General features: G+C 70.0%; 42 protein-coding genes. 17 read left to right on the forward strand and 25 right to left on the reverse strand.

Annotation, left to right across the window (positions count from 1 at the left end; translation table 11 throughout):
• The first annotated feature begins 202 nt into the window (after window positions 1–202).
• The 6 genes from BWR60_RS22500 to pldH all read left to right on the forward strand — a co-directional run bounded on the left by BWR60_RS22500 (window position 203) and on the right by pldH (window position 5869).
• Window positions 203–934, forward strand: a complete 732-nt coding sequence (locus BWR60_RS22500) for an ATP-binding cassette domain-containing protein (RefSeq protein ID WP_218823625.1) — start codon at window positions 203–205, stop codon at window positions 932–934.
• On the forward strand, window positions 931–2025 hold the full coding sequence (locus BWR60_RS22505; RefSeq protein WP_088153269.1) for a putative B6 ABC transporter permease subunit 2: 1095 nt from the start codon (window positions 931–933) through the stop codon (window positions 2023–2025). Before BWR60_RS22500 ends, BWR60_RS22505 begins: the two co-directional genes overlap by 4 nt.
• A gap of 2 nt (window positions 2026–2027) precedes the next feature.
• Window positions 2028–2963 (forward strand): putative B6 ABC transporter permease subunit 1, encoded by a 936-nt coding sequence (locus BWR60_RS22510; protein WP_088153270.1) that lies wholly within the window; start codon window positions 2028–2030, stop codon window positions 2961–2963.
• 18 nt (window positions 2964–2981) lie between these two features.
• A complete protein-coding gene (gene pldA / locus BWR60_RS22515) occupies window positions 2982–3788 on the forward strand; it encodes a 4-pyridoxolactonase (protein ID WP_088153271.1) in 807 nt (268 codons plus the stop codon).
• Between the two features lie 129 nt (window positions 3789–3917).
• Window positions 3918–5093 (forward strand): pyridoxamine--pyruvate transaminase, encoded by a 1176-nt coding sequence (gene ppaT, locus BWR60_RS22520; RefSeq protein ID WP_088153272.1) that lies wholly within the window; start codon window positions 3918–3920, stop codon window positions 5091–5093.
• A gap of 29 nt (window positions 5094–5122) precedes the next feature.
• The gene (gene pldH, locus BWR60_RS22525; protein ID WP_088153273.1) at window positions 5123–5869 is read left to right on the forward strand and encodes a pyridoxal 4-dehydrogenase, SDR-type; all 747 of its coding nucleotides are present in this window, start codon (window positions 5123–5125) and stop codon (window positions 5867–5869) included.
• A gap of 37 nt (window positions 5870–5906) precedes the next feature.
• Here the strand turns inward: pldH and BWR60_RS22530 are convergent, their stop codons facing one another.
• From BWR60_RS22530 to BWR60_RS22565, 8 genes are all read right to left on the reverse strand, one after another.
• Window positions 5907–7400, reverse strand: a complete 1494-nt coding sequence (locus BWR60_RS22530) for an aldehyde dehydrogenase family protein (RefSeq protein ID WP_179221896.1) — start codon at window positions 7398–7400, stop codon at window positions 5907–5909.
• 27 nt (window positions 7401–7427) lie between these two features.
• Window positions 7428–8201, reverse strand: coding sequence for a creatininase family protein (locus tag BWR60_RS22535; protein ID WP_088153275.1), 774 nt, complete (start codon window positions 8199–8201; stop codon window positions 7428–7430).
• Window positions 8198–9172, reverse strand: coding sequence for an ABC transporter permease (locus BWR60_RS22540; RefSeq protein ID WP_088153276.1), 975 nt, complete (start codon window positions 9170–9172; stop codon window positions 8198–8200). The genes BWR60_RS22535 and BWR60_RS22540 overlap by 4 nt, the downstream gene beginning before the upstream one ends.
• A gap of 1 nt (window position 9173) precedes the next feature.
• Entirely contained in the window at window positions 9174–10184 is a 1011-nt protein-coding gene (locus BWR60_RS22545; protein WP_179221897.1) for a Gfo/Idh/MocA family protein, read from the reverse strand.
• A gap of 5 nt (window positions 10185–10189) precedes the next feature.
• Complete coding sequence (locus tag BWR60_RS22550) at window positions 10190–12757, reverse strand: ATP-binding cassette domain-containing protein (RefSeq protein ID WP_088153278.1); 2568 nt, start codon at window positions 12755–12757, stop codon at window positions 10190–10192.
• Between the two features lie 29 nt (window positions 12758–12786).
• The gene (locus tag BWR60_RS22555) at window positions 12787–13809 is read right to left on the reverse strand and encodes a sugar ABC transporter substrate-binding protein (RefSeq protein ID WP_088153279.1); all 1023 of its coding nucleotides are present in this window, start codon (window positions 13807–13809) and stop codon (window positions 12787–12789) included.
• An 87-nt stretch (window positions 13810–13896) separates the two neighbouring features.
• Complete coding sequence (locus BWR60_RS22560; protein WP_088153280.1) at window positions 13897–14844, reverse strand: threonine ammonia-lyase; 948 nt, start codon at window positions 14842–14844, stop codon at window positions 13897–13899.
• Window positions 14841–15905: a succinylglutamate desuccinylase/aspartoacylase family protein gene (locus BWR60_RS22565; RefSeq protein WP_218823626.1), complete on the reverse strand. Its 1065-nt coding sequence runs from the start codon at window positions 15903–15905 to the stop codon at window positions 14841–14843. The genes BWR60_RS22560 and BWR60_RS22565 overlap by 4 nt, the downstream gene beginning before the upstream one ends.
• 144 nt (window positions 15906–16049) lie before the next feature.
• Here BWR60_RS22565 and BWR60_RS22570 point away from each other — a divergent pair, with 144 nt between their 5' ends.
• On the forward strand, window positions 16050–16808 hold the full coding sequence (locus BWR60_RS22570; RefSeq protein ID WP_144445706.1) for an IclR family transcriptional regulator: 759 nt from the start codon (window positions 16050–16052) through the stop codon (window positions 16806–16808).
• A 123-nt stretch (window positions 16809–16931) separates the two neighbouring features.
• Here BWR60_RS22570 and ureG read toward each other — a convergent pair whose 3' ends face one another.
• The 12 genes from ureG to urtA form a co-directional block, all read right to left on the reverse strand.
• On the reverse strand, window positions 16932–17549 hold the full coding sequence (gene ureG, locus BWR60_RS22575) for an urease accessory protein UreG (RefSeq protein WP_088153282.1): 618 nt from the start codon (window positions 17547–17549) through the stop codon (window positions 16932–16934).
• Window positions 17546–18238, reverse strand: a complete 693-nt coding sequence (locus BWR60_RS22580; RefSeq protein WP_088153283.1) for an urease accessory protein UreF — start codon at window positions 18236–18238, stop codon at window positions 17546–17548. Before BWR60_RS22580 ends, ureG begins: the two co-directional genes overlap by 4 nt.
• The gene (locus BWR60_RS22585) at window positions 18231–18692 is read right to left on the reverse strand and encodes an urease accessory protein UreE (protein WP_088153284.1); all 462 of its coding nucleotides are present in this window, start codon (window positions 18690–18692) and stop codon (window positions 18231–18233) included. The genes BWR60_RS22580 and BWR60_RS22585 overlap by 8 nt, the downstream gene beginning before the upstream one ends.
• Before the next feature lie 192 nt (window positions 18693–18884).
• Window positions 18885–20594, reverse strand: coding sequence for an urease subunit alpha (gene ureC / locus BWR60_RS22590; RefSeq protein ID WP_088153285.1), 1710 nt, complete (start codon window positions 20592–20594; stop codon window positions 18885–18887).
• Between the two features lie 10 nt (window positions 20595–20604).
• Window positions 20605–20925 (reverse strand): urease subunit beta, encoded by a 321-nt coding sequence (locus BWR60_RS22595; protein ID WP_088153286.1) that lies wholly within the window; start codon window positions 20923–20925, stop codon window positions 20605–20607.
• 12 nt (window positions 20926–20937) lie between these two features.
• A complete protein-coding gene (locus BWR60_RS22600; protein ID WP_088153287.1) occupies window positions 20938–21240 on the reverse strand; it encodes an urease subunit gamma in 303 nt (100 codons plus the stop codon).
• Window positions 21241–21262: 22 nt separating this feature from the next.
• Window positions 21263–22072, reverse strand: a complete 810-nt coding sequence (locus tag BWR60_RS22605; protein ID WP_230983141.1) for an urease accessory protein UreD — start codon at window positions 22070–22072, stop codon at window positions 21263–21265.
• A gap of 34 nt (window positions 22073–22106) precedes the next feature.
• Entirely contained in the window at window positions 22107–22802 is a 696-nt protein-coding gene (gene urtE / locus BWR60_RS22610) for an urea ABC transporter ATP-binding subunit UrtE (protein WP_088153289.1), read from the reverse strand.
• Between the two features lie 176 nt (window positions 22803–22978).
• Window positions 22979–23731: an urea ABC transporter ATP-binding protein UrtD gene (urtD, locus tag BWR60_RS22615; RefSeq protein WP_088153290.1), complete on the reverse strand. Its 753-nt coding sequence runs from the start codon at window positions 23729–23731 to the stop codon at window positions 22979–22981.
• Window positions 23728–24864, reverse strand: a complete 1137-nt coding sequence (gene urtC, locus BWR60_RS22620; protein ID WP_088153291.1) for an urea ABC transporter permease subunit UrtC — start codon at window positions 24862–24864, stop codon at window positions 23728–23730. Before urtC ends, urtD begins: the two co-directional genes overlap by 4 nt.
• Entirely contained in the window at window positions 24861–26363 is a 1503-nt protein-coding gene (gene urtB / locus BWR60_RS22625; protein WP_230983142.1) for an urea ABC transporter permease subunit UrtB, read from the reverse strand. The genes urtC and urtB overlap by 4 nt, the downstream gene beginning before the upstream one ends.
• Before the next feature lie 357 nt (window positions 26364–26720).
• The gene (gene urtA / locus BWR60_RS22630; protein ID WP_230983143.1) at window positions 26721–27962 is read right to left on the reverse strand and encodes an urea ABC transporter substrate-binding protein; all 1242 of its coding nucleotides are present in this window, start codon (window positions 27960–27962) and stop codon (window positions 26721–26723) included.
• An 855-nt stretch (window positions 27963–28817) separates the two neighbouring features.
• On the opposite strand from urtA, the gene BWR60_RS22635 reads away from it, so the two are divergent.
• The 3 genes from BWR60_RS22635 to BWR60_RS22645 all read left to right on the forward strand — a co-directional run bounded on the left by BWR60_RS22635 (window position 28818) and on the right by BWR60_RS22645 (window position 32976).
• Window positions 28818–30494 (forward strand): tyrosinase family protein, encoded by a 1677-nt coding sequence (locus tag BWR60_RS22635; protein ID WP_088153294.1) that lies wholly within the window; start codon window positions 28818–28820, stop codon window positions 30492–30494.
• Between the two features lie 85 nt (window positions 30495–30579).
• Window positions 30580–30879 carry a hypothetical protein gene (locus BWR60_RS22640; RefSeq protein ID WP_218823628.1) on the forward strand — a complete coding sequence of 100 codons (300 nt, stop codon included), beginning with the start codon at window positions 30580–30582 and terminating at the stop codon, window positions 30877–30879.
• A gap of 60 nt (window positions 30880–30939) precedes the next feature.
• Window positions 30940–32976, forward strand: coding sequence for a multicopper oxidase family protein (locus tag BWR60_RS22645; RefSeq protein WP_088153295.1), 2037 nt, complete (start codon window positions 30940–30942; stop codon window positions 32974–32976).
• 51 nt (window positions 32977–33027) lie between these two features.
• Here BWR60_RS22645 and BWR60_RS22650 read toward each other — a convergent pair whose 3' ends face one another.
• Window positions 33028–34410: a dipeptidase gene (locus tag BWR60_RS22650; protein ID WP_088153296.1), complete on the reverse strand. Its 1383-nt coding sequence runs from the start codon at window positions 34408–34410 to the stop codon at window positions 33028–33030.
• Window positions 34411–34736: 326 nt separating this feature from the next.
• Here BWR60_RS22650 and BWR60_RS22655 point away from each other — a divergent pair, with 326 nt between their 5' ends.
• A complete protein-coding gene (locus BWR60_RS22655; protein ID WP_144445707.1) occupies window positions 34737–34934 on the forward strand; it encodes a hypothetical protein in 198 nt (65 codons plus the stop codon).
• A 143-nt stretch (window positions 34935–35077) separates the two neighbouring features.
• On the opposite strand, the gene BWR60_RS22660 is transcribed toward BWR60_RS22655, so the two are convergent.
• Window positions 35078–38107, reverse strand: coding sequence for an alpha-mannosidase (locus BWR60_RS22660; protein ID WP_088153298.1), 3030 nt, complete (start codon window positions 38105–38107; stop codon window positions 35078–35080).
• A 448-nt stretch (window positions 38108–38555) separates the two neighbouring features.
• On the opposite strand from BWR60_RS22660, the gene BWR60_RS22665 reads away from it, so the two are divergent.
• Entirely contained in the window at window positions 38556–39893 is a 1338-nt protein-coding gene (locus BWR60_RS22665; protein ID WP_179221898.1) for a glycosyltransferase family 4 protein, read from the forward strand.
• A 59-nt stretch (window positions 39894–39952) separates the two neighbouring features.
• Here BWR60_RS22665 and BWR60_RS22670 read toward each other — a convergent pair whose 3' ends face one another.
• From BWR60_RS22670 to BWR60_RS22680, 3 genes are all read right to left on the reverse strand, one after another.
• Window positions 39953–40762 (reverse strand): alpha/beta fold hydrolase, encoded by an 810-nt coding sequence (locus tag BWR60_RS22670; protein ID WP_088153300.1) that lies wholly within the window; start codon window positions 40760–40762, stop codon window positions 39953–39955.
• 83 nt (window positions 40763–40845) lie between these two features.
• Complete coding sequence (locus tag BWR60_RS22675; protein WP_088153301.1) at window positions 40846–42321, reverse strand: LTA synthase family protein; 1476 nt, start codon at window positions 42319–42321, stop codon at window positions 40846–40848.
• Window positions 42322–42350: 29 nt separating this feature from the next.
• Window positions 42351–43532 (reverse strand): polysaccharide biosynthesis/export family protein, encoded by a 1182-nt coding sequence (locus BWR60_RS22680; protein WP_088153302.1) that lies wholly within the window; start codon window positions 43530–43532, stop codon window positions 42351–42353.
• Window positions 43533–43843: 311 nt separating this feature from the next.
• Between BWR60_RS22680 and BWR60_RS22685 the strand changes: the two genes are divergently transcribed.
• From BWR60_RS22685 to BWR60_RS22705, 5 genes are all read left to right on the forward strand, one after another.
• Complete coding sequence (locus BWR60_RS22685) at window positions 43844–45250, forward strand: glycosyltransferase family 4 protein (protein ID WP_218823629.1); 1407 nt, start codon at window positions 43844–43846, stop codon at window positions 45248–45250.
• 120 nt (window positions 45251–45370) lie between these two features.
• Window positions 45371–46891, forward strand: coding sequence for a hypothetical protein (locus tag BWR60_RS22690; RefSeq protein WP_088153303.1), 1521 nt, complete (start codon window positions 45371–45373; stop codon window positions 46889–46891).
• 48 nt (window positions 46892–46939) lie between these two features.
• Complete coding sequence (locus tag BWR60_RS22695) at window positions 46940–47746, forward strand: ABC transporter permease (protein WP_088153304.1); 807 nt, start codon at window positions 46940–46942, stop codon at window positions 47744–47746.
• Window positions 47743–48474, forward strand: a complete 732-nt coding sequence (locus tag BWR60_RS22700; RefSeq protein WP_088153305.1) for an ABC transporter ATP-binding protein — start codon at window positions 47743–47745, stop codon at window positions 48472–48474. The genes BWR60_RS22695 and BWR60_RS22700 overlap by 4 nt, the downstream gene beginning before the upstream one ends.
• A 111-nt stretch (window positions 48475–48585) precedes the next feature.
• Entirely contained in the window at window positions 48586–48861 is a 276-nt protein-coding gene (locus BWR60_RS22705) for an HU family DNA-binding protein (protein ID WP_088153306.1), read from the forward strand.
• Window positions 48862–48934: the final 73 nt, after the last annotated feature.

Genomic DNA, 48934 nt, shown 5'->3' on the forward strand with positions numbered 1-48934 from the left:
TTTTGAGTCCCCCCTCCCCTTGCGGGAGGGGGGCAGGGGGAGGGGGTTTTCTCAGATCGAGCCGGCCCAGACTGTCGCAAGTCCGGCGGGGGCCGAGTTCGGTCCTCAGCCCATTCGCGCGCCGACGCGCGCAGACCCCTCCCCCTATCCCCCTCCCGCAAGGGGAGGGGGGACAATAAAAGAGAGCGCGCCCATCCTGGTCGTGCGCGGCCTCAGCGTGCCCGGCCATGGCGCGGCGGCCGTCACCGACATCGCGCTGGAGGTCGCGCCGGGCGAGATCCTGGGCATCGCCGGGATCGACGGCAACGGCCAGAAGCAGCTGGCCGAGGCGCTGGCGGGGCAGCGTCCCGCGAGTGGCGGCACGGTGCTGCTGGACGGCCGGCCGATCGAGCGGCTGGAGGTCGGTGCCCGGCGCCGGCTGGGCCTGCGCTATGTCACCGACGACCGGCTCGGCGAGGGGACGGTCGGCGCCTTCCCCGTCTCCCTGAACCTGCTGCTGAAGCAGATCGGCGAGCCGCCTTTCTGGTCGCGCGGGCTGGACCGGCCCGATGAGATCGACCGGAACGCCCGCGCCCTGGTCGCCGCCTTCGACGTGCGCACACCGGGCATCCGCACCCCGGTCGGCCGCCTGTCCGGCGGCAACATCCAGAAGGTGCTGCTGGCGCGCGAGCTGTCCGGCACCGCGCGGGTCGTGATCTACAGCAAGCCGACCTACGGGCTGGACGTGCAGAACATCGTCGCCGCCCGGCGGCGGATCCGCGACGCCGCCGATGCGGGGGTCGCCACCATCCTGATCTCCACCGACCTCGAGGAGTTGCTGGAGCTGTCGGACCGGATCGCGGTGATGTCGCATGGCCGCATCGCCGGCACCGTGGCCAATGACGACCGGGCGCGGCAGCGCGTCGGCGAGCTGATGATCGGGGCGCAACCATGACGGCGGATGCGGTGAACGGCACGGCGCCCGCCCAGAAGCCACCGGCCAAGCCCGGCCTGGCCGGCGCCGCCCTGCATTGGGCCCTGGTGACGCTGGGCCCGATCCTCGCAGCCCTGCTGCTGTCGGGCGCGGTGCTGCTGGCGCTGGGGACGGATCCGCTGGCCTATTACGGGCTCGTGCTGCAGCGGGGCCTGCTCTCCTGGCTCGGCCTGCAGGAGACGCTGTCGCGGATGGGACCGCTGCTGTTCCTCGCCGCCGGGCTGATCGTCGCCTTCCGCGCCGGCATCTGGAATCTCGGCACCGACGGGCAGTTCCTGCTGGCGGCGGTGATCGTCGCCGCGGCGGGGCCGCCGCTGGCGGATGCCCTGCCCGGCTGGATCGCCCTGACGCTGTGCCTGGCCCTGGCCGCCCTGGTCGGCGCCGCCTGGTCGCTGCTGCCGGCGCTGCTGCGCGCCTATCAGGGGGTGAACGAGATCATCACCACGCTGATGATGACCTTCCTCGGCACCTCCTTCGCCAATGTGCTGGTGAAGCTGGCCTTCCGTGACCCGGCGACCACCGTGCCGCAGACCCGCACCCTGGCCGTCGGCGACCGGCTGCCGCGGCTGTTCGGCAGCACCATCAGCAGCGGCTTGCTGCTCGGCCTGCTCGCCGTCGTGCTGGTGCATCTGATGATGACCCGCACCGCCTTCGGGCTGAAGCTGCGGGTCGTCGGCGCCAATGCCCGCGCCGCCGTGCATGCCGGGCTGCCGGTGCCGCGGCTGACCATCGCCGTCTTCGCCCTCTCGGCCGGCCTTGCCGCCATGGCCGGGGCGGTCGACATCATCGGCGTGCAGGGCAATGTCCGGGCCGACTGGAATCCGGCCTATGGCCTGGCGGTGATCCCGCTGGTGTTCCTGGCCCGGTTCAACGGCTTCGCCAGTATCGCCTTCGTCTTCCTGTTCTCGGTGCTGTCGATCGGCGGCGAGAGCGCGGCGCGGCGGCTGGGCGTGCCGCATTTCTTCACCCTGGTGGTGATGTCGATCCTGCTGATCGTGCTGGCGCTGGTCGAATACGCCGACCACCGGCGCCGCGAGCGGATGAGGGCCTGACCATGGACGGGCTGCTGACCCAGGCCTTCCTGACCTCGCTGGTGCTCGGCGCCATCACCGCCGGCGTGCCGCTGCTGCTGGCCGGGCTGGGCGAGCAGATCTCGGAGAAGGCCGGCGTGCTGAATGTCGGCATCGAGGGCATGATGCTGGCCGGCGCCTATCTCGGCTTCCTGGTCGCCTATTCCAGCGGGTCGATCTGGCTCGGCTTCCTCGGCGGCGCCGGGGGCGGGCTGCTGGTCGCGCTGCTGATGGCGCTGCTCTGCGTCCGGCTCGGCCTCAACCAGATCGTCATCGGCATCGCCCTGACCCTGGGCGCCGAGGGCATGACCGCCCTGCTCCACTTCTTCCAGTTCGCCCAGAGCTATCCGCGGCTGGAGGGTGCGGCCACCCTGCCGATCCCGCTGCTGTCGGCGATCCCGGTGATCGGCCCGGCCCTGTTCGACCGGCACCCGGTGGTCTATCTCGCCGTCGCGCTGGTCTTCGTCCTGGCCTGGGTGTTCCGCCGCACCGCCCTCGGCCTCGACCTGCAGGCAGCCGGGGACAAGCCGGCGGCGCTGGATGCCGCCGGGGTCGACGTGATCGGCATCCGCACCGCCGCGGTGCTGGCGACCGGCGCCCTGGCCGGCATCGGCGGCGCCTTCCTGGCCAATATCGGCGCCGGGCTGTTCATCCCCTTCATGACCAACGGCGCCGGCTTCATCGGCATCGTGCTGGCGATGCTGGCGCGCGGCCGGCCGGTCTGGGTGCTGCTCGGCGCCCTGCTGTTCGGCGCCTGCCTGTCGCTGACCACGGCGCTGCAGGTCGCCGGCGTCGACGTGCCGACCGACGTGATCCAGATGCTGCCCTTCGCCGCGGTGATGGCGGTGCTGGTGCTGTTCGGGCGGCGCGCCAGCCTGCCCGCGGCGCTGGGCCTGCCCTATGTCCGCGGTGCCCGCTGATGTCTTCCGGAGGAACCCATGACTGACACCAAGGTCTATCTGCTCGACGGCGGCTCGCTGGTCCTCGACGGCTACCACGTCTTCTGGAACCGCGGGCCTGGCGGCGAGATCCGCTTCCCGGTCTATTCCATCCTGGTCGAGCATGCCGAGGGCCGCTTCCTGATCGACAGCGGCTTCGACCACGACCATGTGATGAAGGTGCTGCCCTTCGAGAAGCCGCAGCAGACGAAGGAGCAGACCATTCCCGGCGCGCTCGGCCTGCTGGGGCTGGAGCCGAAGGATGTCGGCACCGTCGTCAACTCGCACTTCCACTTCGACCATGTCGGCGGCAACAAGTACTTCCCGCATGCGAAGAAGCTGTGCCACCGGGACGAGATCGCCCAGGCGGCGACGCCGCAGCCCTTCGAGGTGCTGGGCTATTCCGACCTGAGCTTCTCGGCCGAGGCCGCCGCCGCCCGCGGCAAGGGCGACCAGCTGCTGGCCGGCACCACCGACGCCAATTCCCGCTTCGAGACGATCGAGGGCGATGTCGAGCTGGCCAAGGGCGTGCACCTGCTGTTCACCCCCGGCCACGCCATCGGCCATTACAGCCTGCTGGTCGAGTTCCAGACCCGGCGGCCGATCCTGTTCACGATCGACGCCGCCTACACCCAGAAGAGCCTGGAGACGCTGTGCCAGGCCTCGTTCCACATCGACCCGGTGGCGGGCGTCGCCTCGATGCGGCGCCTGGCCAGGCTGGCGGAGGAGCGGGAGGCGGAGCTGATGTTCTCGCACGACGCCACGAACTTCGCCCATTACCAGACCGGCCCGAAGTTCTACGGGTAGCTCTTTCTTGTCATCCTCGGGCTTGACCCGAGGATCCAGGGGCAGCCGGAGCGGTTCTTGGTGGCCCCTGGATTGCCGGGTCAAGCCCGGCAATGACGGGGAAGGAGACCTCCGAACGGGAGTTTCCTGATGTCTACGCCCACGATCCGCGAACCCGTCTTCACCCTCACCTCCGGACCGGTCGACGCCTATCCGGCGGTGCTGCGCGGGCTGTCGCGCACCATCCATTACGACTACGACCCGGTGTTCCAGGCCTTCTACGAGCAGGTGGTCGAGAAGGCGCGGGCGGCGATGCGCCTGTCGACCCGGCCGGTGATCCTGCATGGCGAGCCGGTGCTGGGGCTGGAGGCCGCGGCGGCCTCGCTGATCGCCCGCGACGATGTGGTGCTGAACCTCGCCTCCGGCGTCTACGGCAAAGGCTTCGGCTACTGGGCCAAGCGCTATTGCGCCGAGCTGGTCGAGATCGAGGTGCCGTACAACGAGGCGATCGATCCGGAATCCGTCGCCCGGATGCTGCGGGAGCGGCCCGACATCCGCATCGTCTCGGCATGCCACCACGACACGCCGTCCGGCACGATCAACCCGGTCGAGGCGATCGGCCGGATCGTGGCGGAGCACGGCGCTTACCTCATCGTCGACGCGGTGTCGTCCTTCGGCGGCATGGATGTGCATCCGGAGGCCTGCCGCGCCGACATCTTCGTCACCGGGCCGAACAAGTGCCTGGGCGGCGCGCCGGGCCTGAGCCTGCTCGGCGTCAGCGACCGCGCCTGGGCCAAGATGAAGGCGAACCCGGACGCGCCCCGCGCCTCGATGCTGAGCATCCTCGACTGGGAGCACGCCTGGAGCCGGGAGAAGCCCTTCCCCTTCACCCCCTCGGTCGCCGAGGTCAACGGCCTGGACGCGGCACTGGACCAGTATCTGGCGGAGGGGCCGGAGGCCGTCTGGGCCCGCCACGCTCTGACCGCGCGGGCCTGCCGCGCCGGGCTGCAGGCCATGGGGCTGGCGCTGTGGCCGGCACGCGAGGCCATCGCCTCCCCCACCACCACGGCGGTGCAGGTGCCGGACGGCGTCGCCGACGAGGCGCTGCGCCGGGCGGCACGGGAGCGCTACGGCGTCACCTTCTCCGCCGGCCGCGGCGAGACGCTGGGGAAGCTGGTGCGCATCGGCCATATGGGGCCGACCGCGCAGCCGCTCTACGCCGTGGTGGCGATCAGCGCCCTCGGCGGTGCGCTCGGCGTGCTGGGCCATCCCGTCGATATCGGCCGCGGCGTGGCGGCGGCCATGGCCGCGATCGACGCCGGCTGACAATCAATCAAGCCAAAGGGAACAGGGACATGGCTTCGGATCTTTCGGGCAAGGTCGCGATCGTGACCGGGGCGGCGCAGGGCATCGGCCGGGCGATCGCGGAGCGGCTGGCGGCCGATGGCGCGCAAGTCGTCGTCGCCGACATCAATGCCGGCGGCGCCGCAGCGGTGGCCGCGGCGCTGGGGCACGGCAGCTTCGCCGTGACCTGCGACGTCTCCGACTCCGCTTCGGTCGCGGCGCTGCACGAGACCGTGGCGGCGCGGGCCGAGGGGGTCGACATCCTGGTCAACAACGCCGCGATCGTCCCCTTCATCGCCTGGGACGAGGTCGACCTGGCGCATTGGAACCGGATCGTCGCGGTCAACCTGACCGGCGTGTTCCTGATGTCCCGCGCCTCCTCCGACCTGATGCGGCGCGGCGGCCGCCAGGGCCGCATCGTCAATATCTGCTCCAACACCATCTTCGCCGGCACGCCGAACATGGCCGCCTATGTCGCGGCCAAGGGCGGCGTGTTCGGCTTCACCCGGGCCCTGGCGACCGAGCTGGGCAAGCACGGCATCACCGTGAACGCAGTGACGCCGGGGCTGACGGCGTCGGACGGCGTCATGGCCAGCCCGCACGCCCAGGCCTTCGGCTTCGTCGAGATGCTGCAGGCGATCCCCGGCCAGGGCCAGCCGCGGGACATCGCCCCGGCCGTCGCCTTCCTCGCCTCCGACGACGCGCGCTGGATCACGGGCCAGACCCTGAATGTCGACGGCGGGATGGTGCGCTGGTGAAGCGCAGACATCCCTGACCGGCGGGCGTTTCGGAACCCTACCGGCTGATGTCGATCGTCACCGTCTTGAGGTCCGACATCTCCAGAAGCGTGTGGCGGCCGCCGGTGCGGCCGATGCCGCTGGCGGTCCCCGCCGCGCCGCCGGCCGGGATGTGCGTCTCCCAATACGGGCTCATCTCATTGACGTTGACGATGCCGACCCTCAGCGCCTCGGCCCAGCGGAAGGCGTGGCGGATGGTCTGGGTGAACACCGCGGCGGACAGGCCGAGCCGGCTCTTCGTCACGATGCGGTGCGCCTCCTCCTCGTCGCGGAAGCGCAGCACCGGCACCACCGGGCCGAAGGTCTCCTCGACATTCAACAGGCTGTCGGGCGACAGGTCGGTGATCACCGTCGGCTGGTAGTGCAGCCGCGTCGCCAGCCCCTCGGCCCGGCCGCCGCCGAACAGGATCGAGGCGCCGCGCTGCCGGGCGTCGGCGAGATGGGCGTCGACCTTCTGCGCGTTCGGCTCGTTGTTCAGCGGCCCCATGGTGGTGGCGGGGTCGAACGGGTCGCCCATCCGCACCGCCCGGGCCGCCGCGACCAGCTTCTCGACGAAGGCGTCGTGCACCGCATCGGCCACCAGGATCCGCTCGGTCGAGGTGCAGATCTGGCCGGCATTGGCGAAGCAGCCGGCCGCCGCCCGGGCCGCGGCGGTGTCGAGATCGGCATCGGCCAGGACGATGGTCGGGCCGTTGCCGCCCAGCTCCACCATCAGCGGCTTGCCGGCGCCGCGCGACGCGATGATCCGCCCGGTCTCCGAGCTGCCGGTGAAGGCGATCGCATCGGTGCCGGGGTTGGACACCACCTCGTCGCCGACCTCCGGCCCGTCGCCGATCACGAGGTTGACGACGCCGTCCGGCACGCCGGCCTCGATCAGGCACTCCATCAGCTTCTCGGCGATGATCGAGGTGGTCGGCGCCGGCACCCAGACCATGGCGTTGCCGGCGGCGAGGCCGGGGGCGAGGTAGTAGATCGACGGCAGCGCCAGCGGGAAGTTCCAGGGCGTGACGATGCCGAACACGCCCTTGGGCTGCAGGAAGCTGAAGGCGCGCTTGTTGCGGTCCTCGACCGGGAAGCACGCCGTCTCCAGCCACTTGATCTGCTCGCCGGCATTGCGGAAGGCGGCGACCGCGGCGCCGGCCTCACCCAGCGCCTCGGCATGGTAGGGCTTGCCCTGCTCCAGGCACAGGGTGCGGGCCAGGTCCTCCTTGCGCTTCTCGATCGCGTCGGCGACGGCGAAGCACAGCTTCGACCGCTCCCACACCGACAGGCCGGCGATCTTCGGCTTCGCCGCATTGGCCGCGGCGATCGCCCGCTGCGCATCGGCGCGGGTGCCCAGCGGCACGAAGCCGACCACCGCCCCGGTGGCCGGGCTGGTGACCTCGAGGAACTCGCCGGAGCTGCCCTCCTCCCACCGCCCGCCGATGCGCATGCGGCTGACCGGGGCGCCGGACGGCGCGGTGGTGACCTTCAGGCCCTTGATCGTCTTCATCGGCATCGTCTCGGTTGGAGGGGAAGATCAGGCAGCGGCGAAGCCGTCGCGCAGGCGCAGCACCGCCTCCAGCGACCGGGTCACGGCGGCCTCGTACAGCTTCGCCCCGGCCTCGGCGGTGGCGTCGGACGGCCGGCCGATCACCCCGGTCGGGTTGATCTCCTCGAAGCCGCGCCAGACCGTGATCGGACTCGGGGAATAGAGATGCGGGTCGGGCCAGCAGGACGGCGTGCCACCGGCCGGGATCGCCTCCGCCCGCGCCGAGCCCGGGAACAGGTGCAGCATCAGCGAGGTCTCCAGCGCGCAGGCATGGCCGCAGCCCTGGTCGGCATCGGGCAGGATCGCCGCGGCATCCTCGCGGATCAGGTCGAAATAGGAGAAGGCGGCGCTGCGCACCCCGTCGGCGCCGAGCTCCGACACCGCCACCTGCAGCGCGCCGCGGTTGCCGCCATGGCCGTTCAGCACGATCGGGAAGAAGCCGTCGCGGGCCAGCGACCGGCAGACATCGACGACGATGGCGATGAAGGTCGACGGCCGTAGGCTGATCGTGCCGGGGAAGGCCAGGTGATGGGCCGAGGAGCCGTAGGAGATCGGCTCCGCCACCCGGATCGAGGGGTCGCGGCCCGAGACGCCGAGCGCCACCGCGGTCGCCAGCCAGATGTCGACGCCGGTGGCGAGGTGCGGCCCGTGCTGCTCCACCGCGCCGGTCGGCACCAGCACGGCACCGCGGGCCTTGCCGAGCTCCGGCGACGGGCTCCAGGCCAAGCGGCCGGGTCCGGGAGCGAAGAGAGGCGAACTCATCCGATACGTCCTTCATCGAGGCGCAGGCGCAGCATCCGGATTCCGGCATCGGCGATCAGCGCCAGGACGATGATCGCGCCCTTGAACAGATCGATGCTGGACGGGTCCACGCCGAAGACGCGCAGGGCATTGGTCAGCAGGCTGACGATGACGGCGCCGATCACCACCCCGGCCACCGTGCCGCGGCCGCCGAAGATGCTGGTGCCGCCCAGCACCGCCGCGGCGATGGCGTCGAGCAGCAGCGGCGTGCCGCCGAGATTGGGGGTGACGACCGGCACACGGCTGATCATCAGCACCGCGGTCAGGAAGGTGAAGATGGCGGCGACGACATAGGTCAGCAGTTGCTGCCGCGGCAGCGGCACGCCGGCCAGCTGCGCCGCGGCGGGGTCGGAGCCGATGGCGTAGGTGCGCAGGCCGAAGCGGGTCCAGCGCATCAGTCCCCAGGCGCCGATGGCGATCAGCCCGACCAGCAGCACGGAGTTCGGCACCCCGGCAATCTGTCCGACGCCGATATCCTTCAGGGTCGGGCTCTTCAGGATCAGCACACCCTTCTGCGCCACCCACAGCGTCGCCCCCTGCACCGCCACCATGGTGGCCAGCGTGACGACGAAGGGCGGCACGCGGAGGTAGCCGACCAGAAGGCCGTTCAGCAGCCCCAGCAGCGCCATGGTGGCGAGGCCGGCCAGCAGCGCCAGGGCCAGCGGGTCGCCCGCATCCAGCCGCCCGGCCATCACCACGCTGCAGAAGGCCACCGCCACCCCGGCCGAAAGGTCGATGCCCCCGGTCAGCAGCACCACGAAGGCGCCGAGCCCAAGCAGCGCCACCGGCGTCGCCTGGGCCAGCACGTTGCGCAGGCTGTCGGGCGTCACCACCCGCGCATCGATCAGGCCGAACGCCGCCACCAGCAGGATCAGCAGCAGGAGCGGCGCGAGGTCGAGGGCGCGGCGGAGCCAGGGATGGCGGGTGTCCATATCAGCCGCGCCAGTCGGCGACCGCCTCGGGCTGGCCGCTAGCGACGCTGCGCCGGATCGCGTCGTTGACTGCGACGGCGCGCAGCGCCTCGGGCACCGACATGACGAAGGGCTTGTCCTCGCGCACCGCCTGCACGAAGTGGCGCAGTTCCTCATACAGGTCGCCCATGATCCGGCCGTTGACGGTCGGCCAGTGCAGCCCGTCCGGCAGGCTCCAGGCGCCACTCGACAGCACCCGCAGGCCGTGGTCGCGGACGTCGAGGTCGACCACGCCCTTGGTGCCGATCACCTCGGTCCGGGCCCAGATGCCGGTCGGGATGTCGCTCGGCAGCGACCAGCCGAAATAGAGCTGGCCGACCATGCCGTTCGACATGTCGCAGGTGGTGAAGATCGCGTCCTCGGACTGGACGCCGAGGCTGGGCATCAGTTTGGAGACGGCGCGGGAATACACCCGGGTGACATCGGCGCCGCTGATCCATTGCAGCGCGTCGACATCGTGCACGCCGAGATAGAAGCAGACGCTGGAGGAACCGTTCATGCGGGTGCCGATGTCGCGCACGGTGAACCGGCCGGACGAGGCGTGGATCGGATCGCCGATCCTGCCGGCGCGCACCGCCTCCGCCGCCTGCACATAGCGCGGGTCGTGGCGCAGGATATGGGCCACCAGCAGGCGGCCGCCGCCCTTCTTCTCCGCCGCCGCCATGGCCTGCGCCGCCTCCAGCGTGTGCGCCATGGGCTTCTCGACCAGCACCGGCTTGCCGGCCTCGAGCAGGGCACAGGTGACGTCCTGGTGCAGCGTGTCCGGCAGCGCCACGACATAGGCGTCGGCGGCATCGGCGGCCAGCGCCGCCTGGACGTCGCTGAAATGCCGGGCGTCGTACTGGCCGGCGGTCTTCCGGCCCAGCTCCGCCGACAGGTCGACGACCGCCGACAGGGTCGCGGTCTCCAGCCCGGCGATCGCCTGGGCGTGGAACTGCCCCATGAAGCCGGCGCCGACGATGGCCAATCTCATCCTGCTCATCCCGCTACCCTCTCCTGTTTCGTCGGGCGAGGCGTCTCGGCGCCGCGGCCGAAGGCCAGCGCCATCACCTCGGTCTCGGTCGCGCCGCGCGGCAGCTCGCCGGCGGTGCGGCCCTCATGCATCACCACGATGCGGTCGGCGACGCCCAGCACCTCGGGCAGCTCGCTCGACACCATCAGGATTCCGGCGCCCTGCGCCTTCAGCTCGGCGATCAGGGCATGCAGCTCCGACTTCGCGCCGACATCGACGCCGCGCGTCGGCTCGTCCAGCAGCAGCACCCGCGGGCGGGTCGCCAGCCATTTGCCGATCACCACCTTCTGCTGGTTGCCGCCGGACAGGTCGCCGACGCGCTTGCGCGGATCGGGCGGGCGGACGCCGAGCTGCCGGATCAGCCGCCCGGCCTCGGCTGCCAAGGCCGCCGGTCGGACGAGGCCGAACGCGCTGCGCGCGCGGATCCAGGCCAGGGTGACGTTGTCCTGAATCGACATCGGCCCGACGAAGCCTTCGAGATGCCGGTCCTCCGGCACATAGGCGACGCCCAACCCGTTGGCCCGGCGGGCGTCGCCGGCCGGCAGAATGGCGCCGCCGATCCGGATCGTGCCGGCGCGGTGGGCGGACAGGCCAGCGATGCAGCGCATCACCTCGGACCGGCCGCTGCCCATCAGCCCGGCCAGCGCCACCACCTCGCCGGCATGGACGGTCAGGCTGGCCGAGCGCAGCAGCCCGCCATCGGCGATGTCCTCGACCGCCACCAGCAGCGCGCCACGCGGCACCGGCCGGTGCGGGAAGACATTGCCGATGTCGCGGCCGACCATCATCCCGATCAGCGCCGGCTCGTCGAGGTCGCGGATCGCGCGGTCGCCGACGAAGCGGCCGTCGCGCAGCACCACGGCGCGGTCGGCCAGGGTGAAGATCTCCTCCATCTTGTGCGAGATGTAGAGGATGGCGCAGCCGATCCCCTTCATCCGGCCGATCAGCTCGTAGAGGCGGTCGCGCTCGCGGGTCGACAGGGCGCTGGTGGGCTCGTCCATGATCACCAGCCACGCCTCGGACAGCATCGACTTGGCGATCTCGACCATCTGGCGCTGGCCGACGGTCAGCGTGCCGACACGGTCGTCGGGCCGCAGGCCGAGGCCGAACTGGTCGATCACCTCGCGCGCCTTGCGCCGCATCTCCGCCCGGCGCAGGGCGATGCCGCCGGGCTCGCGCCCCAGGAACAGGTTCTCGGCCACGGTCAGGTCGGGCACCAGGCTGAAATGCTGGTGGATCACGGCGATGCCGGCGGCCGCCGCCTCGGCGGGCGTGCGCAGCCGCACCGGCCTTCCGTCCAGGATCAGCCCGCCCTCATCCGGCTGGTGCACGCCGGACAGGCATTTCACCAGGGTCGACTTGCCGGCGCCGTTCTCACCCGCCAGCGCCACCACCTCGCCGGCGCGGATGTCGAAGGCCACGCCTTCCAGCGCCTTGACGCCGGGGAAGATCTTGCCGAGGCCGACGATGCGCAGTTCGTGCCGGTCCAGCCGGCGCGACACGGCCGCCTCCTCCACCGTGTGGGCGGCGCGGCTGCGGCGTCGTCCCTTCGCCACGGCCGCGGCCAGCCGGTCGCGCTGGCTCAGCAGCACCGCGAACAGCACCAGCCCGCCGGTGACGATGTAGATCGCCTGCTGCGGCACCTGCAGGAAGGACAGGCCGGTGTTGATGGCGCCGAGCAGCAGCGCGCCCAGCGCCGTGCCGGTGACGCTGCCCTCGCCGCCCGACAGCTTGGTGCCGCCGACGATGGCGGCGGTGATCGCCGCGAACTCCAGCCCGGTGCCGGCCAGCGGCTGGGCCGAGCCGAGGCGGCCGATGATCACGACCGCGCCCAGCCCGGCCGACATGCCGGCCAGGACATAGGTCAGGGTCTGCACGGTGCGGACCGGGATCAGCGAGGCCCGGGCCGCCCCGGTATTGCCGCCGACGGCGAAGATCCAGCGGCCGAGCACGGTGCGGTGCAGCAGCGTCCACCAGCCGGCGAGCAGCAGCGCCGCCAGCAGCAGTGAGGCCGGGACGCCGAGGATGTCGGCACTGCCGGCCCAGAGCAGCACCGGGCTGTCGACCGGGATGCTGGAGGCGCCGGACAGGCTGAGCGCCGCCCCCTTCCCCGCCGCCAGCGTCGCCAAAGTGGCGATGAAGGGGCTGATGCCGACGGCGCTGATCAGGAGGCCATTGATCAGCCCGACGGCGCCGCCCGCGGCCAGTGCCGCGAGGATGCCGAGCAGCGGCGATCCGGTGGCGCCATAAGCCTGGCCGGCGACGATGCCGGAGATCGCCAGCGTGCTGCCGACCGAGATGTCGATGCCGCGGGCGATGATCACCGCGGTCATGGCGAAGCCGACGATGGCGATCACCGCCGTCTGCTGGCCGATCGAGACCAGGTTGGCGAAGGACAGGAAGCCGGGCCCGGCGAGGCCGAAGCCGACCAGCACCAGCAGGATCAGCCCGGCCAGCACCAGGTCGTTGCCGAAGCCTGCGCCGGCCAGCGCCAGGCGCCGCGCCGCGGCGGCATCCGCCGGTTTCGGAGGCATCGCTTGCTCCCGGTCCTTCGCCCGTCGCGTCACTGGCCGACGGTCATGGCGGAGGTCGGCAGCTTCGGCCCCAGCTGCTCGGTATAGGCCTTGGCCGCCTTGGTCGCCGCCTCCGGCGTGATGTGCTCGAATTTCAGCCCCTTGCCGGCCAGCGCCTGGGCGGTGGCGTCGGAGGTGACGAAATAGGTCGGCATGTACAGGTCCTTGGGCATGGCCTCGCCCTTGGCCAGCCGCGCCGCGACGGCGATGTTCCAGTAGCCGACGCGGTAGGCGCCGGTCAGGACGTCCATCACCATCGACCCGTCCTCGAGCAGCGGGTGCATCTCCTCGTCGCCGTCATAGCCGGCATAGAGCAGCTTGCGATCCATCGCCTGGGCGACGGCGCTGGCGGCCAGGCACATCGAATCCGAGATGCAACCGATCGCCTTCAACTCGGGATAGGTCGTCAGCCAGGTCTGCGCCGCGTCGGTGGCCTTGGCCGAATCCCAGCCGGTGGGCTGGATGCCGACCAGCTTGATGTTCGGGAACTCCTTGGCCAGGGTCTCGGTGAAGGCCTTCTCGCGGGTGTCGGAGACGAAGTTGCCGCGGGTGCCGACCAGCAGGCCGACCTCGCCCTCGCCGCCGAGGGTCTGGCCGAGGACGCGGGCCACCATCGACATGTTCTCCCGGTCCGGATACAGGGTCGAGGTGTTCCAGCCGCCCTCGACCTTGTTGCCCATGGTGATGACCGGGATCTTGGCCGCCTCGGCCTTCTTGATCACCGGCAGCAGGGCGTTCTTGTCCAGCGGGTCGACCAGGATCGCGTCGACCTTCTGGTTGATGAAGTTCTCGATGATGGCGACCTGCTTCTCCAGGCTGCCCTCGGCGCTCTGCCAAGTGGCCTTGACGCCGTAATCCTGGGCCGCGGTGTCGCCCGCCTCCTTCATCCGCACGAAGAAGGAGTTCTGCAGGTCGATGGCGGCGAGGCCGAGCACCGGCTCGGCGGCGGATGCGAGGCCCGACAGGGCCAGGACCGCGGTAAGGGCCACGCCCGACAGCACATGCTTGATCATTGTTTTGGTCCTCCTGTGAAGCCTCGGTTGCACTGTTCTTGTTGGGAGGGCGTCGCCCTGCGGGCTTTGCCCTCCAGGCCCCCGCGTTCAGGCAGCGAGGCCGTCCGGTCCCGCGCCGCAGACCAGGCCGCAGACGACATCATCCTCGCGCGGCACCACCCGGCCGGATTGCAGCGCCGCGACCGAGGCGGCGCCGCTGAGATCGGCGGCCAGGCCGAGCTCGAACCACAGCCAGCGCGCCGCCCGCTCCATGTCGCGGTCCTCGATCAGCACCACCTCGTCGACGGTGTCGCGGATGATGTCGAAGATGCGCGGATCGGTGCGGCCGCAGGCCATGGTCGGCACCGCGGTAGTGACGGCATCGAGGGTGACCACCTGCCCCGCATCCAGGCTGGCGCGCAGGGTCGGGGACCCGACCGGCTCGATGCCGACGATCCTGGCCTTCGGGTGGAGAGCGCGGATCGCCGTCGCCATGCCGGCGGCCAGGCCGCCGCCGCCGATGGCGATCAGGAACAGGCTGGCCTCCGGCAGCTCCGCGGCGATCTCCAGCGCCACCGTGCCCTGCCCCGCCACCACCTCGGGATCGGCGAAGGGATGGAAATAGACGGCGCCGGTCGCCTCGGCGAAGGCGCGGGCGGCGCGGTCGGACTCGTCCCAGACCGTGCCCTCGATCCGGATCTCGGCGCCCCATCCGGCCAGCTTGGCGCGCTTGGCCGGCGACGCGTTGCCGGGCAGGAACACGGTGGTCTTGACCCGGGCGAGATGCCCGGCCCGCGCCACGGCCAGGCCGTGATTGCCGCCCGAGGCGGTGACGATGCCGCGGGCCAGCGTCGCCGGGTCGGCGGCTAAGAGCCGGTTGGTCGCGCCGCGCGCCTTGAACGAGCCGGTGACCTGCAGGCATTCCAGCTTGAGCCACAGCGGCGCCGCCGCCGCCGCCGGCGCCTGCAGCAGCTGGTCGGCCCGGACCAGCGGAGTGCGCCGGACATGGCCGCGGATCCGGCCGGCCGCGGCCTCGATGTCGCCAAAGCGGATCATCCGAGGCTTCCGCGATAGGGCGAGGCGACGACCAGGCAGCAATTGCCCGGCCGCACCCGTCCCGGCTGGCGGCGGGCATAGACGATGCCGTCGGCGCCGTAGCGCAGCTCGGCCGGCGCACGGCCCGGATCGTGCAGGAAATGGATGCGCCCGGCCGGCTGTCCGGCCCGCACCTCGGCGCCGTTGCGGTGATAGGGCTCGAACACCCCGTCGTCGCCGGCGAGGACGTAGGAGGATGCGCCCGCCACCTCATAGACCTTGGGATCCGGGCGGCGCAGCGCGGCGAAGGACGGGTCGAGCACGCCGAGATGGGCCAGCACGCTGCGCACGCCGCGGCGGCAGATGTCGAGCGCGTCGAGCGACACTGTCCCCGCCCCCGCCATCTCGGTGCCGACCACGGTCAGCCCGGCGGCGACGGCGGCGGCGGTGGCGGTGCGCGGCTCGCCCAGATTGTCGACCACGACGGTGATCGGCGCGCCGAAGGCCAGCACGGCGTTGATGTTGCGGCGCTGATGCGCGGGATCGGGCGCCGGCTCGACGATCGCGCTGGGCAGGATGTCGAGCGACGAGCCGCCGGAGTGCAGGTCCAGGAAGGCGTCGCCGCGCGGCAGCAGCACGTCCTGCACATAGGCCGAGATCTGCCGGGTGATGGTGCCGGCGGGATCGCCCGGGAAGGTGCGGTTGAAGTTCAGCCCGTCGACCGGCGAGGTGCGCTTGCCCGCCACCACCGCCGGCAGGTTGATCGCCGGGATCAGGATCAGCCGGCCCTGGATCGTGCCGGGGTCGAGGTCGCGGATGATCTCGCCGAGGGTGATCGGCCCCTCATACTCGTCGCCGTGGTTGCCGCCCTCGAGGATCACGGTCGGGCCGGTGCCGTTGGCGATCACCGCCAGCGGAATGCGCACGGTGCCCCAGGCGTCGTCGTCCGGCGATTGCGGGATGTGGAAGAAACCGACCTGCCGGCCCTTCCTGTCGAAGTCGATATCGGTGAAGGCGGTGCTGCGGCGCATCGCCGGCCCGCCCCTGCTCGATCCCACCGCCACGGTCTCGATGCTTTCCACCAGCGCCTCCCTCGGCGGTCGCGGCCGCCGTCGTCCGGAACGCTATTGCTGTTTCATTGGTGATGTCAACGTCATATATAAAACATTCATCGGAACGCGGGCGGCGGCGATACAGTCCCGCCCGGACTCGCCTGGGGGTTGGATGTGACGGAGAAGAAGGCGGCCTATTCGGCGCCGGCGCTGGAGAAGGGCCTGGACATCCTGGAGCTGCTGGCCAGCCGGGACGAGCCGCTGTCGCTGACCCGCATCGCCGACGAGCTGGGCCGGTCGAAGAGCGAGATCTTCCGCATGGTGATGGTGCTGCTGGAGCGGGACTACCTCGCCCGCGACCCGGCCAGCGACGACCTGACCCTGACCAACCGGCTGTTCTCGCTGGGGCTGCGCACGCCGCGGGTGCGCAACCTGGTGACCGAGGCGGTGCCGGTGATGAACGCGCTGGCGGCCGAGACCGGCCATTCCGCCCATCTGGTGGTGCTGTATCGCGGCCGCACCGTCGTGCTGGCCTCGGTCTCCGGCGAGCCGGACATCAGCTTCACCCTCAATCTGGGCTTCAACCGGCCGGCGGTGGACGCGACCTCCGGCCAGGTGATCGTCGCCTTCCAGCCGCCGGAGGTGCAGCAGCGGCTGATCCGCGAGAGCCTGCCGCAGGCCCAGGGCCGGGTGACCGAGGCGGAGCTGCGGGCATCGCTGGACGGCATCCGCGGCCGCGGCTTCGAGCTGCATGAGAGCCGCGACTTCGTCGGCCTGACCGACATCTGCTGCCCGATCCTGGACCGCAACGGCCATGCCGTGGCCAGCATCATCATCACCTGCATCAAGCGCCACGGCCAGGAGGCCCGGCTGATGGACGCCCTCGACGCCCTAAAGCGCGCCTGCGCCGCGATCAGCCAAGCCGCCGCCTGAAGACAGCAGGCGCATCGTTCGGCATATCGATCGCCCGTCTTTGGACGTCGTGAAAGGAGCAATCGAGCGCCATCTGCAAGGCCGTCACGGAATTGCGGGTGCTGGCACGCATTGCGGCCGCAATCAGCTGGTGATCAGCCCACCAGCCTTCTCGATGAACGCCCCGATCTCGGCCACGCCGTCGCCGCCGCGCACCCGGGCGAAGACGAAGGGGCGGTCGCCGCGCATCTTTCTCGCATCCCGGTCCATCACCTCGAGCGAGGCGCCGACCAGCGGCGCCAGGTCGGTCTTGTTGATCACCAGCAGGTCCGACCGGGTGATGCCCGGCCCGCCCTTGCGCGGGATCTTGTCCCCGGCCGAGACGTCGATGACGTAGATGGTGAGGTCCGCCAGCTCCGGGCTGAAGGTGGCGGCCAGGTTGTCGCCGCCGGATTCGATCAGCACCAGGTCGAGGCCCGGGAAGCGGCGCCGCATCTCCGCCACCGCCGCCAGGTTGATCGAGGCGTCCTCGCGGATCGCGGTGTGCGGGCAGCCGCCGGTCTCCACCCCCAGGATACGATCGGAGGACAGCGACCCGGCGCGGTTCAGGAACTCCGCATCCTCCTTGGTGTAGATGTCGTTGGTGATGGCCGCGATGTCGTAGCGGTCGCGGAAGGCGCGGCAGAGCGCGTCCATCAGCGCCGTCTTGCCGGAGCCGACCGGGCCGCCGATGCCGACGCGCAAAGGTCCGTTCTGGGTCATGTGCGGAACAACCTCGTATACTGGGTCTCGTGCTGCATCGATGCGATGTCGGCGGCGACCGCCAGGCCGCCGCAGGCGGTGAACGGATCGCCATCCGGCAGCGCGGCGGCCCGGGCCGCCGCGGCCTCCACCGCCGGCATCAGCGCGGCGATGGCGCGCTGGCCGTCGGTCTGGCCCAGCGGCACCAGGCGCTGCGCCGCCGACACTAGGTTGGCAGCGACGGCGTGCAGGAAGGCGGTCAGCGCCGGCGCCAGCGCGATGCCGTGGCCGGCGGCGCAGGCGGCGACCGCGACCGGATAGGCGACGGTCTCACCCACGCGCGCGGCCAGCCGCTCCAGCACCGGCACCGGCCAGGCGGCGCGGGAGATCGTCAGGAAGGCGGTGCCCTGGGCCAGGGTCTCGACCTGCCGCTCGCGTGAGGCGGCCAGCGCTGCGGCCAGGTCGGCGACCTCGGCCAGCCGGTCGTCGTCGCCGGAGAGGGCAGCGCGGTGGGTGTGGACGAACAGCACGGCGTCGTTCCAGCCGGCGCCGTTCGCCAGCGCATCCTCGATCCAGGCGACCAGGCCGGGCCGGTCGGTGACCCAGCCGGCCTCGTTCGCCCATTCCAGCCCGCTGGAATGGCTGAAGGCGCCGACCGGGTAGGACGGCGACAGCCAGGCCATCAGCCGGTACAGCGCCGCGTCAGCCATGCGAGTGCCCGTGTACGGCGCCATGGCCGTAGGCGCCGCCTTCCGGATCGAACGGTGCCTCGATCGCGTTGACCGTGCCGCCGAGGCCGCGCACCATCTCCTCGATCACATGGTCGGCGCGGATGCGCAGAGCGTCGGGCAGCAGCTGGGTCGGCAGATGCCGGTTGCCGAGATGCCAGGCAATGCGGATCAGCTCGGCCTGGCTGCCGGCGCGGATCTCGACCAGCCGCTCCGGCGCCGCCGCGACCAGGACCAGGCTTTCATCCTCGCTCTTGAGCGCGTCGCCGTCGCGCAGATGCGCCGCCTCGGACAGGTCGAGCAGCACCACCGTCCCGGCCTCGCCATAGAGCACGATGCGGCGGCGGTGGCGGGAATCGTAGTCCAGCACGACCCGGTCGGAGGCAGAGGTGGGGGCGAAGCTTCCGGCCGGGACCACGGCGGTGAAGCGCTTCATGGCCGTACCCGGACGGTCGACACCGAGCCCGCCCCCTCACCCTCCCACGCGCTGCGCGCGCGGGTCCCTCCCTCTCCCCGAGGAGAGGAAAAAGGAAGCGCAGCCAGACACCTCTCCTTGGGGAGAGGTCGAAACCGCGCAGCGGTTTCGGGTGAGGGGGTGGGCTCGGTCTCGATCACAGTCACGGCCATCTCAGAACAGAAAGTACCGCTGCGCCAGCGGCAGCACCGCGGCGGGTTCGCAGGTCAGCAGCTCGCCATCGGCGCGGACCTCATAGGTCTCCGGATCGACCTCGATCACCGGGGTCGCCGCATTGTGCATCATGTCGGCCTTGCCGATGCCGCGGGTGCCCTCGACCGCCACGACCTCGCGCGCCAGGCCAAGGCGCCGGCCGATGCCGTCCTCCAGCGCCGCCTTCGACACGAAGGTGATGGCCGATGCCGCCATCGCCCGGCCGAAGCCGCCGAACATCGGCCGGTAATGCACCGGCTGCGGCGTCGGGATCGAGGCGTTGGGGTCGCCCATCAGCGCCATCGAGATGGTGCCGGCCTTCAGCACCAGCTCCGGCTTCACCCCGAAGAAGGCCGGGTCCCACAGCACCAGGTCGGCCAGCTTGCCGATTTCGACCGACCCGACATGCCGCGACAGGCCCTGCGCGATCGCCGGGTTGATGGTGTATTTGGCGACGTAGCGCTTGACCCGGGCATTGTCGTTGTCGCCGGTCTCCTGCGCCAGCCGGCCGCGCTGGACCTTCATCTTGTGCGCGGTCTGCCAGGTGCGCAGAATCACCTCGCCGATCCGCCCCATCGCCTGGCTGTCCGAGGAGATGATCGAGAAGGCGCCGAGGTCGTGCAGGATGTCCTCGGCCGCGATCGTCTCGCGCCGGATCCGGCTCTCGGCGAAGGCGACATCCTCCGGGATCCCGGCATCCAGGTGATGGCACACCATCAGCATGTCGAGATGCTCGTCGAGCGTGTTGACGGTGAAAGGCCGGGTCGGGTTGGTCGAGGACGGGATGACGTTGGCGAGGCCGGCCACCCGGATGATGTCCGGCGCGTGGCCGCCGCCGGCGCCTTCGGTGTGGAAGGCGTGGATGGTGCGGCCCTTGAAGGCGGCGATGGTGTCCTCGACGAAGCCGCTCTCGTTCAGCGTGTCGGTGTGGATCATCACCTGGATGTCCATCGCGTCGGCGACGCCCAGGCAGCAATCGATCGCCGCCGGGGTGGTGCCCCAATCCTCATGCAGCTTCATCGAGGAAGCGCCGGCGCGGATCTGTTCGACCAGCGCGTCCGGCCGGCTGGCATTGCCCTTGCCGGAGATGGCGAGGTTGACCGGCAGCCCCTCCGCCGCCTGCAGCATCCGGGCGATGTGCCAGGGGCCGGGGGTGCAGGTGGTGGCCTTGGTGCCGGTGGACGGGCCGGTGCCGCCGCCGACCAGGGTGGTGACGCCGCTGGCGAGCGCATCCTCCACCTGCTGCGGGCAGATGAAGTGGATATGGCAGTCGATACCGCCGGCGGTCAGGATCTTGCCCTCGCCGGCGATCACCTCCGTCCCCGGGCCGATGACGATGTCGACGCCCGGCTGGATGTCCGGGTTGCCGGCCTTGCCGATCCGGGCGATGCGGCCGTCGCGGATCGCCACATCGGCCTTCACGATCCCCCAATGGTCAAGGATCACGGCGTTGGTGATGACGGTGTCGGCGGTGCCCTCGGCGCGGGTGGCCTGGCCCTGGCCCATGCCGTCGCGGATCACCTTGCCGCCGCCGAACTTGACCTCCTCGCCATAGATCGTGTGGTCGCGCTCGATCTCGATGAACAGCTCGGTGTCGGCCAGGCGCAGCCGGTCGCCGGTGGTCGGGCCGAACATGTCGGCATAGGCGGCGCGGGAGATGGAAACGGGCATGTCGGCCTCCTCAGCCCCGGACCGGATCGAGCGGCCCCATGACCGCCTGGCGGAAGCCGGTCGCGACCCGCGCGCCGGCCAGCTTCACCAGCCTGACCTCGCGGCTCTGCCCCGGCTCGAACCGCACGGCCGTGCCGGAAGGGATGTCCAGCCGCCGGCCCCGGGCCTTGTCCCGGTCGAAGGACAGGGCCGGGTTGGTCTCGAAGAAGTGATAGTGGCTGCCGACCTGGACCGGCCGGTCGCCAGTGTTGGCCACGGTCAGGACGATGCTGTCGCGGCCTGCGTTCAGCTCGATCTCGCCCTGCGCCGGAAAGAGTTCGCCCGGGATCATGCTGCGGCTCCGTCAGCGGATCGGCTGGTGGACGGTCACCAGCTTGGTGCCGTCGGGAAAGGTGGCTTCGACCTGGACGTCGTGGATCATCTCGGCGATGCCCTCCATCACCTGGTCGCGGGTCAGCACATGAGCGCCGGCCGACATCAGGTCGGCCACCGAGCGGCCGTCGCGCGCGCCTTCGGTGACGAAGTCGGAGATCAGCGCCACCGCCTCCGGATAGTTCAGCTTCACGCCGCGCTCCAGCCGCCGGCGCGCCACCATCGCGGCCATGGCGATCAAGAGCTTGTCCTTCTCCCGCGGGGTCAGGTTCAAGGGGTGTCCTCCCGGTGCTTCTTCAACAGTGCCAGACGCGCGGCAGCGGGCGCCCGGCCCGCAGGATGCCCAGCGCCGAGATCAGGTCGCGCCGCAGCACCGCACTGTCCACGGCGGCGAAGCGGGCGACCAGCAGGCCGTTCCAGGCGCTGGCGCCGGCCAGCCCCTCCGCCCCGGCCAGCGCCGCGCACAGGGGGTCGATCAGCTCCGCCGCCTCGGGCGCGGCAAACAGCAGCGTCGCCACCGCCCGGGCGCCGCGGCCGAGGCCCGGCCGGTCCAGCGCCGCCGCCGGATCGCCATCGATCGCCAGCGCATCGGCGTAGACCAGCCTTCCGTCGCGGCGGATGCGCCAGGCGTCACGCAGCGCGCCCTGGCGCACCGTCTCGCCCATCGCCGCCCGGCCGAACACGATCGCCTCGACGCCCAGGAAGCGCGCATCGCCGCGCAGCTCGACCTGCAGGTCACGGTCCAGCCGGGCGCGGTCGAACAGGATGGTCTCCTGCGGCAGCCATTCCGCCATGGCGCCGGGCTCGGCCATCAGCCGGGTCTCGATCCGCGCCGCATCGCCGAGCGAGCGGTAGATCCGCTCCGCCGCCTGCCCCGCCACGGTCGCCGCCGTGCCCTCGCCCCAGCGCACCCCCTGCTGCAGCCGGTCGCCGCCGGTCAGCCCACCGGCGGTGTTCAGCAGCACCGCGCCGGTAAAGGCCCCGGCCTCGCGCCGCGGGAAGCGCGCCTTGGCGCAGCCCTCCTGGAACAGGGCGGCCAGCACCGTTTCCTCCCCGCGCCGCTTGAAGCCGAGGTCGAGCCGGCCGCGGGCGCGCGCCAGCGGCACGGGCCGGGCCGTCGGCTCCGCGCGGGCCGGCGGCTCAGACCGTAAGGTGACGACGGACGCTGTCTTCATCGAGCGCGGTCTTGTCCCCGTCCACCACCACCTCGCCGCGATCCAGCACGACGAGGCGCTGGCCCAGAGCATGGGCGAAATCGAAATACTGCTCGACCAGCAGGATCGCCATGGTGCCACGATCGCGCAACATGGCGATGACGCGGCCGATATCCTTGATGATCGACGGCTGGATGCCCTCGGTCGGTTCGTCCAGGATCAGCAGGCGCGGCCGGGTCACCAGCGCCCGGCCGATCGCCAGCTGCTGCTGCTGCCCGCCCGACAGGTCGCCGCCGCGCCGGCCCAGCATCGACTTCAGCACTGGGAACAGCTCGAAGATCTCCTCCGGGATCCGCCGCTCGCGCCGGGGCAGCACGGCGAAGCCGGTCTCCAGATTCTCCTTCACCGTCAGCAGCGGGAAGATCTCGCGCCCCTGCGGCACGAAGGCGATGCCGCGCCTTGCGCGCTCCGCCGTCGGCAGCCGGGTGATGTCCTCGCCCTCCCACAGCACCTTGCCGGCCGCGACCGGCTGCTGGCCGACGATGGCGCGCAGCGTGCTAGTCTTGCCGACGCCGTTGCGGCCGAGCAGGCAGGTCACCTGCCCGGGCCCGACGCCGAGCGAGACCCGCCGCAGCGCCTGGGCCGCGCCGTAGAACAGATCGATGCCTTCGACGGCTAGCATCGCTGATGCCTCCGCATGCCAGCAGCCCCGCTTTGTGGAGAGCGTCTCGATCCCTCCAAAACCGTCATTGCGAGCGCAGCGAAGCAATCCAGGGGCGGCTCGTACCGGCCCCTGGATTGCTTCGTCGGCTTCGCCTCCTCGCAATGACGGTGAGGGATAAACGACGGCACCATCATCTAACGCCCCAGATAGACGTCGATGACGCGCGGGTCGGCGCTGACGGCGTCGAGCGGCCCTTCGGCCAGCACCGAGCCCTCATGCAGCACCGTCACCTTGACGTCGAGGGCGCGGACGAAATGCATGTCGTGCTCCACCACCACGACGGAGCGGGTCTTGTTGATCTCGCGCAGCAGGATCGCCGTCTCCTCGGTCTCGGCGTCGGTCATGCCGGCCACCGGCTCGTCCACCAGCAAGAGCGCCGGCTCCTGCGCCAGCAGCATGCCGATCTCCAGCCACTGCTTCTGGCCGTGCGACAGCGCCCCGGCCAGCCGGTCCCGGTGGGCCGTCAGCTTGGTGGTCTCCAGGATCTCGTCGATCCGCTCCGCCATGTCGGGCCGTGGGCGGCCGAACAGCAGGTTGGTCGGCGATCGCGGGCCGGCCAGGGCGAGGAGGAGGTTGTCCCCGACCGTGTGGCTGTCGAACACCGTCGGCTTCTGGAACTTTCGTCCGATGCCGAGGCCCGCGATCGCCGTCTCGTCCAGCCGGGTCAGGTCGTGGCTGCCGCGGAACAGCGCCTCGCCCTGGTCCGGCCGTGTCTTGCCGGTGATGACATCCATCATCGTGGTCTTGCCGGCCCCGTTCGGGCCGATGATCGCCCGCATCTCGCCCGGCTCGATCACCAGCGACAGGGCGTTGAGCGCCCGGAAGCCGCTGAAGGTGACGGTGACGCCGTCGAGATACAGCAGCGCCTGGGTGGCGGCTTCCGTCATCGCGGCGCCTCCGTCGCGACGTCTGTCACGCGGCGGCCCGGCCGCTCCCGCCAGGACCGCCAGGCCGCCTGCGCCGCGCCGACGATGCCCTTGGGCAGCACCAGCGTCACCAGGATGAACAGCCCGCCCAGGGCGAACAGCCAGAATTCCGGCAGCAGGTTGGTGAAGACGGTCTTGCCGAGATTGACCGAGACCGCGCCGATGATCGGCCCGACCAGCGTGCCGCGGCCGCCGACCGCGACCCAGATCACCGCCTCGATGGAATTGGCCGGGGCGAACTCGCCCGGGTTGATGATGCCGACCTGCGGCACGTAGAGCGCGCCGGCCACCCCGGCCATCATCGCCGACAGGGTGAACACCACCAGCTTGTAGGATTCGACCCGGTAGCCGAGGAAGCGGGTGCGGCTTTCGGCGTCGCGGATCGCCACCAGCACCTTGCCGAAGCGCGACCGGGTGATGGCCCGGCACATCAGGAAGGCGGCGGCCAGCGCCACGGCGCTGGCCAGGAACAGCCCGGCCCGGGTCGCATCCGCCTGCAGGCTGAAGCCGAGCAGGTCCTTGAAATCGGTCAGGCCGTTGTTGCCGCCGAAGCCCATGTCGTTGCGGAAGAAGGCCAGCAGCAGGGCATAGGTCATCGCCTGAGTGATGATCGACAGATAGACGCCGGAGACCCGGCTGCGGAAGGCGAACCAGCCGAAGACGAAGGCCAGGGTTCCGGGCACCAGCAGCACCATCAGCGCCGCGAACCAGAACTGGTCGAAGCCGAGCCAGTACCAGGGCAGCTCCGGCCAGTTCAGGAACACCATGAAGTCCGGCAACACCGGGTTGCCGTAGACGCCTCGCGGGCCGATCTGGCGCATCAGATACATGCCCATGGCGTAGCCGCCGAGGGCGAAGAAGGCGCCATGGCCGAGGCTGAGGATGCCGACATAGCCCCAGACCAGGTCGATCGCCAGCGCCAGCAGCGCGTAGCACAGATACTTGCCCATCAGGCTGACGGCGTAGCCGGGCACGTAGAGGGGCGACTCCGGCGGCAGCGCCAGGTTGGCCAGCAGCACCAGCACGGCCACGGCGACGAGACCGAGGGCGAAGGCCGGCCCGCCGGAAGAGCGGAGGAGGCGGGCCGTGATCATGATTCCACCGCCCGTCCCTTGAGCGGGAACAGCCCGCGCGGCTTGCGCTGGATGAACAGGATGATCCCGACCAGGATCGCGATCTTGCCCAAGACCGCGCCGGCCCAGGGTTCAAGCAGCTTGTTGGCGACGCCGAGCGACAGCGCGCCGACCAGCGTGCCCCACAGGTTGCCGACACCGCCGAACACCACGACCATGAAGCTGTCGATGATGTAGCCCTGGCCGAGATTGGGGCTGACATTGTCGATCTGGCTGAGCGCCACCCCCGCGATGCCGGCGACGCCCGAGCCGATGCCGAAGGTCAGCATGTCGACCCGGCCGGTGCGGATGCCCATCGCCGCCGCCATCCGCCGGTTCTGCGTCACCGCCCGCATCTGCAGGCCCAGCGCGGTGTAGCGCAGCACCAGCATCAGCGCGGCGAAGACCAGGAGGGCGAAGACGATGATCCAGAGCCGGTTCCAGGTCAGGGTCAGGCCGCCCAGGTCGAAGGCGCCGGACATCCAGGCCGGGTTGCCGACCTCGCGATTCGACGGGCCGAAGATCGTCCGCACCGCCTGCTGCAGGATCAGCGACAGGCCGAAGGTGGCCAAGAGCGTCTCCAGCGGACGGCCGTAGAGGAAGCGGATGATGCCGCGCTCGATCGCCACGCCGGCCAGGGCCGCGACCAGGAAGGCCAGCGGCAGAGCGACCGCGAGGGAATAGTCGAACAGGTTCGGCGCCCAGTTGCGAAACGCCTCCTGCACCAGGAAGGTGGTGTAGGCGCCGAGCATGACGATCTCGCCATGCGCCATGTTGATCACGCCCATCACGCCGAAGGTGATGGCCAGGCCGATGGCGGCGATCAGCAGCACCGAGCCGAGGCTGAGCCCGTAATACAGGCTCTGCACCGCGTTCCAGATCGCCAGCCGCGTGTCGATCCGGCCGATCGCCGCTTCGGCCGCGGCGGCGACGGCAGGGGACGGGCTCGGGATGCCGGAGAGGAGCGCCCTGGCCTCCTGGTCGCCGCGGGCGGCGAGGGTGTCGATCGCCGGCAGCAGCGCGTCGTCGGCACCGCCCTTGGTCAGGAGAATTGCGGCGCGGGCCTCTGCGAAGGCTCGGCTCACCGCCGGATCGGTCTCGCGCGCCAGCGCCGCCTCCAGGGCGGGCAGCGCCTTGTCGTCGCGCGACTTGAACACTGCGGCCGCGGCGTCGAGCCGCTTGGCCGGGTCGGGCGCCAGCAGGGTCAGCGACCCCATCGCCGCGTCGATCGCCCGCCGCACCCGGTTGTTGACCCGCACCGGCTTGGCGCCGGCCGGGGCTTCGGCGAGGGCGGCGCCGGTGGCGGCATCGACGAAACCACCGGCCTCGGTCTTGATCGCGACCGCGCCGGGCGCGACGAGCAGCCGGCCGCCGGCCAGCGCCTCCAGCACCACCGGCGCCTGCGCATCACCAGAAGCGGCCACACCGTCCACCCCGGCGGCGATGTCGTCGTAGTTGGTCGACGCGAACCGCGCCAGCACCTCCGCCGGAATCTCGGCCTGGGCGGAGAGCGGGAGGAATAGGAGCAGAACGGTCAGAGCCGTGAGAGCAAATAGAGTCCCCCCTCCCCTCGCGGGAGGGGGGTAGGGGGAGGGGGTTGCCGCAGCAGGAACAAACGCCGCTCGTCGCGCCCCAAAGAGGCCTTGGCGGACAAGCCTGCACATTCCGACAAAGATCTGCTCTGGCGGCACGAGCCCCCTCCCCCTACCCCCCTCCCGCAAGGGGAGGGGGGACTTGTTTGTGTTGTCTGCCCTGTGTTTTGCGGCCATTCGAAACCAGTTCATCACCAGCTTGCGGTCAAAGGCCGGGAGGCGACGGTCGCCTCCCGGCCGCTCAGGCTAGGACCCCGACCCGCCGCACTTGCCGGTCTTGACGTTGAAGTTCCCGCAGGCCAGCGGCTTGCGCCAATCCGAGATCAGGTCCTTCGAGCCTTCGAGATAGTCGGACCACTCGTCGCCCACGACCTCGGGGGTTTCCGACACCGTCTGGATCTGGCCGTCGGCCTGGATCTCGCCGATCAGCACCGGCTTGGTGATGTGATGGTTCGGCATCATCGTGGCATAGCCGCCGGTCAGGTTCGGCACGGTGACGCCGACCATGGCGTCGATCACCTTGTCGGGGTCGGTGGTGCCCGCCTTCTCCACCGCCTTCACCCACATGTTGAAGCCGATGTAATGCGCCTCCATCGGGTCATTGGTGGTGCGCTTGTCGTTCTTGATGAAGGCGTGCCACTTGGCGATGAAATCCTTGTTCTCCGGCGTGTCGACGCTCTCGAAATAGTTCCAGGCGGCGAGGTGGCCGACCAGCGGCGCGGTGTCGATGCCGGCCAGCTCTTCCTCCCCGACCGAGAAGGCCACGACCGGGATGTCGGTCGCCTTGATGCCCTGGTTCGCCAGCTCCTTGTAGAACGGCACGTTGGCGTCGCCGTTGATGGTCGAGACCACGGCGGTCTTCTTGCCGGCCGACCCGAAGCTCTTGATCTTGCCGACCTCGGTCTGCCAGTCGGAGAAGCCGAACGGCGTGTAGTTGACGCTGATGTCCTCGGGCGCCACGCCCTTGGCCTTGAGATAGGCCTCGAGGATCTTGTTGGTGGTGCGCGGATAGACGTAGTCGGTGCCTTCCAGCACCCAGCGCTGCACCCCTTCCTCATTCATCAGGTAGTCGACCGCCGGGATCGCCTGCTGGTTCGGCGCGGCGCCGGTGTAGAAGATGTTGCGCGAGCTCTCCTCGCCCTCGTACTGCACCGGGTAGAACAGGAGGCCGTCGAGCTCCTCGAACACCGGCAGCACCGATTTGCGCGACACCGAGGTCCAGCAGCCGAAGGTGGCCGCGACCTTGTCGACCGAGATCAGCTGCCGCGCCTTCTCGGCGAAGAGCGGCCAGTCGGAGGCCGGGTCGACCACCACCGCCTCCAGCTTCTTGCCGAGCAGACCGCCCTTCTTGTTCTGCTCGTCGATCAGCATCAGCATGACGTCCTTCAGCGTGGTCTCGCTGATCGCCATGGTGCCGGACAGGGAATGCAGGATGCCGACCTTGATGGTGTCCTCGGCCCGGGCGGCGGTCGACACCGCCAGCCCCATGGACACCGCCAGCGCGGCGCCGATCACCCAATGCTTCTGCGACAATGCCATCGTGAACCCCCGGATCGCGCTTGATTGCGTTCGCCTTGCGATCCGCAAAGATGCAAGTTCCAGGCCAGTCGCGGAATTCCGCCAAGAGTCCCTGCTCAAACGGTCGGCAGCCTTTGCCCCTGCCTATTCTCCAGGCAATGGCTCCAGACACACCGGGCTCGGCCGGCGCTCTTCGCCTTCTGCAAGGCCCGGGCCGTCACAAGAGCCGGATACAGACGGGCGAACCGTCTCGTCGGCACGCCGACGTGGGGGCGAGATGATCAAGGATTGAGCAAGCCCGGCCCTGCGGCGCCGGGCACAGGCGAGAGGGCTCGTGTTCGAAAGGCTGGATCCCTGTGGCGCCGGCAGGCCTGTGTCACCTTCTCGGTTTGTGGCCGCATCTTCTGCCGGATCAGCTGGCGCCTTCCAGTATTAAACTTAAAAATTTGCCGAAATTTGAATCTATATTCTCGGAAATTTATCTCACTCAATAATAATTGCAATCCAGATCCATCATAAGAATAATGTCTCTCGCAAACATTGAGACATCAGCTTTCATTGCGTCATCGCAATTGATAAAATTATAATTATCCTACAATCCATAATTTCTCAATATCATTAAGATGAGATCAAATATAAGTTCATCCGAATCAGAAACAGATCAATTCAGCATTGATCACCATCAATATGATAACAACCTATAAATTGATTTATCATACCAAATCCAAACCCTATAACTGAGAAACACCTTCCACCTTCATCCTTACCGGAACCAATACAGATCCGGACGATCTGTTTCAGTCGCTGATTTCAGGAGAGATCATCATGGACGAATCGAATTTCCATTTGTCGCGCCGCGACGTCCTGGTGGCGGCCGCGGCGGCCGCCGGCGCGGCCGCCCTGCCGCTGAGCCCAGCGCGGGCCGCAGCGAAATACACCCGCCCCAACGTCACCAGCGCCGCCGGCCAGAAGATGCTGGCGATCTACGCCAAGGGCGTGAAGGCGATGCTGGAACTGCCGCCGGACAACCCCCACAACTGGTTCCGCAACGCCTTCGTCCACATGATGGACTGCCCGCATGGCAACTGGTGGTTCTATGTCTGGCATCGCGGCTATATCGGCTATTTCGAGCAGACCATCCGCACCGTGACCGGTGAGGACAGCTTCGTGCTGCCCTATTGGGACTGGACCCAGCTGCCGCAGATCCCGGACGGGATGTTCGACGACTATCTGACGCCGGCCAGCAGTCCGTTCCTGCCCTATACCGGCAGCGTGACGGCGTTCACCAACTACATGAAGGAACCCCTGACCAAGTACTGGGGCGGCTTCTCGGACGCCCAGCTCGCGCAGCAGGCCAAGCGGGGCTACAAGAGCATCGACGATCTCTGGAAGGACATCCTCGGCTATGCCATGTGCGATGGCAATCTGGTGCCGATCTCCCAGAACCAGGCGTTCGTGATCACCGGCGGCGCGCGCTACCTGACGCGCGACAACCCCAAGCTGAACGACAAGACCGCCGCCAATGTCAAAATAGAGAAGATCCGCGGAGGGCTGTCGCCCAAGGGTTTCAACATCACCGAACAGGATGGCAGCACCGATCCGATCAACAGCTTCACCAGCTCGCAGACGCCGTCGCACCACGTCGCACCGCCCAACTCGACCGTCTTCTCCACGCTCGAGGGCTTTCCGCACAACAAGGTGCACAACTTCATCGGCGGGTACGGCTCCCTCCCGGATACGGCTCTGCAGCCGGGCCCCTTCGGCAACATGACCAACAACCTGTCGCCGATCGATCCGATCTTCTTCCTGCATCACGCCAACATGGACCGGCTGTGGGATGTCTGGACCCGCAAGCAGCTGAAGATGGGCCTGTCCCCCAAGCCGTCCGATGCGGACAGCAAGGCCTATTTCAGCGAGCCGTTCCTGTTCTTCATCGACGGCAAGGGCAACCCCGTCCCCGACGGCAAGGCCGCGGATTATTTCGACATGACCGTGTTCGACTACGACTACGAGCCGGGCTCGGGCGAAGAGGTCATCCCGAAGACGACCGTGGTGTCGAACGCCGAAGACCTGCCGCTGATCCGCAGCGCCGTGGCCGCCAATATCGCGACGCTCACCGTGCCGCGGGCGGCGGTGCAGAGCCATCTCGCCGCGGCGGGCGAGGCGCGGCCGCTGGTCGCGGCGGTCACGATGAGCCGGCCGATGGAGCTGGCGGGGCCGCGCGAGTTCGACGTGCTCGTCAACGCGCCGGAAGGCGTCACCTCGGTCTCGGCCGACAGCCCCTATTATGCCGGCACCTTCGCCCTGTTCGGCGCGCCGATGCCGAGCATGCATTCGCATGGGGACCTGACCTTCTCGGTGCCGCTGCCCCAGACGCTGCATGCCTTCACGTCCCTGGCCGCGGGGGCGAACGCGACGCTGAAGATCCGGGTGGTGCCGTCGAATGGACTGGACAAGAAAGCCATCGCGCTCAAGGCCGTCTCTCTGGCGACCCCATCGTAGGGCGACGCTGCGCCTCGCCGCCGCGGTCCTCGGATGGCTCGCCATCCCGGCCCTCGGCGGCGGGAGCGCGGCGGCGCAGGACCGGATGCTGGCCCTTCCCCGCCCGCTCCGGCCGGACGAGATCGCCTGGCTGGTGGTGGAGGTCGGACCGATCGGACGCCGCGAGGTCACCGTGTCGACGGCGGCGGGCGAGATCATCGGCGTGATCTCGCCCTTCGGCCCCCGTGCCGGACTGCAGGCCGGAGTCTACCCGCTGCCCCTGCCGCCGGAGGCGATCCAGGACGGCCGGGTCGTCGTGCGGCTGACCATCACCCAGGACGGGGGCCCGCCGCGCGACCCGACCGCCGAAGAGGTCCCGCGCGTCACGGTGCGCATCGGCCCCTGACCGGCCGGCCCCACCGGACGGATTTTCAATCCCGATAGTCGAATTCTTTTGGAGATGGATATGGCAGTCGAACCCAAAATCCCCATCGTACCCCTGCTGCTCGCCGGCCTGGCCCTGGCAGCCATCGGCGCGGCCCCGGCCGCGGCGCAGCAGACCGCGGAGCGGCTGGTCAGCAACCCTCGCATCCTGGGCCAGGGGATCGCGCCGCAGAGCCTGTCGGTGCGGACTCTCCAGCCGCTGCCGCATGAGCGGGTGCTGGACCTCAACATCGAATACACCGACGGGCAGATCTACAACCCGACGACGGGCCTCTACGACAAGGTGCGCCTGCGCAGCTACAACGGCACGGATGTCGATCCGTCGACCCCCTATGTCTCGCCGACGATCGAGGCCGTCCCGGGCAACACGATCCGGGTCAATCTGCACAACGATCTGCCGGCGGACCCGACCTGCGCGAGCGATGGCCACATGGACGGGCCGCATTGCTTCAACGGCACGAACCTTCACACGCACGGGCTGTGGGTGAACCCGGCGGGCAACGGCGACAATGTGCTGCTGTCGATCAATCCCGGCGTCACGTTCCAGTATGAGTACAACATCCCGGGCGACCATCCGGCGGGGACGTTCTGGTATCACACCCATCGCCACGGATCGACCGCGCTGCAGGTCTCGAGCGGCATGGCCGGCGCCCTGATCATCCGCGGCAGCCGGCTGCCCACCCTGACGGCCAACGGCGATCTCGATACCCTGCTCAAGGACCTGCCGGAACGGGTGCTGGTGTTCCAGCAGATCCAGTATGCCTGCCGGTATCCCAGGGCGAACGGCGTGCTGGGACCGATCAAGCAGACCGAGAAGGGCGCCTATATCTGCGACCCAGGCGATGTCGGCGGCATCGAAGGATACGATCAGTTCGGCCCGGGGACCTGGCCCGCGTCAGGACGATACACCTCGATCAACGGCGTCGTTCTCCCGACCTTCCAGACCAAGCAGGGCCAGGTCGAGCGCTGGCGGATGATCCATGCCGGTGTGCGCGACACGATCAGCCTCAGGATCGTGAAGATGAAGCCCTCCGCCAAGCTGGCCGCGACCTTCAGCCAGGCGGAGGCCCGGGCCTTCATCCAGGACTCCTGCAGCGACTCCGGCATCTCCTATTTCCGGGTCGCTGCCGACGGGCTGACCATGGCGCAGGCCCAGGGCTCCAACCTCTCGGTCTTCCAGCCCGGCTATCGCTGGGATGCCCTGACGGTGTTCCCGGAGGCGGGCCGCTATTGCCTGATCGACGCCTCCTCCCCCGCGGCGGGATCGGTCAATGGCGACGCCCCCAACCCGTCGCTCCTCGGCTTCGTGGATGTCGAGCCGGGCACGACGGTGCCGGACCTCACCGCCTATGTCAGGGACGCCCTGGTGGCGGCGGCCGATGCCGCGATGCCCGACGACGTCAAGCCCGCGGTCATCGCCGACCTGCGGGACGGCCTCAAACTGTCCAAGTTCGTGCCCCATCCGGACATCGCGGAAAGCGAGGTGACGGGCCACCAGGAGCTGACCTTCTTCATCGACACCAGCACCGACGACACCAAGTTCGAGGTCAGCAACACCCTGAGCGAGGCCGATGCCCATCCCTATGACCCCAGCCGGCTGGACCGGCAGCTGTCGCTGGGCGGGGTGGATGAGTGGACGCTGCAATCGCATTTCGTCAGCCATCCGTTCCACATCCATGTCAACCCGTTCCAGGTCGTGTCGATCATCGATCCGACCGGCAAGGATGTCAGCGTCGCGGGCGCCGTCGACGATGACGGCGGCCAGCCGGGGATCGCCGACCCCCAGTATCCGGGCCTGAAGGGCGTCTGGAAGGACACGCTGTGGATCAAGAGCCTGCTGCCCGACGACCCGACGGGCCTCTACACGATCACGATCCGGACCCGCTACCAGCGCTATATCGGCGAGTTCGTGCTCCACTGCCACATCCTGGACCATGAGGATGGCGGCATGATGCAGAACGTGGCGATCGTGCTCCCGAACGGGGATGTCTCGGCCCCTAAGGCCGATGCACCGCCGCTGCAGTTGCAGCAGATGCAGATGCACACGCACAAGCCCTGACCAGCCGCCGCGCTCCGGGTCCCTTCGGGGGCCCGGAGCCACGGGTGCCGATCAGCCCCGGCTGTGCCCGGCCAGGCGCGGCAGCAGGCGGGCCCAGCCGACCAGCCCGTCGCGGAACCGCTCCAGCCGGAAGAACTCGTTCGGCGAGTGGTAGTCCTCGTCGGCGGTCGAGAAGCTGAAGAACACCGTCTCGATCCCCAGGATCTCCCGGAACACGCCGCCGATCGGGATGGTCGCGCCCATCGCCACCCGCAGCGGCGGCTGGCCGAACAGCTCGCCCAGCACGCCCTCGGTCAGCGCCAGCACCGGCTGGTCGGCCGGCAGGGCGAAGGCCGGCGACCCCGGCCCCTGGCGGCGGATCTCCAGCCGGACCCCGGCCGGGACGTGCTGCCGGAGATGCGCCTCGATCGCGTCGAAGACCCGGTCCGGGTCCTGGCCCGCGACCAGGCGGCAGGTGATCTTGGCGCCGGCCTTGGCCGGGATCACGGTCTTGGAGCCGGGGCCGCCATAGCCGCCGGTGATGCCGTTCAGCTCCAGCGTCGGCTTCAGCCATTGCCGCACCAGCAGCTCCTCGGCCGTGGGCATCGGCTGCGGCGCCGGCGCGCCGATCGTCGCGAAATAGCCCTGCGGGTCGAAGCCGGAGGCCTGGATGGCCTCGATCAGCTTCGGGTCGGGCGGGGTGATGCCGTCATGGAATCCGGCGACCGCGACCTCGCCGGCGTCGTCATGCAGCGTCGCCAGCAGCCGGGCCAGGGCCGGCAGCGGGTTCGGCGCGCTGCCGCCATGCCGGCCGGAATGCAGGTCCTTGCCGGCGCCGTGCAGCTCCAGCTCCAGCGCCAGCATGCCGCGGCTGGCGACGGTGACGGTCGGCAGGTCGGGCCGCCACATCGCGCCGTCGGCCGACAGCACCACATCGGCGGCCAGGCGCTTCGCCTCCGCCGCGACCAGCGCCTCGAGATGGGCGCTGCCGCATTCCTCCTCGCCCTCGTAGAGGAACTTCAGGTTCACCGGCAGCCCGCCCTCCCGTTGCAGGAAGGCCTCGGCCACCAGGATCGGGATCAGCGACGGCCCCTTGTCGTCCGAGGCGCCGCGGGCATAGAGGCGGCCGTCGCGGATCTCGGGCTCGAAGGGCGGCGAGGACCACAGCTCGACCGGGTCGGGCGGCTGGACGTCGTAGTGGCCGTAGACCAGCACGGTCGGTGCGCCCGGCGCATGGCACCATTCCGCCGTCACCGCCGGATGCCCGTCGGTCGGCAGGATCTCGACCCGTTCCAGCCCGGCCCGGGCCATGCGGTCGGCGATGAAGCGGGCGGCGCGCTGCACCTCCGGCGCATAGGCCGGGTCGGTGCTGACGCTCGCGATCGAGCAGTACTGCTTCAGCTCCTCGACATGCTGCTCGAACCGGTCCAGCAGCTGGGTTTCGACCGTGCTCATCGTCTCCGTTCCCGCTCAGCCCCCGCCGGCCTCCGGCCGGCCGACTCACGGCGCAGCACAGCACGGGAGAGCGGGGGCCGTCGATGCCCAGGGCCGCCGGAACGGGAATGTCGTGGCTTCGAAACGGAGGAGCCCGGCCCGAAGCGTGGTGGGGGAGGCCTCGGGCCGGGCCGGGCGCCGTGATCGACGAAAGGCACCTGGGGCGCAGATTGAACCGAAGGGCGCTGTCCATCCAGGGTTGCCGCCCCCCCTATTTCACGGCCTCCCGCGGCGGAACCGGCCCGTCACCGCTGTCGTTCCCTCGGCAGGACAGGATGGAGGTGCGCATGACGACGCCCCGCAAGCCCGGCGACGCGCCGGAGCCGGACGACAAGGTGCCCGGGCGCAAGACGGCCGGCCGCAAGGTCGACGAGGCCTCGGACCAGAGCATGGATGCCAGCGACCCGCCCTCCTTCAACCCCGGCACCGCCGGCGCCGGCGAGGACCGCCGGTCGGCCCCGGCCAAGCCGAAGGAGCGGCGCTGAGCCACCGTTCGCGGCGCCTTGCCGATCCGTAAGTGGACAGGCTGGGGTGGCCATGGCGGGATGACGCCCGGCGCCGCCCGTCAGCAGCAGGCGCCGCGCCCGGCCCCTCCCCCCAAGCCTACGGCCCGGGCCGGGCGCCCCTTCTAGCGTTCCGGCCACATCCGCCAGCTGCGCAGCTCGAACGGCTCCAGCGCGTGCGGCCGGTCCCGTTTCACGGGCTCCTCCAGCAGCGACACCGCCTCGCCCAGCCAGCCATCCGGCACGGTGACCGACAGCGGCCCGCGCGCACCGGCCGGCTCGTAGAGGCGCAGCACCAGCCCGTCCCCCTCCTCCGCCGGCTTCAACGCCGCCAGCCCGGCCGTGATGCCGGAGACCATCAGCGGCGTGTGCAGCCCGGCCGCAAGGTTGCGCACCGGCAGCGCCAGCAACGGCTGGTTGAGGTCCTCCGCCGCCTCGCGCACGCCGCCCTCATGCCAGTCGCCTTCGTGCGGCACGATCGCATAGGTGAACTCCTGCACGCCCTCATCGGCCAGCGGGTCGGGATAGATCGGGGCGCGCACGAGGCTGAGGCCCAGAATATTGCCGAGCGCGCTGTGGCCGTATTTGCCGTCATTCAGCAGGGCGACGCCGAACCCCGGCTCCGACAGGTCGGCGAAGCGGTGGCCCGGCACCTCGAACTTCGCCTGGTCCCAGGAGGTGTTGCGGTGGGTCGGCCGCCGCACCACGCCGAAGGCGCATTCGAAGCTGGCCTGCTCCGCCCGCACCGCCACCGGCACCAGGGCGCGCAGCAGCACCCGCCGGTCGTGCCAATCGAGCCGGGTGTGGATGTCGAGCCGCGGCGAATTCGCCCACAGTGTCAGGGTCTGGGTGATGGTGGAATCGCGCCAGCGCCGGACCAGCCGCAGCGCCGCCCGGTCCGGGCCGTCCTCGACCAGCTCCGACTCCTCCAGTTCACTCAGCTCGAAGCCCTGGCGATCGTAATCGGCCTCGACATCCCAGGCGTCCCAGCTGCGCGGCTTGTCGGCCGGATACAGCCACAGCTGGTTGCCACGCCCGGCCAGCGCGTCGCGCCCGGTCGGCTTGTGCAGCAGCCGGGCGATGGTGCCGTCGGCGCCGATCTCGACCCGCAGGAAGCGGTTCTCCAGCCGGCTGCCCGTGGTCGACCAGGAGGCCGACAGCCCCGGTGCCGGCTGCAGCGCCGCGCGGTCGAGCACGACGACGCCGAGCGGCGGCACCGTCAGGTCCGGCGCGAGGGCATCGCCCTCCAGCTCCAGCCGCAGCGGGCGCGGCGACAGGTCGGGGTTGACCACCACCAGCGCGTCGGCCGTGCCGCCCTTCGGCAGGGCGGCGGCGATCGCCGCCATCGCCTCGGCCTGGCGGTCGAGGCCGGCATCGCGCGCGGCCGCCAGTTCGCGCTCCGCATCCTCATAGACCTCGCGGATGCTGGAGCCGGGCAGGATGTCGTGGAACTGGTTCTTCAACAGGCCGCGCCAGGCCGGCTCCAGGCTGGCGAAGGCGGGGCCGCCGAGCAGCGTCGCCAGGCTGCCGGCGACCTCGGCCGCGAGCAGCGCCCGCTCGGCCTGGCGGTTCAGGCGCTTGGTGCGGCCCTGGCTGGTCAGGGTGCCGCGGTGCAGCTCGAGATAGATCTCGCCGAGCCAGACCGGCAGCTCCGCCGCCCGCTCGCGGATCCGGCCGAAGAACTCCTCGACCCGCGCCGGCCGCAGCTCCGGCAGCGCCGGGAAGTCTGTCAGCTGGGCCTGGCGCTCCAGCATCTCCGGCGTCACCCCGCCGCCGCCATCGCCGAAGCCGACCGCCAGCAGGCTTTCGTCATGCGCCGCCTTGCCCCGGAAGTTGCGCCAAGTCGGCAGCACGCAATCGGCCCGGATGGTGCCGTTATAGCCCTGGATCGGATTGTCGAAGGTGTGGGCCAGCACCCGGCTGCCGTCCAGCCCCTCCCACTGGAACAGGTCATGCGGGAAGCGGTTGGTCTCGGACCAGTTCACCTTGATGGTGAAGAAGCTGTCCATCCCGCCCTGGCGCAGGATCTGCGGCAGGGCCGGCGAGAAGCCGAAGCAGTCCGGCAGCCAGCACACCGTATGGCGGCGGCCGAAGCTTCGCTCGAAATAGCGCTGGCCGTACAGGGCCTGGCGCACCAGGCTCTCGCCGGTCGGCATGTTGGTGTCGGGCTCGACCCACAGCCCGCCGATCGTCTCCCACCGCCCCTCCGCCGCGCGCTCGCGGATGGCGGCGAACAGCTCCGGGTCGTCGGCCTCGACCTGGGCGTAATAGGCCGCGGTCGACTGGTTGAAGACGAAATCCGGGAACCGCTCCATCAGCCGCAGCGCGGTGTGGAAGGTGCGGCGCGCCTTGCGCCGGGTCTCGGCATAGGGCCACAGCCAGGCCAGGTCGATATGGGCGTGGCCGGTGATCGCCAGCCGCCCCTGCGGCGGGAAGCGCTGCTTCAGCCCGCGCAGCGCCGCCGCCAGCCCGTCATGCGCCGCGACCGCGGCCGCCCGCTCGGCCTCGCCCAGCGCCGGCGGCTGCGGGTCGAGCGGCGGCAGGCGCCAGATCGCCTGCTGCTGCGGCAGGGGCGCCGTGCGGGCCAGATAGGCGCCGGTGGCCGACGGCCAGTCCAGCGACCACAGCGCCGCCTCGGCCGCCGCCAGCAGATGCGGCACGGCCTCATGCTCCTCCAGCGCCGTCGCCGCCTCCCACACCTGGCGCAGCAGCAGCGCCAGCCGGTGCACCGCACCGTCGACCCAGACCAGCCGGGCCTCCGCCAGCCGCGGATGGTGCACCGGCTGGCCGAAGGGCAGGCGCGGCACGCTCTCGGTCTCGATCCGGATGCGGCGGGCGCGCAGCGGGAATTCGCGGTGATTCACGTCGAGGCCGAAGCGGGTCGTCCCGGCGCCGTCCTCGTCCAGCGTCAGCAGGCTCTCGCCGCCGACATCGAGCCGCAGCCGCACCTCGTCCAGCGGCCAGGCCGCCGGCACCTCGGCCTCGGCGGTGAAGGCCAGCACGCCCTCGGTGTGCGGCCAGGGGTCGTCGAGCGACAGCGGCCGGCCGTCGCAGCGCCATTCCCGGATCGGCTCGCCGGCCCGCTCGCGCCAGCACAGGATCTCGGCGATGCGGGCGTCCAGCCGTTGCAGGCGCTGGGCGATGGACAGGCTCATTCCGATCTCTCCGATGGGCAAGGGCGGGACGGGCATGCCGTCCGCGGAACCTGGGGAGACACGATTCGCTCCGCCCCTAGTTACCGCATTCCGTCGCGGCAGGCACGGGGGTGCCGCCGCTTTCGGCCGCGGCCGAAGCTTCGCCGCGGGGTTCCGGTTCGCTTGGATTTTGCAGATTTTAATGCTCATCTTAGCGAATGTTTTGCGATGCAAAAAAGATTTCCTATTGCTCGGAGACTGGTGATAGCTTACCCGGACTTGGTTTCGGGTTCATGCACAGGCGGTCGTCGCAAAACCGTCATGCCGTCGGACAAGGATCTCCGGATCCGGCACCGGCAGACCAGGGGGAGCAGCGTCCCGAAAGATTTCGTGAGGACGATGTGTCCCCCTGATGACCGTGCCGCCAGGATCGGGCGGCCGGGCGACAGCTTGCAAAGGAGCAGGACGTATGGCTCAAGACCAGATCCTGTTCGACGTGACCCGGCTGGTGCGCCGATCCGGCAGCGCAACCCCGACGGGCGTCGATCGCGTGGAGCTGACCTACGGCCGGCATATGCTGGAGCGCTATCCGAACGAGGTGCAGTTCATCGCCCGCTGGCGCTCGCGCTATTGGCAGCTGTCCACCCCGGCCTTCGCCCAGTTCGTCGCCAACCGGTGGGAGCGCTGGAGCTTCGGCGCCCACCGCATCCGGACCAAGGATGTGGAGCGGATCGCCCGCTTCATCGGCGTGCCGGCGGAGCAGTTCAACGGCAGCGGCCGGAATTCGGTGTCGCCGCCGGTGCCCCCGGCCCGGCCCTCCGCGCCGCTGCTGCAGCTCGGCATGGATGCGCTGCTGGGCGCCCGCGGGCTGCTGTCGCGCATGATCAGCATCAGCGCCCGGCGGCAGCAGGCGATCTACGTCAATGTCTCGCATGAGGGACTGCACCAGCCGGCGACGCTGCAGCGCCTGGTGGCGCGCCGCAAGCTGGCGCCGATCTACCTGGTGCACGACCTGATCCCGATCGACCATCCGGAATATGTCCGCCCGGGCTATGCCGCGCGGCACGTCGCCCGGATCGAGGCGATCTCGACCACCGCCGCCGCCACCATCGTCAACTCGCAGCAGACCAAGCGCGACCTGATGAAGCACGTCCAGCGCCATCATGGCGGGATGGACGATGTCTTCGTCGCGCCGCTGGGGGTCGACCGCCGCTTCGCGCCGCAGAAGGTCAATGACCTGGAGAGCGAGCCCTATTTCCTGATCATCGGCACGATCGAGCCGCGCAAGAACCACCTGTTCATGCTGCAGATCTGGCGCGCTCTGGTGCAGAAGCTGGGCCGCGCCGCGCCGAAGCTGGTGATCGTCGGCCGCCGCGGCTGGGAGAACGAGAACGTCATCGACATGATCGAGCGCTGCGAGCAGATCTCGGACCATGTCATCGAGCTGGGCCGGGTGCCCGACGCGGTGCTGCACCGCCTGCTGATCGGCACCCGCGCGGTGCTGTTCCCCTCCTTCGCCGAGGGCTATGGCCTGCCGCTGGTCGAGGGCCTGTCCTGCTCGGTGCCGGTGATCTGCTCCGACCTGCCGGTGTTCCACGAGCTGGGCAGCGGCATCCCGGAATATCTCGACCCGCTGGACGGCCCCGGCTGGATGGACATGATCATGAACTATGCCCAGCCGAACTCGCCGCGCCGCCAGGCGCAGATGGCCCGGCTGGCACGGTTCAAGGCCCCGACCTGGGACCGGCATTTCAACATCTTCGACAACGTCGTCGAAGATGTCCGGCGGAAGTACAGCATCTGCTGAGCGTCGGCGGCGCGACATGACGAAAAACTGGAAAATCCGAAACCAATGATGAGAGGCGGTCACGCGGCCCGGAACAGCGCGGCGACGATCGCTTCGGGCGCGTCCTCCTGCACCAGATGGCCGGCATCCGGCACGCGGGTCAGCGCCCCGCCGGTGAGCCTCGCCGCCAGGCGCTCGCCCTGGGCGATCGGGATCCACCTATCCTGCTCGCCCCACAGGATCTCGACCGGCCAGGGCATCGGGCCGTAGGCGGGCTCGATCTCCTCGAGATAGCGGTCATGCATCTGCGCGATCTGGCGGTAGAAGGCTGGACGCCCGGCCTCCCCCTGCCAGGGCCGCATGTGGATCGCCATCGCCTCCTCGGTCAGCGGGTTGCGCGCCGCGCCCTGGATATAGACCCGCAGCATCGCCTCATGGGCATAGTCCGGCAGGCCGGCGAAGGCGACCTCATGCGCCGCGACATGGCGGAAGAAGGGCGAGCCGGAGGGCGGCAGCGCCACCGGGTCGATCAGGGTCAGGCGCCGGTAGCGGCAGCCGTCGAGATAACGGGCCCGCAGCACCGCCATGCCGCCGAAATCATGGGCCAGCACCTCCGGCTGCTCCAGCCCCCATTCGCGCAGCAGGGCGGCGAACAGCGCGTTCTGGACGGCAGGCGACACGTCCTGGCCGTCGCGCTGCTCCGACTCGCCATAGCCCAGCAGGTCGAAGACATGGACCCGCCACCGGGTCGCGGCCAGCGGCGCGATCCGGCGCCAGACCTGGGACGAGAACGGCGTGCCGTGCACCAGGACCAGCGGCGGCCCGTCGCCGAGCACGCCCCAGGCCACGTTCTGGCCGCGGAAGGTGAAGCGCCGATCGAGGGTCAGCATGGGTCGTCTCCGGAAAGCCGCTGCTCCTGTCTATGATAGCCGGCCGCGGCGGCAGGTTCCCGACGACCTCGTGCCGGGCCGGGTCAGGCGTCGCGATCGCCACCGGCCAGCCAGGAGCGGATGAAGCGGTTGATCCGCTCCGGCCGCCACTGCACCGGGGCCGCCGCGTCCGGCCGCGGCGCGGCGCGGCCGCAATCCAAGATCATGAAGTCGGTGCGGCGCTCGCGCTCCGGATCCACCTCCTGCAACACCGGCGCGTGGTCACCGTAGAAGGCCAGCAGCACCCGCTCCGCCGCCGCGTCGAGATGGGCCACGAGCCGGGCCAGCATCGCATCGGCGTGGCCGATATGGTGCAGGTATTGCTGCAGCGGCGCGTCCTTGCCCGGCACCCGGCCGGGGCGGTAGGGGTCGTGCGCCTCCATGGTGACGCAGACCAGGAACAGCCGCACCCCGTCCACCTTGGCCCGGCGCAGTTCCTCCTCGATCACCCCGGCCACGGCGTCGTCCGAGATATAGTAGCCGCTGCGCCCGGCCTCCGGCAGGTCGCGCTGGCCGATGAAGCGCTCGAAGCCGAGCGCCGGGATCGCCTCGCGCCGGCGGAAGAAGGTCTCGTCATAGGGGTGCAGGAAGATGGTGCGCCAGCCCTGGCCGCGCAGCGCCGCGGCGAGCGAGGCCGGGGCGAAGCGCCGCGGCCGCAGATAGGGATGCAGCCCGTCGAAGGACTGCTCGGCGGCGCCGAGGCCGGTGATTGCCGAGACCTCCGGCCGCAGCGTGTAGGCGCCGAAGCACGGCACATCGAGCAGGCCGTGCACCAGGGCCCGCGGCTTGAGCCGGTCGAATTCCGGCAGCTCCGTCGCGATGCCGATCCGGCGCAGATCCATGAAGGATTCCGACTGCACCACGATCACGGCATCGACATCCGGCCCGGGCTCGGGCGGCGGCATCTCCGGCAGCGGCCGGCGGCCTTCGCTTTGCCAGCGCAGCCAGGCGGTCGGCAGCGACAGGGCCAGGCCGAAGCGCCGGATCGTGCCGCGCGGATCCACCGGGTCGGCGAAGGTCAGCGCCCGCGGCCAGGGGATGGCGAAGGCCGCGAGGCCCAGCAGCGCCGCTTCGCCCGCCAGCAGCGCCAGTTGCGCCGGGACCGGGATGCTGCGCGGCTCCAGCCCCACCCAGGCCGCGATCACCGCGACCAGCAGCGCCGCGATGCCGGTCAGCGCCAGCCCCTCGCGCCGCTCGATATAGAACAGGGCGGGGTGCCGCAGCATCGGCAGGATGAAGGCGAAGTCGGAGAACACCAGCGGCTCGTAGAGGCTGCGGTGCTTGGCGTTGGAGATCGCCACCAGGATCGCCAGCGTGATCAGGCTGGCGGCCAGCGCGAACCAGAAGCGGCCGAACAGCCCCAGCCAGGCGCCGAGCATGAGCAGGAAGACGACGGTCCGGCCGAGCAGGGCGGCGCGGCTGCCGCCGAACATCCCCCGCCGCGGCCGGGCCAGGGCATCCGCCGCCTCCCAGGCGACGGCGCCGCCGGCCAGGCCGATCAGTTCGGGCACGACCGGCATGGCGCCGCCTCCCCCCGCGGATGTCCGGCTCAGCCGCCCCCGACCACGGTGGTGACCGGCGAGCGCACCGAGATGGCGCTGCGCACCACCGCCAGGAACTTCAGGAACTCGACCGACGACGCGGTGCCGACATAGATCAGGTCGCGGCTGTGCACCGGAAACTGCTGGGCATAGAAGAAGCCGCGCGGGTCCTCGAAGCTGAGGCGGTAGACCACCGGCACCGGCTGGCGCGCGGCCAGCAGCGGCGAGTTGCTGCGGATCGACTGGAACACGGCCCGCGATTCGAAGCGGAAGACGAAGACGGCGCTGGCATCCGCCTGGTTCGACGCCAGCCCGCCGGCCCGGCCCACGGCCTGGGCCAGGGTGAACGGCTCCTGGTCGATCGGCAGCTCGCTGGAGGTGCTGACCGCGCCCAGCGCCGTGTAGGTCTGCGGGTGCCGGGTGACGTAGATGGTGTCGTCCGGCTGGATGTAGATGTTCTCGGACGGGTCCTTCAGGATGGTCGGCAGGCCCACCGTCTCCGACGCCCCGGCCCGGGTCAGGGTGATGAAGGTCTCCGCCGGCAGCGACTTGATGCCGCCGCCCTGGGCGACGACGTCGAGCAGCCGCTCGCCCCTGAGGTTGAGCGGCACCCGCGCCCCGCCGGTCTGGTCACCCAGCACCGAGGCCGAGGCGGAGCCGGATTCCGGCACGGTGACGATCACCTGCGGCTGGCTGGCCTGGCTGGTCAGCGACCGCTCGATCGCGTCGGCGACCTCGGTCGGGGTGCGGCCCACGGCCCGGATCGGCTTGGCCGCATAGGGCACGGTGATGTTGCCGCGCTGGTCGACGACCTGGGGCGGCAAAGTGACGCTGTGCGCCCCGTCCGCGCCGGTCGGGGTGACGGCGCCGGAGGCGAACAGGCCGGTCCCCGCCTCCCAGATCGACACCGAGACGGTGTCCCCGACCCCGATCTGCTGCGTCGGCGCCGGCGCCTTGTCGCCGAAGCGCTGCATCAGACTGGGCCGTGGGGCGCGATCCAGCGCCGCGATCGTGGTCTCGTTGAGATCGACGATGGCGTATTGGGTGTCGACCGCCTTGGCAGCTTCCGCGGCCGAGGCTTTCTCGCCCGACGCCAGGATCTGGCCAGCCAGGGGGCCGTTGCTCGGCAGCTCGCCACAGGCGGGCAGCGCGAGAGCGGCGGGAAGGAGCCACGCCAGTCGCCAGGTCATGGGGCCGTCGTCTCTTCTGCCGTGCGCCGTAGCGCGAATGCTTGGGACATACCAGATTTCGAACGCAATAGCCAATGCTGCATCTGCGTACGATTCCGCATTCGAGTCCGGAAACCAAGGCAGAGAGCGGCTTCCCGGACTGCAAACCTGAAATTTCTGTTTTCGTGCCGCATTTTAGGTTTTATATCTATAGCGCGCTCTCCAAATCTTGGATGGCGGCATGGGTGAAGCTATGGTCCGATATGGTGCATCGCCATCGGGGCCGTGCCGAAGCCTCTGCTTCGAGTCGCCGGACAGCACAGGACCACGCCGTGACCCAGACGATCATGATCGACGGCTACAATCTCGGCCTCGAAACCGGCACCGGGGTGGCCACCTATGCCCGGAACCTGAGCTATGAGCTGCACAATCTCGGCTACCGCACCGAGGTGCTGTATGGCGGCCGGGCCGCGCCGAGCACCCAGCAGCTGCTGCGCGAGATCGCCTTCTTCGACCCGTCCAATGTCGGCGAGGCGCCGCGCTGGCTGGAGTTCCTGCGCTATGTCAACGAGCTGATCCATTCGCCGGCGGGGGTGCGGGCCAAGCCGGTGCCGATCACCGGCAAGGTGATCGCCAGGACCTACCGCTCGCGGATGCCGTATTACGACCAGATCAGCTCGGTGCCGGACCTGTGGAGCCGCTCCTACCGGCACTTCGCCATCTATCGCAACCGGATGACGGTGACGCTGCGCCACGCGCCCAAGCTGATGCACTGGACCTATCCGCTGCCGCTGCGCATGGCCGGCGCCCGCAACATCTACACCATCCACGACCTGGTGCCGCTGCGGCTGCCCTACACCACGCTCGACAACAAGCGCCGCTACCACCGGCTGGTGCGGATGCTGCTGCGCAAGGCCGACCACATCGTCACCGTGTCGGAGACCTCGAAGCGCGACATCGTCGACCTGTTCGGCTACCCCGAGGAGCGCATCACCAACACCTACCAGGCGGTCGACATCCCGGCGAAATACGCCGAGAAGCCGGAGGAGGCGGTGAAGCGCGAGGTCGAGGGCACCTTCAACCTGACCCACAAGGGCTACCTGCTCTATTTCGGCGCGATCGAGCCGAAGAAGAACATCGGCCGGCTGATCGAGGGGTACCTCGCCAGCCAGATCAAGACGCCGCTGGTGATCATCGGCAAGCTGGCCTGGAAGACCGACCAGGAGCTGAAGCTGCTGAACGATTCGACCATCCGCTACCTGGAGCAGGTCGACACCCTGACCTACACCCGCAATCGGGTGCTGCGCATCGACTACGCCCCCTTCCCGCTGCTGGTCAGCCTGATCCGCGGCGCCAAGGCGGTGACCTTCCCGTCGCTGTACGAAGGCTTCGGCCTGCCGGTTCTGGAGGCGATGCGCCTGGGCACGCCGGTCCTGGCCTCGACCGAGGGCGCGCTGCCGGAGGTGGCGGGCGACGCGGCGTTGCTGATCGACCCCTACGACACCCATGCCCTGGCCGAGGCGATCCGCGCCCTCGACAGCAACGCCGAGCTGCGCGCCGACCTGACGCAGCGCGGCCTCCGCCAGGCGGATCTCTACTCGCCGGAGCGCTACCGCGCCCGGCTGGGCGAGATGTACCGGCGGCTGCTGCCGGCCGGGGAGCGGTCGCGGGCCGGGGCGGAGGCGGAGGCCGCAACCGCGACGCCGGTTCTGGCGGACGCCGACCAAAGGTTTCGTTAAAGGATCCGTGGTGGAGCAAGAAGGTTTGGTGGTTTCGAAGGTTTCCTCGTCGCATCCGGTCTGCTATGCTGCGGTGCAGCGAACGGAAGCGCAGCCACCCCGACTCTCGTGAGGCATGGCTTGGGCAAGACACCGGACAATCCCTCGGAAGACCTCTCCGAAAAGCTGGACCAGCAGGCCTCGGTCGCGGACTCCCCGGACGACGCCGACGCCTCCCAGGATGCGCCGGCGTCGCGGCGGACCATTGCCGAGCTGCGGGCCGCCCGGGCACGGATGGCGGCCCGTCGCGGCGGCGAGCCGGCCGGGACCGAGCCGGAGGGCGAGGCCGCCCCGACGACCGACGCCACCGTCACCTCGCTGCCCAGCCGGCGGCGATCGGCGGATGAGCTGGTGACCGGCTTCCGCGATGTGCCGGCGGTGCGGTCGGCGCCGCCGCCGACGGCCCGGCGCACGCCGCTGGAGCGCCGCTACGACACCCGGGCCGAGCCGCTGCGGCTGCCCAGCCGCAAGGCCAGGCTGTCGGCCGGGTTCTGGCTGTCGCTGCTGCTGATGGTGGTGCTGCCGACCGCGGCCGGGGCCGCCTACTACCTCTATTTCGCCGCCGACCAGTACGTCTCCGAGTTCCGCTTCGCGGTGAAATCCTCGAACGCCTCGGCCTCCTCGGCGACCACGGATCTCGTCGGCGCCGCGCTGGGCCAGTCGGCCCGGCTGTCGGCGTTCAGCGACAACTTCATCGTCGCCGACTACATCACCAGCCGCGAGGCGGTGGGCGACCTCCTGAAGACCGTCGACCTGCGCGCGATCTACAGCAGCCCGAAGGCCGACTACCTCTCCCGGCTCGACCCCACCGTGCCGGTCGAGAAGCTGGTGGAGTACTGGCAGAACCGGGTCGACGCCAGCTTCGACGTGTCGACCGGCATCTCGATCGTCCAGGTCCGCGCCTTCACGCCGGAGGATTCGCTGCGCGTCGCCAAGGCGCTGATCGGCTCCAGCGAGAACCTGGTCAACCGCATCGCCGAGCGCGCCCGCGAGGATTCGGTCCGCTTCGCCGAGCGCGACGTCAAGAACGCCGAGGACCGGCTGCGCGAGGTCACGGCCAAGCTGCGCCAGTTCCGCAACGTGCAGCAGACGCCGGACCTGTCGACCAGCGCGTCCTCGACCCTCGGCCTGTCGCTGCAGCTGCGCACGAACCTGGCGCAGATGGAAGCGCAGCTGACCTCGCTGTCGACCCACATGTCGCCGGACGCGCCGACCATCAAGGTGCTGAAGAACAACATCGCCGCCACCCGCGACCAGCTGAGCAAGATCGAGGGCGAGCTCGGCGCCGGCGCCGCCCCGGCCCCCGGCAACGGCGCGTCCCAGGAAGGCTATGCCGCGACCCTGTCGGATTACGAGGACATCCGGCTGGAGATGCAGTTCGCGCAGCAGAGCTACCAGAACATGCTGACGGCGCTGGACCAGGTGCGCAGCAGCGCCATGTCCGACCGCACCTATCTGATGCCCTATGTCGAGCCGACGCTGGCCGAGTACGCGCTGTATCCGGAGCGGGTCGAGGACGTGCTGATCGTGTTCCTGATCGCCTTCGTCGCCTGGGCCATCACCATGCTCACGGTCCACTCCGTGCGCGACCACATGATCTGAGGCGGGCCGGATGACGCCGACGATCGCCCCCCTGCCCGGAGCCGCGCCATGACCGTTCTGGCACGGCCCAGCCTCGGCACGGCCCTGGCGGTCCAGGTCCGGGTCCTGGTGTCGCTGATGCTGCGCGAGATGCGGATGCACGCCAAGCATTCGCGCCTCAGCTACCTGCTCGAGATGCTCGAGCCGATGCTGCAGCTGTCGATGATGATGGCGGTGTTCTCCGCCATCGGCCGGCAGGCGGATTTCGGCACCAGCATGCTGCTGTTCCTCGGCACCGGCATGATCCCGTACTTCACCTTCATGCACATCTCGTCGAAGGCGATGACGGCGCTGCGCGGCGGCGGGCTGACCAAGGGCGTGCCGCTGGTCAAGCCGCTGGACCTGCTGCTGGCCCGCGCCTTCCTGGAGACGCTGCAGCTCGCGGTCGTCGCGATCCTGCTGTTCAGCTTCATCCACCTCGTCATGGGGGTGCCGGAGGCGGCGCCGATCCAGCCGCTGAAGGTGGTCTCTGCCTTCCTGGTGATCGCGGCCACGGCGATCGGCGTCGGCATCGTCAACGGCGTGATCGGCTCCTTCTTCCGGCTGTGGGCGGTGGTCTACGGCGTGTTCGGCCGGTCGCTCCTGTTCCTCAGCGCCGTGTTCTACGTGCCCGACTACATGCCGGCGCAGATCCGCGACTGGCTGGTCTGGAACCCGGTGCTGCACGGCGTGGAGTGGTTCCGCACCGGCTTCTACCTGACCTATCCGACGATGTGCCTGGACAAGACCTATCTGCTGTCCTGGGCGCTGGGCTCGATCTTCTTCGGCCTGGTCCTGGAGCGAGCGCTGCGGACCCGCCGGATGACCGCGAAATGATCGTGCTGGACCGCGTCACCAAGCGCTACCGGTCGCACGGCAGCGGCCACAGCCGGCTGGTGCTGGACGAGCTGAGCGCCGTGTTCGAGCCGGGGCAGACCGTCGGCATCCTCGGCCGCCGCGGCGCCGGCAAGTCGACGCTGATCCGCATGATCGCGGGCTCCATCCCGCCGGATTCCGGGCGGGTGCTGCGCCAGGGCCGGGTGTCGTTCCTGGTCGGCACCGCCGGCCCCTTCGTCAGCACCATGACCGGGCGCGAGAATGTCTGGTTCACCGCCCGCATCTACGGCGCCGACGCCACCGAGGTGGTCCGCTTCGTCGAGGCGCATGCCGATCTGGGCACCGATTTCGACAAGCCGTTCGCGAGCTACACCGGCGACAAGCGCAGCCGCCTCCTGTTCACCGCGGCCTATGCCCTGCCCTTCGACATCTACCTGGCCGACGAATCGGTGATCGGCGGGCCGCCCGGCTTCCGCGACTGGTGCGAGCGGCTGGTCGACGCCCGCCGGCGCGAGGCGACGCTGGTCTTCACCACCAAGCGGCCGCGCATGCTGCGCCGCTTCGCCGACACCGGCGCGGTGCTGTCCGACGGGCGGCTGACCACCTACGACTCGGTGCGCGACGCCATCCTGGCGTTCAAGGATGACGATTTCCCCGCCGATGACGAGTCGCCGATCGAGTTCGACGAGGAGGACGAGGATGACGAGCTGCCCGCGCCGCTCCCCTGACCTCCGCCCGTCCGCCCCGACATGCTCGCCCGAGCATGCGCCATGGGTCCGGGGCCGTCCCCGGGCCTGCCACCGGGTGCGATGCACCCATTGCCATCTAGAGGACCGTCGATGAACACCTCGGAGCTGATCGAACAGCTGGCCCAGGACCACAAGCTGTCGCGCGTGAAGGCCAAGCGCATCCTCAACAGCATCTTCCAGGCGATCACCGAATCGGCCGCGCGGGGTGACCAGGTGTCGATCTCCGGCTTCGGCCGGTTCAAGGTGGCGACCCGGCCGGAGCGCGAGGGCCGCAACCCGACCACCGGCGCCCCGATCACCATCGCCGCCTCCAAGAAGGTGGTGTTCAGCCCGTCGAAGCCCGTCCGCGAGGCCCTCAACGCCTAAGGGCGTCTGACCCGGGGCCCGGCCGTCCGCCGGGTCCCGGCCGAACCAACAACAATCGATCCGATCCGAAGGC

This window comes from Inquilinus limosus (assembly GCF_002195995.1).
GTDB classification, from domain to species: Bacteria; Pseudomonadota; Alphaproteobacteria; order DSM-16000; family Inquilinaceae; genus Inquilinus; species Inquilinus limosus_C.

Excerpts from the sequence above, each read along its gene's own strand:
- BWR60_RS22505 (WP_088153269.1), top strand. The coding sequence starts at position 931 with ATGACGGCGGATGCGGTGAACGGCACGGCGCCCGCCCAGAAGCCACCG.
- BWR60_RS22510 (WP_088153270.1), top strand. The coding sequence starts at position 2,028 with ATGGACGGGCTGCTGACCCAGGCCTTCCTGACCTCGCTGGTGCTCGGC.
- pldA (WP_088153271.1), top strand. The coding sequence starts at position 2,982 with ATGACTGACACCAAGGTCTATCTGCTCGACGGCGGCTCGCTGGTCCTC.
- ppaT (WP_088153272.1), top strand. The coding sequence starts at position 3,918 with ATGTCTACGCCCACGATCCGCGAACCCGTCTTCACCCTCACCTCCGGA.
- pldH (WP_088153273.1), top strand. The coding sequence starts at position 5,123 with ATGGCTTCGGATCTTTCGGGCAAGGTCGCGATCGTGACCGGGGCGGCG.
- BWR60_RS22530 (WP_179221896.1), bottom strand. The coding sequence starts at position 7,400 with ATGAAGACGATCAAGGGCCTGAAGGTCACCACCGCGCCGTCCGGCGCC.
- BWR60_RS22535 (WP_088153275.1), bottom strand. The coding sequence starts at position 8,201 with ATGAGTTCGCCTCTCTTCGCTCCCGGACCCGGCCGCTTGGCCTGGAGC.
- BWR60_RS22540 (WP_088153276.1), bottom strand. The coding sequence starts at position 9,172 with ATGGACACCCGCCATCCCTGGCTCCGCCGCGCCCTCGACCTCGCGCCG.
- BWR60_RS22545 (WP_179221897.1), bottom strand. The coding sequence starts at position 10,184 with ATGAGATTGGCCATCGTCGGCGCCGGCTTCATGGGGCAGTTCCACGCC.
- BWR60_RS22550 (WP_088153278.1), bottom strand. The coding sequence starts at position 12,757 with ATGCCTCCGAAACCGGCGGATGCCGCCGCGGCGCGGCGCCTGGCGCTG.
- BWR60_RS22555 (WP_088153279.1), bottom strand. The coding sequence starts at position 13,809 with ATGATCAAGCATGTGCTGTCGGGCGTGGCCCTTACCGCGGTCCTGGCC.
- BWR60_RS22560 (WP_088153280.1), bottom strand. The coding sequence starts at position 14,844 with ATGATCCGCTTTGGCGACATCGAGGCCGCGGCCGGCCGGATCCGCGGC.
- ureG (WP_088153282.1), bottom strand. The coding sequence starts at position 17,549 with ATGACCCAGAACGGACCTTTGCGCGTCGGCATCGGCGGCCCGGTCGGC.
- BWR60_RS22580 (WP_088153283.1), bottom strand. The coding sequence starts at position 18,238 with ATGGCTGACGCGGCGCTGTACCGGCTGATGGCCTGGCTGTCGCCGTCC.
- BWR60_RS22585 (WP_088153284.1), bottom strand. The coding sequence starts at position 18,692 with ATGAAGCGCTTCACCGCCGTGGTCCCGGCCGGAAGCTTCGCCCCCACC.
- ureC (WP_088153285.1), bottom strand. The coding sequence starts at position 20,594 with ATGCCCGTTTCCATCTCCCGCGCCGCCTATGCCGACATGTTCGGCCCG.
- BWR60_RS22595 (WP_088153286.1), bottom strand. The coding sequence starts at position 20,925 with ATGATCCCGGGCGAACTCTTTCCGGCGCAGGGCGAGATCGAGCTGAAC.
- urtE (WP_088153289.1), bottom strand. The coding sequence starts at position 22,802 with ATGCTAGCCGTCGAAGGCATCGATCTGTTCTACGGCGCGGCCCAGGCG.
- urtD (WP_088153290.1), bottom strand. The coding sequence starts at position 23,731 with ATGACGGAAGCCGCCACCCAGGCGCTGCTGTATCTCGACGGCGTCACC.
- urtC (WP_088153291.1), bottom strand. The coding sequence starts at position 24,864 with ATGATCACGGCCCGCCTCCTCCGCTCTTCCGGCGGGCCGGCCTTCGCC.
- urtA (WP_230983143.1), bottom strand. The coding sequence starts at position 27,962 with ATGGGGCTGGCGGTGTCGACCGCCGCCCGGGCCGAGGACACCATCAAG.
- BWR60_RS22635 (WP_088153294.1), top strand. The coding sequence starts at position 28,818 with ATGGACGAATCGAATTTCCATTTGTCGCGCCGCGACGTCCTGGTGGCG.
- BWR60_RS22640 (WP_218823628.1), top strand. The coding sequence starts at position 30,580 with ATGCTGGCCCTTCCCCGCCCGCTCCGGCCGGACGAGATCGCCTGGCTG.
- BWR60_RS22645 (WP_088153295.1), top strand. The coding sequence starts at position 30,940 with ATGGCAGTCGAACCCAAAATCCCCATCGTACCCCTGCTGCTCGCCGGC.
- BWR60_RS22650 (WP_088153296.1), bottom strand. The coding sequence starts at position 34,410 with ATGAGCACGGTCGAAACCCAGCTGCTGGACCGGTTCGAGCAGCATGTC.
- BWR60_RS22655 (WP_144445707.1), top strand. The coding sequence starts at position 34,737 with ATGACGACGCCCCGCAAGCCCGGCGACGCGCCGGAGCCGGACGACAAG.
- BWR60_RS22660 (WP_088153298.1), bottom strand. The coding sequence starts at position 38,107 with ATGAGCCTGTCCATCGCCCAGCGCCTGCAACGGCTGGACGCCCGCATC.
- BWR60_RS22665 (WP_179221898.1), top strand. The coding sequence starts at position 38,556 with ATGGCTCAAGACCAGATCCTGTTCGACGTGACCCGGCTGGTGCGCCGA.
- BWR60_RS22670 (WP_088153300.1), bottom strand. The coding sequence starts at position 40,762 with ATGCTGACCCTCGATCGGCGCTTCACCTTCCGCGGCCAGAACGTGGCC.
- BWR60_RS22675 (WP_088153301.1), bottom strand. The coding sequence starts at position 42,321 with ATGCCGGTCGTGCCCGAACTGATCGGCCTGGCCGGCGGCGCCGTCGCC.
- BWR60_RS22680 (WP_088153302.1), bottom strand. The coding sequence starts at position 43,532 with ATGACCTGGCGACTGGCGTGGCTCCTTCCCGCCGCTCTCGCGCTGCCC.
- BWR60_RS22695 (WP_088153304.1), top strand. The coding sequence starts at position 46,940 with ATGACCGTTCTGGCACGGCCCAGCCTCGGCACGGCCCTGGCGGTCCAG.
- BWR60_RS22700 (WP_088153305.1), top strand. The coding sequence starts at position 47,743 with ATGATCGTGCTGGACCGCGTCACCAAGCGCTACCGGTCGCACGGCAGC.
- BWR60_RS22705 (WP_088153306.1), top strand. The coding sequence starts at position 48,586 with ATGAACACCTCGGAGCTGATCGAACAGCTGGCCCAGGACCACAAGCTG.